The 56,308-nt window shown below is 72.2% G+C and carries 53 protein-coding genes, 1 tRNA gene and 1 pseudogene (1 of these 55 running past the window's edge); 38 read left to right on the top strand and 17 right to left on the bottom strand.

Annotation, left to right across the window (positions count from 1 at the left end; translation table 11 throughout):
• The 5 genes from nuoL to ACPA54_RS11160 all read left to right on the top strand — a co-directional run.
• Window positions 1-1,300, top strand: partial view of an NADH-quinone oxidoreductase subunit L gene (nuoL, locus tag ACPA54_RS11180; RefSeq protein WP_423528990.1) — the 3' portion only. It extends 611 nt beyond the left edge of the window; the window shows 1,300 of its 1,911 coding nt (coding positions 612-1,911); its start codon lies off the left edge, out of view; the stop codon is at window positions 1,298-1,300.
• Between the two features lie 85 nt (window positions 1,301-1,385).
• Window positions 1,386-3,038: an NADH-quinone oxidoreductase subunit M gene (locus tag ACPA54_RS11175; RefSeq protein WP_423528536.1), complete on the top strand. Its 1,653-nt coding sequence runs from the start codon at window positions 1,386-1,388 to the stop codon at window positions 3,036-3,038.
• Between the two features lie 77 nt (window positions 3,039-3,115).
• Window positions 3,116-4,603 carry an NADH-quinone oxidoreductase subunit NuoN gene (gene nuoN / locus ACPA54_RS11170; RefSeq protein WP_423528988.1) on the top strand — a complete coding sequence of 496 codons (1,488 nt, stop codon included), beginning with the start codon at window positions 3,116-3,118 and terminating at the stop codon, window positions 4,601-4,603.
• Window positions 4,604-4,648: 45 nt separating this feature from the next.
• Window positions 4,649-5,647, top strand: coding sequence for a polyprenyl synthetase family protein (locus ACPA54_RS11165; protein ID WP_423528534.1), 999 nt, complete (start codon window positions 4,649-4,651; stop codon window positions 5,645-5,647).
• 174 nt (window positions 5,648-5,821) lie between these two features.
• Entirely contained in the window at window positions 5,822-6,289 is a 468-nt protein-coding gene (locus tag ACPA54_RS11160; RefSeq protein ID WP_423528532.1) for a hypothetical protein, read from the top strand.
• On the opposite strand, the gene ACPA54_RS11155 is transcribed toward ACPA54_RS11160, so the two are convergent.
• The gene (locus ACPA54_RS11155; protein WP_423528530.1) at window positions 6,234-6,845 is read right to left on the bottom strand and encodes a MarR family winged helix-turn-helix transcriptional regulator; all 612 of its coding nucleotides are present in this window, start codon (window positions 6,843-6,845) and stop codon (window positions 6,234-6,236) included. The genes ACPA54_RS11160 and ACPA54_RS11155 overlap by 56 nt on opposite strands.
• Before the next feature lie 142 nt (window positions 6,846-6,987).
• On the opposite strand from ACPA54_RS11155, the gene ACPA54_RS11150 reads away from it, so the two are divergent.
• The 3 genes from ACPA54_RS11150 to ACPA54_RS11140 all read left to right on the top strand — a co-directional run bounded on the left by ACPA54_RS11150 (window position 6,988) and on the right by ACPA54_RS11140 (window position 8,904).
• Window positions 6,988-7,875 (top strand): alpha/beta fold hydrolase, encoded by an 888-nt coding sequence (locus tag ACPA54_RS11150; protein WP_423528528.1) that lies wholly within the window; start codon window positions 6,988-6,990, stop codon window positions 7,873-7,875.
• Between the two features lie 18 nt (window positions 7,876-7,893).
• On the top strand, window positions 7,894-8,430 hold the full coding sequence (locus tag ACPA54_RS11145; protein WP_423528526.1) for a DUF1877 family protein: 537 nt from the start codon (window positions 7,894-7,896) through the stop codon (window positions 8,428-8,430).
• Between the two features lie 96 nt (window positions 8,431-8,526).
• A complete protein-coding gene (locus ACPA54_RS11140) occupies window positions 8,527-8,904 on the top strand; it encodes a nuclear transport factor 2 family protein (RefSeq protein WP_423528524.1) in 378 nt (125 codons plus the stop codon).
• On the opposite strand, the gene ACPA54_RS11135 is transcribed toward ACPA54_RS11140, so the two are convergent.
• Window positions 8,859-9,482, bottom strand: a complete 624-nt coding sequence (locus ACPA54_RS11135; RefSeq protein ID WP_423528523.1) for a hypothetical protein — start codon at window positions 9,480-9,482, stop codon at window positions 8,859-8,861. The two genes, ACPA54_RS11140 and ACPA54_RS11135, sit on opposite strands and share 46 nt — an antisense overlap.
• A gap of 5 nt (window positions 9,483-9,487) precedes the next feature.
• Window positions 9,488-10,453 (bottom strand): EamA family transporter RarD, encoded by a 966-nt coding sequence (gene rarD, locus ACPA54_RS11130; protein ID WP_423528521.1) that lies wholly within the window; start codon window positions 10,451-10,453, stop codon window positions 9,488-9,490.
• A gap of 235 nt (window positions 10,454-10,688) precedes the next feature.
• Here rarD and ACPA54_RS11125 point away from each other — a divergent pair, with 235 nt between their 5' ends.
• A complete protein-coding gene (locus ACPA54_RS11125) occupies window positions 10,689-12,014 on the top strand; it encodes a sensor histidine kinase (RefSeq protein WP_423528519.1) in 1,326 nt (441 codons plus the stop codon).
• Window positions 12,015-12,036: 22 nt separating this feature from the next.
• Window positions 12,037-12,696, top strand: coding sequence for a response regulator (locus tag ACPA54_RS11120; protein WP_423528986.1), 660 nt, complete (start codon window positions 12,037-12,039; stop codon window positions 12,694-12,696).
• A gap of 69 nt (window positions 12,697-12,765) precedes the next feature.
• Here the strand turns inward: ACPA54_RS11120 and ACPA54_RS11115 are convergent, their stop codons facing one another.
• A complete protein-coding gene (locus tag ACPA54_RS11115; RefSeq protein WP_423528517.1) occupies window positions 12,766-13,230 on the bottom strand; it encodes a peptidylprolyl isomerase in 465 nt (154 codons plus the stop codon).
• Between ACPA54_RS11115 and ACPA54_RS11110 the strand changes: the two genes are divergently transcribed.
• Window positions 13,205-13,603 (top strand): hypothetical protein, encoded by a 399-nt coding sequence (locus tag ACPA54_RS11110; protein ID WP_423528515.1) that lies wholly within the window; start codon window positions 13,205-13,207, stop codon window positions 13,601-13,603. The two genes, ACPA54_RS11115 and ACPA54_RS11110, sit on opposite strands and share 26 nt — an antisense overlap.
• A gap of 543 nt (window positions 13,604-14,146) precedes the next feature.
• Here ACPA54_RS11110 and ACPA54_RS11105 read toward each other — a convergent pair.
• Both ACPA54_RS11105 and ACPA54_RS11100 read right to left on the bottom strand, forming a co-directional pair.
• The gene (locus ACPA54_RS11105) at window positions 14,147-15,655 is read right to left on the bottom strand and encodes an MFS transporter (protein ID WP_423528514.1); all 1,509 of its coding nucleotides are present in this window, start codon (window positions 15,653-15,655) and stop codon (window positions 14,147-14,149) included.
• Between the two features lie 116 nt (window positions 15,656-15,771).
• The gene (locus ACPA54_RS11100; protein ID WP_423528984.1) at window positions 15,772-16,251 is read right to left on the bottom strand and encodes a MarR family winged helix-turn-helix transcriptional regulator; all 480 of its coding nucleotides are present in this window, start codon (window positions 16,249-16,251) and stop codon (window positions 15,772-15,774) included.
• A gap of 337 nt (window positions 16,252-16,588) precedes the next feature.
• Here ACPA54_RS11100 and ACPA54_RS11095 point away from each other — a divergent pair, with 337 nt between their 5' ends.
• The 4 genes from ACPA54_RS11095 (at window position 16,589) to ACPA54_RS11080 (ending at window position 20,395) form a co-directional block, all read left to right on the top strand.
• Entirely contained in the window at window positions 16,589-17,815 is a 1,227-nt protein-coding gene (locus ACPA54_RS11095; RefSeq protein ID WP_423528512.1) for a LolA family protein, read from the top strand.
• On the top strand, window positions 17,812-18,804 hold the full coding sequence (locus ACPA54_RS11090) for an ABC transporter ATP-binding protein (protein WP_423528510.1): 993 nt from the start codon (window positions 17,812-17,814) through the stop codon (window positions 18,802-18,804). Before ACPA54_RS11095 ends, ACPA54_RS11090 begins: the two co-directional genes overlap by 4 nt.
• On the top strand, window positions 18,791-19,681 hold the full coding sequence (locus tag ACPA54_RS11085; RefSeq protein WP_423528508.1) for an ABC transporter permease: 891 nt from the start codon (window positions 18,791-18,793) through the stop codon (window positions 19,679-19,681). Before ACPA54_RS11090 ends, ACPA54_RS11085 begins: the two co-directional genes overlap by 14 nt.
• A gap of 162 nt (window positions 19,682-19,843) precedes the next feature.
• Window positions 19,844-20,395 carry a GAF domain-containing protein gene (locus ACPA54_RS11080; protein WP_423528506.1) on the top strand — a complete coding sequence of 184 codons (552 nt, stop codon included), beginning with the start codon at window positions 19,844-19,846 and terminating at the stop codon, window positions 20,393-20,395.
• 19 nt (window positions 20,396-20,414) lie between these two features.
• Here ACPA54_RS11080 and ACPA54_RS11075 read toward each other — a convergent pair whose 3' ends face one another.
• From ACPA54_RS11075 to ACPA54_RS11055, 5 genes are all read right to left on the bottom strand, one after another.
• A complete protein-coding gene (locus ACPA54_RS11075; RefSeq protein WP_423528504.1) occupies window positions 20,415-21,233 on the bottom strand; it encodes an ANTAR domain-containing protein in 819 nt (272 codons plus the stop codon).
• A gap of 130 nt (window positions 21,234-21,363) precedes the next feature.
• Window positions 21,364-22,359, bottom strand: a complete 996-nt coding sequence (locus ACPA54_RS11070; RefSeq protein ID WP_345679031.1) for a 2-oxoacid:ferredoxin oxidoreductase subunit beta — start codon at window positions 22,357-22,359, stop codon at window positions 21,364-21,366.
• A gap of 85 nt (window positions 22,360-22,444) precedes the next feature.
• On the bottom strand, window positions 22,445-24,307 hold the full coding sequence (locus tag ACPA54_RS11065; protein WP_423528502.1) for a 2-oxoacid:acceptor oxidoreductase subunit alpha: 1,863 nt from the start codon (window positions 24,305-24,307) through the stop codon (window positions 22,445-22,447).
• A gap of 246 nt (window positions 24,308-24,553) precedes the next feature.
• Window positions 24,554-25,216, bottom strand: coding sequence for a response regulator transcription factor (locus tag ACPA54_RS11060; RefSeq protein WP_345678975.1), 663 nt, complete (start codon window positions 25,214-25,216; stop codon window positions 24,554-24,556).
• A gap of 111 nt (window positions 25,217-25,327) precedes the next feature.
• Window positions 25,328-26,659 carry a sensor histidine kinase gene (locus ACPA54_RS11055; RefSeq protein WP_423528500.1) on the bottom strand — a complete coding sequence of 444 codons (1,332 nt, stop codon included), beginning with the start codon at window positions 26,657-26,659 and terminating at the stop codon, window positions 25,328-25,330.
• A 254-nt stretch (window positions 26,660-26,913) separates the two neighbouring features.
• On the opposite strand from ACPA54_RS11055, the gene ACPA54_RS11050 reads away from it, so the two are divergent.
• The 13 genes from ACPA54_RS11050 to ACPA54_RS10990 all read left to right on the top strand — a co-directional run bounded on the left by ACPA54_RS11050 (window position 26,914) and on the right by ACPA54_RS10990 (window position 39,904).
• Window positions 26,914-27,291, top strand: coding sequence for an NADH-quinone oxidoreductase subunit A (locus ACPA54_RS11050; protein ID WP_345678977.1), 378 nt, complete (start codon window positions 26,914-26,916; stop codon window positions 27,289-27,291).
• A complete protein-coding gene (locus tag ACPA54_RS11045; protein ID WP_423528498.1) occupies window positions 27,282-27,998 on the top strand; it encodes an NADH-quinone oxidoreductase subunit B in 717 nt (238 codons plus the stop codon). Before ACPA54_RS11050 ends, ACPA54_RS11045 begins: the two co-directional genes overlap by 10 nt.
• Window positions 27,995-29,128: an NADH-quinone oxidoreductase subunit C gene (locus ACPA54_RS11040; RefSeq protein WP_423528496.1), complete on the top strand. Its 1,134-nt coding sequence runs from the start codon at window positions 27,995-27,997 to the stop codon at window positions 29,126-29,128. Before ACPA54_RS11045 ends, ACPA54_RS11040 begins: the two co-directional genes overlap by 4 nt.
• Window positions 29,129-29,163: 35 nt before the next feature.
• Entirely contained in the window at window positions 29,164-30,084 is a 921-nt protein-coding gene (locus ACPA54_RS11035) for a complex I subunit 1/NuoH family protein (RefSeq protein ID WP_423528982.1), read from the top strand.
• Window positions 30,081-30,641 carry a NuoI/complex I 23 kDa subunit family protein gene (locus ACPA54_RS11030; RefSeq protein ID WP_345678980.1) on the top strand — a complete coding sequence of 187 codons (561 nt, stop codon included), beginning with the start codon at window positions 30,081-30,083 and terminating at the stop codon, window positions 30,639-30,641. Before ACPA54_RS11035 ends, ACPA54_RS11030 begins: the two co-directional genes overlap by 4 nt.
• On the top strand, window positions 30,638-31,261 hold the full coding sequence (locus ACPA54_RS11025; RefSeq protein WP_423528494.1) for an NADH-quinone oxidoreductase subunit J family protein: 624 nt from the start codon (window positions 30,638-30,640) through the stop codon (window positions 31,259-31,261). The genes ACPA54_RS11030 and ACPA54_RS11025 overlap by 4 nt, the downstream gene beginning before the upstream one ends.
• Window positions 31,262-31,266: 5 nt before the next feature.
• Window positions 31,267-31,647 (top strand): NADH-quinone oxidoreductase subunit NuoK, encoded by a 381-nt coding sequence (nuoK, locus tag ACPA54_RS11020; protein ID WP_423528980.1) that lies wholly within the window; start codon window positions 31,267-31,269, stop codon window positions 31,645-31,647.
• Window positions 31,644-33,611: an NADH-quinone oxidoreductase subunit 5 family protein gene (locus ACPA54_RS11015; RefSeq protein WP_423528492.1), complete on the top strand. Its 1,968-nt coding sequence runs from the start codon at window positions 31,644-31,646 to the stop codon at window positions 33,609-33,611. The genes nuoK and ACPA54_RS11015 overlap by 4 nt, the downstream gene beginning before the upstream one ends.
• Window positions 33,608-35,128: a complex I subunit 4 family protein gene (locus ACPA54_RS11010; RefSeq protein WP_423528490.1), complete on the top strand. Its 1,521-nt coding sequence runs from the start codon at window positions 33,608-33,610 to the stop codon at window positions 35,126-35,128. Before ACPA54_RS11015 ends, ACPA54_RS11010 begins: the two co-directional genes overlap by 4 nt.
• Window positions 35,125-36,696 (top strand): NADH-quinone oxidoreductase subunit N, encoded by a 1,572-nt coding sequence (locus ACPA54_RS11005; protein ID WP_423528488.1) that lies wholly within the window; start codon window positions 35,125-35,127, stop codon window positions 36,694-36,696. Before ACPA54_RS11010 ends, ACPA54_RS11005 begins: the two co-directional genes overlap by 4 nt.
• A gap of 178 nt (window positions 36,697-36,874) precedes the next feature.
• Window positions 36,875-37,732 carry a zinc metalloprotease HtpX gene (gene htpX / locus ACPA54_RS11000; RefSeq protein ID WP_345678985.1) on the top strand — a complete coding sequence of 286 codons (858 nt, stop codon included), beginning with the start codon at window positions 36,875-36,877 and terminating at the stop codon, window positions 37,730-37,732.
• A gap of 173 nt (window positions 37,733-37,905) precedes the next feature.
• The gene (locus ACPA54_RS10995; RefSeq protein WP_423528486.1) at window positions 37,906-38,310 is read left to right on the top strand and encodes a YccF domain-containing protein; all 405 of its coding nucleotides are present in this window, start codon (window positions 37,906-37,908) and stop codon (window positions 38,308-38,310) included.
• A 589-nt stretch (window positions 38,311-38,899) separates the two neighbouring features.
• The gene (locus ACPA54_RS10990; RefSeq protein ID WP_423528484.1) at window positions 38,900-39,904 is read left to right on the top strand and encodes a glycosyltransferase family 2 protein; all 1,005 of its coding nucleotides are present in this window, start codon (window positions 38,900-38,902) and stop codon (window positions 39,902-39,904) included.
• Window positions 39,905-40,004: 100 nt separating this feature from the next.
• Here ACPA54_RS10990 and ACPA54_RS10985 read toward each other — a convergent pair whose 3' ends face one another.
• Window positions 40,005-40,493, bottom strand: coding sequence for a YajQ family cyclic di-GMP-binding protein (locus ACPA54_RS10985; RefSeq protein WP_423528482.1), 489 nt, complete (start codon window positions 40,491-40,493; stop codon window positions 40,005-40,007).
• 361 nt (window positions 40,494-40,854) lie between these two features.
• Between ACPA54_RS10985 and ACPA54_RS10980 the strand changes: the two genes are divergently transcribed.
• A tRNA-Tyr gene (locus tag ACPA54_RS10980) sits at window positions 40,855-40,937 on the top strand.
• A 576-nt stretch (window positions 40,938-41,513) separates the two neighbouring features.
• Here ACPA54_RS10980 and ACPA54_RS10975 read toward each other — a convergent pair.
• Window positions 41,514-41,819: pseudogene (locus ACPA54_RS10975) on the bottom strand (hypothetical protein); the annotation flags it as partial.
• A 293-nt stretch (window positions 41,820-42,112) separates the two neighbouring features.
• On the opposite strand from ACPA54_RS10975, the gene ACPA54_RS10970 reads away from it, so the two are divergent.
• The 4 genes from ACPA54_RS10970 (at window position 42,113) to ACPA54_RS10955 (ending at window position 45,558) form a co-directional block, all read left to right on the top strand.
• Window positions 42,113-42,862, top strand: coding sequence for a protein phosphatase 2C domain-containing protein (locus ACPA54_RS10970; RefSeq protein WP_423528480.1), 750 nt, complete (start codon window positions 42,113-42,115; stop codon window positions 42,860-42,862).
• 93 nt (window positions 42,863-42,955) lie between these two features.
• Complete coding sequence (locus tag ACPA54_RS10965) at window positions 42,956-43,504, top strand: GNAT family N-acetyltransferase (protein ID WP_423528478.1); 549 nt, start codon at window positions 42,956-42,958, stop codon at window positions 43,502-43,504.
• Window positions 43,505-43,627: 123 nt separating this feature from the next.
• Window positions 43,628-44,401 (top strand): S1 family peptidase, encoded by a 774-nt coding sequence (locus ACPA54_RS10960; protein WP_423528476.1) that lies wholly within the window; start codon window positions 43,628-43,630, stop codon window positions 44,399-44,401.
• Window positions 44,402-44,712: 311 nt separating this feature from the next.
• Window positions 44,713-45,558, top strand: a complete 846-nt coding sequence (locus ACPA54_RS10955; RefSeq protein ID WP_423528474.1) for a phosphotransferase family protein — start codon at window positions 44,713-44,715, stop codon at window positions 45,556-45,558.
• 150 nt (window positions 45,559-45,708) lie between these two features.
• Here the strand turns inward: ACPA54_RS10955 and ACPA54_RS10950 are convergent, their stop codons facing one another.
• A complete protein-coding gene (locus ACPA54_RS10950) occupies window positions 45,709-46,398 on the bottom strand; it encodes a GPP34 family phosphoprotein (RefSeq protein ID WP_423528472.1) in 690 nt (229 codons plus the stop codon).
• A gap of 395 nt (window positions 46,399-46,793) precedes the next feature.
• On the opposite strand from ACPA54_RS10950, the gene ACPA54_RS10945 reads away from it, so the two are divergent.
• Complete coding sequence (locus ACPA54_RS10945) at window positions 46,794-48,152, top strand: dihydrolipoyl dehydrogenase family protein (RefSeq protein ID WP_423528470.1); 1,359 nt, start codon at window positions 46,794-46,796, stop codon at window positions 48,150-48,152.
• Between the two features lie 30 nt (window positions 48,153-48,182).
• Here ACPA54_RS10945 and ACPA54_RS10940 read toward each other — a convergent pair whose 3' ends face one another.
• Window positions 48,183-49,838: a serine/threonine-protein kinase gene (locus ACPA54_RS10940; RefSeq protein ID WP_423528468.1), complete on the bottom strand. Its 1,656-nt coding sequence runs from the start codon at window positions 49,836-49,838 to the stop codon at window positions 48,183-48,185.
• 86 nt (window positions 49,839-49,924) lie between these two features.
• A complete protein-coding gene (locus ACPA54_RS10935) occupies window positions 49,925-50,893 on the bottom strand; it encodes an enoyl-CoA hydratase/isomerase family protein (RefSeq protein ID WP_423528467.1) in 969 nt (322 codons plus the stop codon).
• Window positions 50,894-51,148: 255 nt separating this feature from the next.
• On the opposite strand from ACPA54_RS10935, the gene ACPA54_RS10930 reads away from it, so the two are divergent.
• Complete coding sequence (locus ACPA54_RS10930; protein ID WP_423528465.1) at window positions 51,149-52,093, top strand: alpha/beta hydrolase; 945 nt, start codon at window positions 51,149-51,151, stop codon at window positions 52,091-52,093.
• A 45-nt stretch (window positions 52,094-52,138) separates the two neighbouring features.
• On the opposite strand, the gene ACPA54_RS10925 is transcribed toward ACPA54_RS10930, so the two are convergent.
• On the bottom strand, window positions 52,139-53,197 hold the full coding sequence (locus ACPA54_RS10925) for a helix-turn-helix domain-containing protein (RefSeq protein WP_423528463.1): 1,059 nt from the start codon (window positions 53,195-53,197) through the stop codon (window positions 52,139-52,141).
• Window positions 53,198-53,309: 112 nt separating this feature from the next.
• Between ACPA54_RS10925 and ACPA54_RS10920 the strand changes: the two genes are divergently transcribed.
• The 3 genes from ACPA54_RS10920 (at window position 53,310) to ACPA54_RS10910 (ending at window position 56,227) form a co-directional block, all read left to right on the top strand.
• Window positions 53,310-54,062 (top strand): YoaK family protein, encoded by a 753-nt coding sequence (locus tag ACPA54_RS10920; RefSeq protein ID WP_423528461.1) that lies wholly within the window; start codon window positions 53,310-53,312, stop codon window positions 54,060-54,062.
• A 264-nt stretch (window positions 54,063-54,326) separates the two neighbouring features.
• On the top strand, window positions 54,327-55,580 hold the full coding sequence (gene thrS, locus ACPA54_RS10915; RefSeq protein WP_423528978.1) for a threonine--tRNA ligase: 1,254 nt from the start codon (window positions 54,327-54,329) through the stop codon (window positions 55,578-55,580).
• Window positions 55,581-55,729: 149 nt separating this feature from the next.
• Window positions 55,730-56,227, top strand: a complete 498-nt coding sequence (locus ACPA54_RS10910; RefSeq protein WP_423528459.1) for a DUF1269 domain-containing protein — start codon at window positions 55,730-55,732, stop codon at window positions 56,225-56,227.
• The last annotated feature ends 81 nt before the right edge of the window (window positions 56,228-56,308 follow it).

Genomic DNA, 56,308 nt, shown 5'->3' with positions numbered 1-56,308 from the left:
CGGGAACGCGCAGGCGTCGGACGGCACGTTCACCGGCATCGGCCTGATGCTGCTGCTCGCGGCGTGCGGCAAGTCCGCGCAGTTCCCGCTGCAGGCCTGGCTCGGGGACGCGATGGAGGGCCCGACGCCGGTCTCCGCGCTGATCCACGCGGCGACGATGGTCACCGCGGGCGTGTACCTGATCACCCGGTCCGCCGAGATCTTCAACGCGTCGCCGGACGCGCAGCTCGCGGTCACCATCGTCGGCGCGATCACCGTGCTGTTCGGGGCGATCGTCGGCTGTGCGAAGGACGACATCAAGAAGGCGCTCGCCGCGTCGACGATGTCGCAGATCGGCTACATGATCCTGGCCGCCGGCCTCGGCCCGATCGGCTACGCATTCGCGATCATGCACCTGGTCACGCACGGCTTCTTCAAGGCCGGGCTGTTCCTCGGCGCCGGATCGGTCATGCACGGCATGAACGACGAGGTCGACATGCGGCGGTACGGGGGCCTGCGCAAGTACATGCCGGTCACGTTCGTCACGTTCGGCCTCGGTTTCCTGGCGATCATCGGCTTCCCGCTGCTGTCCGGCTACTTCACCAAGGACAAGATCATCGAGGCGGCGTTCGCGAAGGGCGGCACGAGCGGGTACATCCTCGGCTCGGTCACCTTGGTCGCGGCGGCACTGACCGCGTTCTACATGACGCGCGTGATGCTCATGACCTTCTTCGGCCGCGAGCGGTGGAAGGAAGCGCCGGTCGGCGCGCCGAGCGACTGGCACGAGCCACACCCGCACGAGTCGCCGGCGACGATGACCGTGCCGATGATCGTCCTGGCGTTCGGATCGGTGTTCGCGGGCGGGCTGTTCGTGCTCAACGACTCGTTCGTGAAGTGGCTGACCCCGGTGACCGGGTTCAGTCACGGCGACCTGCCGTTCAGCGAATGGGCGGTCACCGGCATGGCGGTCGCGATGGTGGCGCTCGGCGTGCTGATCGCCTACCTGCAGTTCGCACGCCGCGAGGTGCCGGCGGTGGCGCCGCACGGCTCGTTCGTCACGGTGGCGGCCCGCAAGGATCTGTACCAGGACCAGATCAACGAAGGCCTGGTCATGCGGCCCGGCCAGTACCTGACGCGCTGGCTGGTATGGCTGGACCTGCGCGGCATCGACGGATTCGTGGGCGGGCTTGCCGCGTTCATCGGCGGCACGTCGGCGCGGGTGCGGAAGGTGCAGACCGGGTTCGCCCGTTCGTACGCGCTGTCGATGTTCGGCGGCACGGCCATCGTGGTCGCGGCGACGCTGATGGCGAGGATGGCGTGATGGCCCGCCGGTACTCCGGGGCCGCGCGCTGCGCCACGCCCCTTCGGCTCCCTGATACGGCACGGCACGCGGCGGAGGGATTGCGATGAACGGCCACTTCCCCTGGCTGACGGTGATGGCGGCGGTGCCCTTCGCGGGCGCCCTGGCCGTCGCCGTGCTTCCGGCCGCCAAGCGCACTCTCGCGAAGAACCTCGCACTGCTGGTCACGCTGGTCGAACTCGTGCTGGCGATCATCGTCACGGTGAAGTTCTCGCCGGACGGCGACCGCTTCCAGATGACCGAAAGCTATGCGTGGATCAAGTCGTTCGGCGTCCACTGGTCGCTGGGCGTGGACGGGATCGGCGTCGTGCTGATCCTGCTGACCGCGGTGCTCATGCCGATCCTGATCCTCGCGTCGTGGCACGACGCGGACGGGCCGCAGGTGCGGATGGACGGCACCGCGGGCGAGTCGGCGGCGCCGCGGTCGACGCATGCGTTCTTCGCGCTGATGCTGGCGGTCGAGGCGATGGTGGTGGTGTCGTTCGCGGCCACCGACGTCTTCGTCTTCTACATCTTCTTCGAAGCCATGCTGATCCCGATGTACTTCCTCATCGGCGGCTTCGGCGGCGCGCAGCGGTCGTACGCGGCGGTCAAGTTCCTGCTCTACAACCTGCTCGGCGGCCTGGTCATGCTGGCCGCCGTGGTCGGGCTGTACGTCACCACCGCCGACCACGACCTGGCCGGCCCCGGCCAGGGCACGTTCGACCTGGCGCGCATCGCGCAGGCGGTGTCGACCGGCGAACTCCACATCAGCCCGGGCGCCGAGAAGGCGATGTTCCTCGGGTTCATGTTCGCGTTCGCGATCAAGGCGCCGCTGTGGCCGTTCCACACCTGGCTGCCGGACACCATGACGGAGGCCACGCCGGGCGTCGCGGTGCTGGTGACCGCGATGGTGGACAAGGTCGGCACGTTCGCGATGCTGCGGTTCTGCCTGGAGCTGTTCCCGAACGCGTCGAAGACGTTCGCGCCGCTGGTGATCACGCTGGCGGTGATCGGGATCATCTACGGGGCGCTGCTCGCGGTCGGGCAGACCGACATCAAGCGGCTCATCGCCTACACGTCGATCTCCCACTTCGGCTTCATCATCATGGGCATCTTCGCCCTGACCAGCCAGGGCCACTCGGGCGCGACGCTCTACATGGTCAACCACGGCTTCTCGACGGCGGCGCTGCTGCTGATCGCGGGCTTCATGATCACCCGCCGGGGCAGCAAGACGATCGCCGACTTCGGCGGCGTGCAGAAGGTCGCACCCGTGCTCGCGGGCACGTTCCTGGTGGCCGGCCTGGCGACCCTGTCGCTGCCCGGGCTGGCGCCGTTCGTCAGCGAGTTCCTGGTGCTGGTCGGCACGTTCTCGCGCTACCAGGCGGCGGGCATCGTGGCGACGGTCGGCATCATCCTCGCCGCGCTGTACGTCCTGGTGCTCTACCAGCGCACCATGACCGGCCCGGTCAAAGCGGGCGTCGAGAAGATGCGGGACCTGAACGTGCGCGAGCTGGTCGTGGTCGCGCCGCTGCTCGCGCTGCTGCTGGTCCTCGGCGTCTACCCGAAGCCGATTCTGGACGTGGTCAACCCGGCGGTGGACGACACGCTGAGCCAGGTCGAGAAGACCGATCCGAAACCGGCGCACCCGATCTCGAACTCGGTCCAGGTGCCCGTCGAGCAGGCAGCCGCCGTCACCCCCCTCGGAGGCAACAAGTGAGCGCGGTAGTGAGTGCGGTACCGCAACTCGCCGCGGCCGTGCAGGCGCCGCACATCGAGTACGGCGAACTCTCGCCGATGCTCATCGTGTTCGGTGCCGCGGTGGCCGGGGTGCTGGTCGAGGCGTTCGTGCCGCGCAAGGCGCGCTACGCGACGCAGCTGGTGGTCGCGCTCGGCGGCATGGCGGCGGCCTTCGCCGCCGTGCTGGCGCTGCACGGCAGCCGGGAGGTCGCCGCGGTGGGCGCGGTGGCTGTGGACGGGCCGGCGCTGTTCCTGCAGGGCACGCTGCTGCTGCTGGGCATCGTGTCGGTCCTGCTGATCGCCGAACGGCGCCTGGAGCCCGGCGGGGACGCCTTCGCGGCGCAGGCCGCCGCGGCGCCCGGCAGCGCGCAGGAGCGCGAGGCGACGGCGGCGGGGCTGCACCAGACCGAGGTGTTCCCGCTGACGATGTTCGCGCTCGGCGGCATGCTGCTGTTCCCCGCCGCGAACGACCTGCTGACCATGTTCGTGGCGCTGGAGGTCCTGTCGCTGCCGCTGTACCTGCTGTGCGGGCTCGCCCGGCGCCGGCGGCTGCTGTCCCAGGAAGCCGCGCTGAAGTACTTCCTGCTCGGCGCGTTCTCCTCGGCGTTCTTCCTGTTCGGCGTGGCGCTGCTGTACGGCTACTCGGGTAGCGTCCGGCTGGACCGGATCGCGGTGGCGACCGGCGGGGCGATGGACAACGATGCCCTGCTGCTGATCGGTCTCGCGATGGTCGCGGTCGGCCTGCTGTTCAAGGTCGGCGCGGTGCCGTTCCACTCGTGGACGCCGGACGTGTACCAGGGCGCGCCGACGCCGATCACCGGTTTCATGGCGGCGGCCACCAAGGTGTCCGCGTTCGGTGCGCTGCTGCGGTTCTTCTACGTGGCGATGCCGGGCATGAAGTGGGACTGGCGGCCGGTGATGATGGGCGTCGCGATCGTCACGATGATCGCGGGCGCGGTCATCGCGATCACCCAGACGGACGTCAAGCGCATGCTGGCGTACTCGTCGATCGCCCACGCGGGTTTCATCCTGACCGGCATGGTCGCGGCCACCGAGGCCGGCGCGTCGTCGACGCTGTTCTACCTGGTCGCCTACGGCTTCGTCACTCTGGGTGCGTTCGCGGTGGTCACGCTGGTGCGCGACGCGGGCGGCGAAGCGACCCACCTGTCCCGTTGGGCGGGCCTCGGAAGGCGCTCTCCGCTGGTCGCCGGGGTCTTCGCGATCTTCCTCCTGGCATTCGCCGGAATCCCGCTGACCAGCGGTTTCTCCGGGAAGTTCGCGGTGTTCCAGGCGGCGGCGGACGGCGGTGCCGGACCGCTTGTGATCGTGGGTGTGCTGTGTTCTGCCATCGCCGCGTTCTTCTATGTCCGAGTCATCGTGCTCATGTTCTTTTCGGAGCCGAAAGCGGACGGTCCGACGGTGGTTGTGCCCAGCGTCATGACCACCGCTGCCATCGCCTTGGGGGTAGCGGTTACCGTGGTGCTTGGCATCCTGCCGCAGCCCGTTTTGGACCTTGCGGACAAGGCCGCCTTGTTCGTCCATTAGTCACCAGGCGCAGACACACTGCGCGACCATGAGGAGTGCACCGGCATGACGATCGTGGGGCCCTTCGGGCTGAGCGTCCATGACGGTGTATTGGACGCGGAGATCCGCGCCGGGATGGCGGCCGTGGAGCAGGAGCTGCTCGCCGCCACGAAGAGCGAGTTCCCGTACCTCACGCAGACCTCGCGGCATTTGGTGGAGGCGGGCGGAAAGCGTTTCCGCCCGCTCCTCACCCTCCTCGCGGCCCAGTTCGGCGACCCGCAGGCGCCCGGCGTGGTGCCGGCCGCGGTGGTGTGCGAGCTGACCCACCTGGCCACGCTGTACCACGACGACGTCATGGACGAGGCGGCGCTGCGGCGCGGCGCGCCGAGCGCGAACGCCCGCTGGGACAACTCGGTGGCGATCCTCACCGGCGACTTCCTGTTCGCCCGCGCGTCGGAGATCGTCGCCGACCTCGGCGACGAGGCGGTGCGGATCCAGGCCCGTGCGTTCGCCCGTCTGGTGACCGGCCAGATCCGCGAGACGGTCGGCCCCAACCCGGGCGACGACCCGGTCGAGCACTACCTGGCGGTCATCGCCGACAAGACCGGCTCGCTGATCGCCACCGCGGGCCAGTTCGGCGCCATGTTCGCGGGCGCCGACGACCACGTCGTGGACATCCTGGCCCGCTACGGCGAACGCATCGGCGTGGCCTTCCAGCTCGCCGACGACATCCTCGACATCGCCAGCGACTCCACCGAGTCCGGCAAGACCCCCGGCACCGACCTCCGCGAGGGCGTCCCGACGCTGCCGGTCCTCCACCTGCGCGCCACCGCAGGGCCCGCAGACGTCCGCCTCGTGGAGCTGCTCTCCGGCCCCCTCGCGGACGACGCCGACCACGCCGAGGCCTTGGCCCTCCTGCGTGCCCACCCGGCCCTGGAGCGCGCCCGCCAGGACACCCGCCGCTACGCCGAGGAGGCGTGCGAGGTCCTGGCTCCGCTCCCGGAGGGCGCGGCGAAGACCGCGCTCACCTCGCTGTGCGAACTGGTGGTCGAACGCAGCTGCTGAGCGGCTGCTCGGCTCCGCCCGCGCTGTGCGGGAACGCCGGCGGTCGGCTCCCCGGGGGCCGCTCCCGTGCCCGTCTCCGCGTGCACCTGTGACAGGGCGGTCGACCCGCGCGGTTCGCTAGCCTGTGCGCCCAGGAGCCGTCCACCGGGGGACAGGCGGCTGATCGGGGGGATCGTGACACGCGCGCAGATCGCGCACCCCAAGGTTCTGAACGGCCTGTGCATCGGGCTCGGTCTGCTGCTCGTGGTGGAGATGTTCGGCTGGCTGCTCTACCTGGTCATGGTCGACAGCTTGCACGAGGGCTTCAACACCAACACCATGCCCGCGCTGACCGGGCCGTTGTGGGGGCCGTCCACGGTGCAGGGCTATGGCGTTCCGTCAAAGGGCAGGGATGTCTCCGGACAGATCGCCCTGCTGGTGGCCGTGCTCGACTTCTGCGCGGTGTTCGGACTGGCCGTCCGCTCGGTGGCCGTGCGCTCGCGGGCCTTCACGGCTACGGCGGTCGCCCACGCGCTGCTGCTGACCTGGATGCTCGTCCTCGGCGTGCTCGGATATCCGGTCGTCACGGCGGTGGTCTGGCTCGGCCTCATCGTGGGTTACTGCGCGGCGATCCGCCGCGTCGCCCCCGTCCTGGAGCGCTGACCGGCCCGGGTGCGTCCTCGGCCAGCGCTCCCAGCGCCGACTCCAGGAACAGCCGGATGGCGCCCAGCTGGTTCTCGTCGAAGTCCCGCAGCGGCGCCGTCGTCCGCGCGATCAGCGGGCCGAACCACTGCCGGCCCAGCGTCTTGGCCCGGTCCTCGACCGTGAGCAGGACGCGTCGGCGGTCCTGCGGGTCGCGGGTGCGGGCGATCAGGCCGAGGCTTTCGAGGCGGTCGAGAACGGCCGTCGTCCCGGCGGAGTTGAGGCCGAGGCCGGTGGCGACGAGCCCGGCTGTCGCGGGAGTTCCGGCGCGTTCCGCATCCAGCAGGCAGACGAGGGCCCGCACGTCGGTCGGGTGCATCCCGTGCGCCGCGGCGAATTCGTTCTGACGCAGGCCGTATTCGACGGTCACCGCGCGAAGCAGGTGGAAGAGCGCCAGATCGTCGGCGCGGCCGGACGGCGGCAAGGCCGCGTCCCGCGGGGTGCCCGCGCCTCCGTCGGGCGACCCTTCCCGTCCCCCCGCAGCGTTCTCGCGACTCTCCCGCGCATCCGTCGCCATCCAGTCCGCCCTCCGCACTTGTCCCCGCGACCCGCACTCCGCATATTATCTCGCTCATCGAGATAATAGCTCGGCGAGACATATGCCGACGCGGTCTCGTCGACGTCACCGTTCCTCGGCCCAGTCGAGAGGGAAGTCCGCCATGCCCCGAAGCAACTCGACCACCGACACCGCCTTCCACCGCGCATATTCCGCCGTCCTCGCCGCCCGCTGGCCCGCCGAGGCCGAGTCCGCCGTCGTGGACACGCCCTACGGGACCACGCACGTGATCAGCCACGGCCCGCCCGACGCCCCGCCGCTCGTCCTGCTCCCCGGCGGCGGCGCCACCGCGGCGGTCTGGTTCGCCACCGCGACCGCGCTCGGTGCCGCGCACCGCGTGCACGCCGTCGACACCGTCGGCGAGCCCGGACGCAGCATCGCCGCCTCCGACCGGCCCATCGCCCGCATCGCCGACCAACTGGCCTGGCTCGACCAGGTACTCGAGGCGCTGACCGGGACCGCGCAGCCCGTCGCACTGGCCGGGCACTCGTACGGCGCCTGGAGCGCCCTGCACTATGCCCTCCACGCCCCCGAACGCCTCCGCGCCCTCGCGCTCGTCGACCCGACGAACTGCTTCACCGGGTTCGCCCCCCGCTTCCTCCTGCGCGCCGTACCGGTGCTCCTCCGCCCGAGCCCGGCCCGCAACCGGGCCTGGCTCCACTGGGAGACCCACGGCGCGGAACTCGATCCCGCGTGGGTGGACCTGTATGCCGAAGGCGCGACCTTCCCGTCGGCAAAGCCGCTCACCGGCCCACGGCCCCGCGCCGAGGCACTGCGGGCGATCCGCGTCCCCACCCTGGTCGCTCTCGCCGCCGAGAGCCGCGCACACGACTCCCGCAAGGTCGCGCGGGCCGCGGAAGGCCTGATTCCGGGCCTGCGGACGACCCTGGTCCCCGACGCCACGCACTACACCATCGGCGTCGACCCGCCCGCGCGACTGCTTGCCGACCTGGCCGACTTCCTGGCCCCCCGCCCGACGACGCGTGGCTGACGCGGCAGACTCCACCCCATGGCCATCACCCAGCAACTCGCCCGGGTCACCCCGGCCTACCTGGACGAGTGCCGCGCCACGGCCGCGCGAACGCCGAACGGATCGCCGGGCTGGTCCCCGCCGGACGCGGACACACTCGACACCGGCTGGGCCGTCTGGGGCCTTGTGAAAGCCTGGCCCGTCCTCGGCGGCGACCCGCAGCACGGGGACGCGCTCCGCCGCAGCATCGACGGCGACCCGGACGGCACCGGCCCCGACGTCGAGTTCCTCGACCACTACGACGTCTACGACGGCTTCGGCCGGCCTCCCGCACTGCTGACTCCCGCCGCCGTCGCCGAGACGGCCGCGGCTCTGGACGCCCTCGACGCGTTCGCGCTCGCCTGCGTCCTCGACCGGCTCGCCGGGCAGGACCCGCGCGAAGCCGCCGTCCTGTGCGGCTTCGGGGAGTACTCCGACGACCTGGTCCGCTACCTCCGAGCCCACTTCGACGCCTTGCGCGACTTCTACCGCGGCGCCGCGCACCGCCGTCTCGCGGTCGTCGTCTGGATCGACTGATCGGCCGGTCGGCATCCGGCCGGGCGGCAAGGGACCCGCAAGGAAAAATCCCCGCGGATCAGGCGGGGCCGCGGCCCCGCCTGGTAGGACTGGGACATGCAGGAGACCTGGGCGCAGTCGGCAATCGACAGCTTCATCGCCGCGTTCAACGCGGCGAGCGACGACCACGTCCCCGAGCTGCTGACCCGGGCGCTGACCCCCGACGTGGTGTTCTGGGGCCCGTTCGGCCGCAGCGACGGCATCGACGCCGTCGAGCGGTTCGTGTGCGACATGCGGCGCCACCCCGACGGCCCCGGCACGATGAGCCGCTGCTCGGACGTCGACATGCCCGGCGAATGGGCGCGCTACCGCTGGCTCTACCGCATGCCCGACGGCAGCCGGCGGCTCACCGGAACCGACGTGGTGCACCTGCGTCGGCAGCGCATCGATCAGATGATCGTGTTCGGCGCCGACCCCGGTTCGTCGGAGAGCTGAACCAGTTCCTCCCCGGTGCGGTACGGCAGGTCCACCTTGACACCCAACGCCTGGAATCCGTAGTCGAGTTGGTCGCACCACTCGGGCGGCACCCGCTCCCACGCCGCTTGCGCCACCCGCCGGTCGTGCCGGTCACCGGAGATGGTGCCCTCGACGACGAGTGCCCCCTCGTCGCCGTACAGGTTCGGGAAGACCCGGAACACCCACGCGTCGCCCGCGACACGTAGCGCGAACACCGGCTGCCGCCGCCGCACTTGCAGCGTTGCCCGCACCGCTGTCCGCCCGTGCGCCAGCACCCGCCACGGCGGCTCCGGCCGGTACAGGTGGTGCAGATCGGAGAACAACTCGCGGCACAACCGGTCGTAGTCGGCGACGGTGCGCGCCAGTCCGGCGAAGTCGTCCGCGATGTCCGAGAGTTTGTCGGCCGAATCGATCGCGTGTTCCCCGCGGGCAAGGTCCTCGCGCACCTGTTCCTCCAGGAACGTGCCCAGCACGCCCACCCGGCGTCCGGCACCGATGTGTGTACAAGCGCTGAGGCAACCCTGGTGGAAAGCGCGGTAATCCTCGTGCAAGTCCATGCCGGCTATTCAACCGGCTGCCGCCGCGCGCGGACATGAGCCGGTGCCGTCGTGCGGGTTCCGCGGCGGCCGCGCAGCGCGTCCGCGGAGAAGACCGCCAACGCGCAGCACACCAGCGCGAAGCCGACCCACGAGGCGGCCGACATCGGCTCCCCGCGGACACCCACGCCGATGGACAGCTGGATCACCGGGTTCACGTAGCCCAGCAGACCGAACATCGAGAGGGGGATCCGCCCCAGCGCGGCCACCCGCAGCAGGCTCGGCACCGCGGTGATCAGCCCCGCGGCCGGCAGCAGCACCAGCAGCGCGATTGGGCTCACGCCACCGAACGCACGGGTGCCCCCGCACAGGATGACCGCCAGGCCCACCGGGCAGAGCACCGCCAACTCGATCGCCGTTCCGGCCACCGCCGGTACCGGACGCCGTTTGCGGACCAGGCCGTAGGCGGCGACGGTTCCGGCGATGGCGAAGGCCAGCCACGGCACGTGGCCGTATCCGACGGTCAGCACCGCCAACGCCGGGACGGCCAGCGCGCATGCGCACCACTGCGGCCCGCTCAGCCGTTCCCGCAAGAGCCCGACGCCGAGGAGTGCACCGGCGATCGGCCCGATCAGCAAGGCCAACGAAGCTTCGACGACACGGCCGGAGACCACCGCGTACACGTAGACGGCCCAGGACGAGCCGAGCAGGACACCTCCGACCGCCAGCGACCGCAGATCCGCGGGGGACCGCAGCAGCCGGGCGGCGTCGGCACGGCTGCCCGGATGCGCGGCGGCGAACAGCCCGGCGACCACGAACGACCACACCACCCGGTGCGCGACGATCGCATCGGTCTCCATGGCATCCAGCAGCGGCCAGAACAACGGCTGGGTGCCCCAGATGAGTTGCCCGACGACGGCATAGGCGGTCCCGGCCTTCCGGCCCTCGTTCAGGCCCTCGTTCAGGCCCTCGTGCCGGTCCTTGTGTGCCACGCCCGCTCGCGCCCCCTCCCGCCCCGAGACGGCCGCTCCGGTCACCGTGGCGAGGCTAGGCCGCCGCCGGACCCGGAACGCGCGTTCCCTCAAAAGCCGCGTGAACTGGCCACCCCCTGCGGCCACCCTTCCCGCACACGCAGGCCAAACAGCCGCTCTATGGGGGCACACCCCACCCCCGCCCCTCCGGCAAACCGGCTGGGCACAGCACACACCCTCCGGGCACGATCCCCTCATGGACGGTACGTGGGACGACACGCGCACGGCAGCCCCTGCCGCACCCGGACGGCAAGGCGGCTTCTGGCGTCAATTGGGCTATCTCTACTCCGGACTCCCGGTCGGCATCGCCGCCTTCGTGGTCGTGGTGAGCGGACTCGCCTTCGGCGCCAGTCTGCTCGTGCTGCTCGTCGGCATCCCGGTGCTCGCCGGCACGCACGGGATGGCGCGGGTCTTCGCGGGCCACGAGCGCCGACGCGTGGAGAACGCCACCGGCCGCCCGCTCCCGCCGCACCACTACGGCGTCCCCGGGCAAGTCGCCCCCACCCGCTGGTGGGCGGTCCTGCGGGACCCGCAGGCGTGGCGCGACACGGCACACGCACTGCTGGCGTTCCCGGTGCGGGTGATCACCTTCTCGCTCACCCTCACCTGGACCGTCGGCGGCCTGGGCGAACTGACCTACGGCCTGTGGTCCGGGCCGATCCCGCGCGACGACGGCCAAACGGGCCTGCTGGACCTCATGTTCGGCGTCTCCTCCCGCGCCGCCGACATCGGCTTCAACACCGCCGTCGGCGTCGTCCTGCTGGCGACCACCGTGCCGATGGTCCGCGGCCTCACCGCCGTCCAGACCGGGCTGGCCCGCTGGCTGCTGACCAACGAAGCCGCCGCCCTGCGCGCCCGCACCCGGCAGCTCGCCGACGGCCGGCGCAGCGCCGTCGCCGCTGAAGCCCAGACACTGCGCCGCCTCGAACGCGACCTGCACGACGGGCCCCAGCAGCGGCTGGTGCGGCTCAACATGGACCTCGAAGCGGTCGCCCGCCGCCTCGATGCCGAGGACCCGACGCGGGCCCGGGTGCTCGTCGACGACATGATCACGCAGAGCCACGAGGCGCTCGCCGAACTCCGCGCGCTGTCCCGGGGGATCGCGCCGCCGGTGCTCGCCGACCGCGGCCTGCGCGCCGCGCTCGCGCAGGCCGCTGGGCGGTCGCCTGTGCCGGTGACGCTGGCCAGCGAGATCGCCGACGGGCAGCGGTTCGCCTCCGCCGTGGAGAACACCGCCTACTTCGTGGCCAGCGAAGCGCTCGCCAACGCCGCCAAGCACTCCGGCGCGAGCCGCTGCGATGTCTCCGTGCGGGCCGACCGCGACACCCTGCACCTGCGGATCGCCGACGACGGCCGCGGCGGCGCGCACATCGGCAAGGGCCACGGACTCGCGGGCCTCGCCGACCGGGTAGCCGCCGTCGAAGGTACGTTGGAGATCACCAGCCCGCCCGGCGGCCCGACTGTCGTCGCCGCGGCCATCCCGCTCACCGGGGTCGGCGAGGACCGCGGACCGGGGGCCTGACGAGGGGGAACCGGAACCCGTGCTGCGCATCGTGCTCGCCGAGGATTCGCTGCTGCTGCGCGAGGGACTGGTCCGCCTGTTCGACGAGGCCGGTGCCCAGGTCGTCGCCGCGGTCGGGGACGCCCCCGAACTGCTGGCGGCGGTCCGGGACTACCGTCCGGACGTCGCGGTGGTCGACGTGCGCATGCCGCCGACGTTCACCGACGACGGGCTGCGCGCGGCCGTGGAGATCCGGCGCACCGTCCCGGGCACGGCCGTCCTGATGCTGTCCCAGTACGTCGAAGAGTCGTACGCCGCCGACCTGCTGACGACCGGCGGCGGGGTCGGCTACCTGCTCAAGGACCGGGTCGCCAAGCTCGACGAACTGACCGACGCACTCGAACGCGTCGCGGCGGGTGGCACCGCCCTCGACCCGGAGGTCGTGGCCGCGCTGTTCAGCACCCGCACCCGCAGCGACCCGCTGGAGAAGCTCAGCCCGCGCGAACGCGAGGTGCTCGCACTGATGGCGGAAGGCCGCCGCAACCAGGCCATCGGCCGCGCGCTGACCTTGAGCGCGGGCACGGTGGAGAAGCACATCGCGGCGATCTTCGACAAGCTCGGCCTGCCGCCGTCGGCGGACGACCACCGGCGCGTGCTCGCCGTCCTGGCGTGGCTGCGCGGCACGCCGCCGACGGCGAGCTGACCGGAGCCGACCAGCCTGACCAAAGCTGACCAGGCCGACCGGAGCTGACCGGAGCTGACCGGAGCAGACTTACCGCTTCGCGACCGTCATCGTGTCCACGACCACCCCGGCCTTCGGCATGCCGTCCGTCGCGCCGCCCTTGACGCCCGCGTCGGCGATCCGCTGGACGACGTCCATGCCGTCCGTGATGGTGCCGAACGGCGTGTAGTTCGGTGGGAGCTCCGTGTCGTTCCAGACGATGAAGAACTGGCTGCCGTTGGTGTCCGGACCGGCGTTCGCCATGGCGAGCGTGCCCTTCGGGTACGTCGCCCCCGCCAGGTTCTCGTCCGAGAACTGGTAGCCGGGCCCGCCGGTCCCGGTGCCCGTCGGGTCGCCGCACTGCAGGACGTAGATGCCCTGTGTGGTGAGCCGGTGGCACGGGCTGTGGTCGAAGTAGCCCTTCGACGACAGGAAAGCGAAGGAGTTGACGGTCGTCGGCGCTTTCGCGGCGTCGAGCTTGAAGGCGACCGTGCCGCAGTTCGTCTTCAGGGTCATCGTGTACGACCCGCTCGGGTCGATCGTCATCGGCGGCGACGGGAACGACATCGCCGACGACGTCGGCGTCTCCTGCGCGCACCCGGCGGCGTTCGCCTGCCCGGTCGGGGCGTCGGGAACCGCGGGCACGGTCGCCGTGTCGGACGCCTTGGGCGTCGCGCTCGGCGTGGCCCGCGACGGGCTCGCCGTCGGCGTCGCGGTCGGCGTCGCCGAGTTCGACGAGGCCGCGTCAGACGAATCTCCGTCGTCGTTCACCGCCCACAGGATTCCGCCCGCGACGAGCGCCCCCACGACCACCGCGGCGCCGACCGCCAGGGCGACCTTGCGGTTCCTGCCGCCGGGCCCCCGCGGAGCAGGCGGACCCGGGGGATAAGCAGGCGGCAGCGGCGGGCCCGGCGGGTATCCGGGGGGTGCCTGCCCGGGAGGCGGCGGCGGGATCTGCTGCCCCGTCGGACTCCCCGCGGGCGGCGGATACGCCCCGGGCGCACCCGCGCCCGGCCATTGCGGCCCCGGCGCACCCGGTCCGCCCGGTCCCGGTCCGGCGCCCGGCCGTCCGGGCTGCCCCGATTGCCCCGGCTGCGGCCCCGGCCACCCGCCCTGCTGGTCGTCCACGCGCCCGCTCCTCGCTCGGTGTCGTCGTGCGCTGGGAGCCTACGGCGTCGATGCGGAAGACACCGCTCCACAGAGCCAAGGCCGGGCCAACGGCGGGCCAATGTCCGACCGGGTCGGACCCTCCGCCCGTCGTCAAACGCGCTCGAAGGCCCCACCGGCGGACTCCTGCCCTGGGCGGCTCTCGCGGCATGGCCGGTCGCCGCGGTCGGCTGCGCGGTGTGGACGGTGCGGCGGCGCGACGTCTGACGGCCGCGCGACGCGGAGCGGCCGGCCGAAGGACTCGGCCGGCCGACCCGCGGGGGTCTCATCCCACGTGCACGACGGGCTGCGGCGCCTTGTCGTCGGACGCCGGCCCCGCCCCGTCCACCGTGTCCGCCGATCCCCGACTCTGCCGCGGCGTCCGCAGCACCACCAGCGCCAGCACCACCGACGCCGCCAGCAATACCGTGCCGACCGTGAAGGCCAGGTGGAATCCGCCGGTCAGGGCCGCCGCCTCGGACTTGCCGTCGCCGCGCAGCGTGTCGGCCCGCGACGTGGACAGTGTGTTCAGGAGCGCCACGCCCAGCGCCGCGCCGATCTGCTGGGTGGTGCTGAACAGCCCGGACACCACGCCCGCGTCCTCCGGACCGGCGTCGGACATCGCCAGCGTCGCGAGCGCGGGCAGCACCAGACCGCCGCCGCCGAGCAGGACGAACACCGGCAGCAGGTCCACCGCGTAGGCGCCGTCCACCGGCACCCGCGTCAGGTACGCCATCGCCACGGTCAGCATCAGCAGCCCGCCCACCAGGACGTTGCGCGCCCCGAAGCGCCCGATCAGTCGCGCGGACAGGCCCAGCGACACCGCGCCGATCGCGAACGCCGTCGGGAACATGCCCCATCCCGACTTCGCCGGGCCGTAGCCGAGGACGTGCTGCATGTAGAGCACGACCAGCACCTGGAAGCCGAACATCGCGGCGATGGTGAAGACCTGCAGCACGTTGGCGCCGGTCACGCTGCGCGAGCGGAACGTGCGCAGCGGCAGCAGCGGTTCGGCGGCCAGGTGCTGGCGCACCGCGAACAGCGCGAGCAGCGCGAGCGAACCGGCCACGAGCAGCCATGTCTTGGCGGAACCCCAGCCGTACGCTTCCGCCTTCACCACCGCGAACACCAGCAGCATCAGTCCGGCGGTGACCAGCGCCGCGCCCGCCACGTCCGCCTTGCCGCGCGGCCCCGTGGGCGTGTCGGGGGACAGGATGCGCGCGGACAGCAGCAGGGTCAGCACGCCGATCGGCAGATTGACCAGGAAGATCCAGTGCCAGCTGGCCGCTTCGGTGAGGACCCCGCCGAGGACCAGGCCGAGGGACGCGCCGGCCGCGCCGACGAAGCTGAACGCGCCGATGGCCTTGCCCTGTTCGGCCGGCTCCGGGTACAGCGTGACGATCATGCCCAGGCTCACCGCGGACACCATCGCCCCGCCCGCGCCCTGCACGAAGCGGGCCGCGAGCAGCATTTCCGGGTTCGTCGCGACGCCGCAGAGGACGGACGCGACGGTGAACACCGCGAGGCCGGCGAGGAAGACCCGCTTGCGGCCGAACAGGTCGCCGAGGCGTCCGGACAGCAGCAGGAGACCGCCGAACGCGATCATGTAGATGTTCATGACCCAGGCCAGGTCGGCCGACGAGAAGCCCAGGTCGTCGGCGATCGACGGGAGCGCGACGGTCACGATCGTGCCGTCCAGGATCACCATCAGGACACCGGCGCACAGCAGCGCCAGCGCCAGCGTGCGCGGATATGCGCGCCGGTCGGACCGGGGGGATTGCGCCAGCTCTGCCATCGTCCGAAGCCTCCGAGTGTGCACGACGAGTGCGAAGGGCAGCCGCCTGCCCACAGGAGTGACGCTAGCAGATAGTTTCGTTAGAGACGATATTTTGTTGTTCGATTTCTTGAGGATCAGCCCTGGCTGCCCGTGTGCCCGCCCCGGCGCACCGGCCGCCCCGACTCGACCGGCGTGGACAACCGCCCGTTGACCAGGCGGTACAGGTTGCGCACGAACGCCTCGCGTTCGTCCTCGGGGATCGCGTTCAGTACGTCGGCATGCACCGCGTCGACCAGCTCGCGGCCCTGCGCGGCCCTGGCCAGGCCGGCGTCGGTCACCGTGATGATCCGGGCGCGCCGGTCGGTCGGCGACGGGCGGCGCTCCGCCAGGCCCTTCTTCTCCAGGGCGTCGACGGTCAGCACCATAGTGGTCTTGTCCAGATCGGTGTGCTCGGCGAGCTGGATCTGGGTGAACTCGCCCTGTTGGGCGTGCACCAGGACGCAGTGCCCGCGCGGCGTCACGTCGATCTCCGCCAGCCGGGCGGTGAGTTCCGTCGCCAGGACGTGCCCGGCATGCGAGAACAGGTAGGAGAGGTCCGGCGCGCGCAGCCGCATCGCGTCGTCGGGGTCGGCGGGGCCGCATCCGGGCGGGGTCTGGGCGGTTTCGGTGGTGTCGGCACTCATGCCCCGAGCGTAGCGCGGTGTGTCCGAAATGGGATTATCCCGTATCGGATCATCCCGTCGGCGACCGACAAGGGCGGACCGCCGACCGAACCGCGGTCCGAGAAGGAGACCGTGCGTAGTCGTCAGGTAGTTCGGAAGGCGCACGGCTGCTCCCGAAGACGTAGAACGCGGTGTGACTACCGGTCGATGCCCGGGCCCTACGCCGAGTGATCCCCTGGAATGGCCGCGGTCGTGGGGCCGCGGCACCCTCCAGGGAAAGGCATGCTCCATGCCCGTCGCACTACGCACCGCAGGAAAAGTCGCGCTGCCACTCGGCGTTGCCGCGCTGGCCGCCGGCGCGATCACCTACGGTCCCGCCGCCTTCGCGGACGACTCCGACCCGAAGCTCCCCGTCCTGACGGCCGATCAGGTCGTCGCCAAGATCGCCGGTGCCAAGACCGAGACGCTGTCCGGCACCGTCGACCTCACCACCGACCTCGGCCTGCCCGCCCTGCCCGGACGCGGCTCCGCCGACCCGTCCGGCCTGGTGTCCGGGACGCACACGCTCCGCGTCGCGGTCGACGGCCCCGACCGGCAGCGCATCGGCATCCGCGCCGACCTCGCCGAGTACAACATCGTGCACAACGGCCGTGACGTGTGGACGTACGACAGCCGCCGCAACGCGGCCACCCACACCCTGCTGCCGGACCACCAGGCCGGGCAGGCCGGGCAGGCCAAGGCGCCCGGCACCGCGCTGCCCGGTGGTGCGCTCACCCCCCAGGACGCCGCGGCCAAGCTGCTCGACCTCGCCAAGCAGAGCGGCACCACGGTCACCGCGGCCGGCACCGACAAGGTCGCCGGACGGTCGGCCTACAAGCTCCGCCTCGCACCCGCACAGCCCGGCAGCCTGCTCGCCGGGGCGACGGTGTGGGCGGACGCGGAGACCGGCGTCCCGCTGCGCGTCGTCGTGGACACCGCGAAGGGCGGCAAGCCCGCCCTCGACGTCGGCTTCACCGACGTGTCGTTCGCGAAGCCCGCGGCCGGCACCTTCGACTTCAAGCCGCCGTCCGGCGCCAAGGTCGACGAGAAGAACACCGCCGCGGACGACGCCGCCAAGAACGCCAAGGAACCGTTCGACCTCACCAAGCTCACCGCCGGATTCCGCGGCACCGAGCCGAAGACGCACGGCGAAGGCTGGAACACCGTGGTCGAACTCCGGCTGCCTGCCGGGGTCTCCGCCAAGCCGTCCGCACCGCAGCCGCAGGCCGGCGGCAAGGACCAAAGCGCGGACCCGAACAAGAACCCGGGCAAGGACACGAAGGAGGACAAGAAGGACCGGCCGGGGATCGCCGATCTGCTGAGCAAGGCCGGCAGCCGGGTCTCCGGGCCCTGGGGCGAAGGCACCCTGTTCAGCACGCGAGTGGCCACCGTCCTGGTGACCGACGACGGCCGGGTGTTCGCCGGCGCCGTCGACGGCGCGACGCTGCAGCAGGCCGCGGGGACGGCAGCCCGATGACCACGTCCACGGCGGCCGTCGCGCCCACTCCCGGCACCACCGCCGCGCAACCGGACGGCGCATCGGTCGTCGTCACGCGCGGGCTGTCCAAGCGGTACGGCCGCGACCGGCTCGCCGTGGACGGACTCGACCTGGTCGTCCCGGCCGGTGCGGTGTTCGGCTTCCTCGGCCCGAACGGCTCCGGCAAGACCACCACCATCCGCATGCTCATGGGCCTGATCAAGCCCACCTCCGGCACCGCCACCGTCCTCGGCGGTGCCATGCCCGGAGCGGCCGGTGCGGTCCTGCCCCGCGTCGGCGCGCTCATCGAAGGACCCGCGCACTACGGCTTCCTCACCGGCCGGGAGAACCTCGCCCGGCTCGACGCCGCCGACCGCACCGCCGACCCGGCCACCCGGAAGCGGCGCATCGACGAAGCCCTCGCCCGGGTCGGCCTGTCCGCCGTCGGCGACCGCAAAGCCCGCGCTTACTCGCTCGGCATGAAGCAGCGCCTCGGCATCGCCTCCGCGCTGCTCCGGCCCCGCGACCTGCTCGTCCTCGACGAACCGACCAACGGCCTGGACCCGCAGGGCATGCGCGAGATCCGCGCGCTCATCCGCAGCCTCGCCGCGGACGGGACCACCGTGTTCCTGTCCTCCCACCTGCTCGACGAGATCGAACAGGTCTGCACCCACGCCGCGATCATGAGCCGCGGCCGACTCGTCACCCAAGGCACCGTCGACGAACTGCGCTCCGCCGTAAGCGGCCGCCTGCGCGTCGGCACCCCGGACGCCGGCCGCGCCGCGGTCGTCCTCGCCGAACTCGGCCTCGCCCACGTCGCCACCACCGGCGACGGCGTCGAAGCCGACCTCGGCGACCTGGCCGCCGAAGACGTGTGCGCGGCACTCGTCCGCCGCGACGTCCGGGTCCGCTCGTTCACCACACACGGCGATTCGCTCGAAGACGCGTTCGTCGCACTCACCGGGGAGGGTTTCGATGTCGAGAGCTGATGTCCTGCCGGCTGCCGCGGTCCGCCGCGCCCACGCCCCGGCCCTGCCGCGCGCCCGCGGGCTGGTGCTCAGCGAGATGCGCATCGTGTTCCGCCGCCCGCGCACCTACGCGATGCTCGGGCTCCTCGCCGCCATCCCCGTGCTGCTCGGTATCGCCCTGCGCTGGTTCACCAGCGGCGGCGGCGGAAACGGCGACGGCAACGGCGGCCTGGAGTTCGTCTCCCAGGTCACCAACAACGGGCTGTTCCTGGTGTTCGCGTCGCTCGCCGCCACGCTGCCGTTCTTCCTGCCGATGACCGTCGGGGTCGTGGCCGGCGACGCGATCGCGGGAGAGGCGAACAGCGGGACCCTGCGCTACCTGCTGGTCGCCCCGGCGGGCCGCGTCCGGCTGCTGTTCGTCAAGTACACCGGCCTGGTGGCGTTCTGCTTCGCCGCGACGTTCACCGTCGCGCTGTCCGCGCTGGCCACCGGCGCCGCACTGTTCCCGATGGGGGACGTGCCGCTGCTCAACGGGGATCAGATCTCGATGGGCGAAGCGCTCGTGCGCGCCATGCTGATCGCGGTCTGTGTCGCGGTGTCGCTGCTCGGGCTGGCCGCCATCGGGCTGTTCGTGTCGACGCTCACCGCCGTGCCGGTCGCGGCGATGGCGACCACCGTGGGCCTGGTGATCGTCTCCGCGATCCTCGCGTCCATCCCGCAGTTCCACGCCCTGCACCCCTGGCTGTTCGGCGACAAGTGGATGTCCTTCGGCGACCTGCTGCGCGAACCCGTGCCCACCGGCGGGGTGATCCGCAACATCGAACTCCAGGCCGCCTACACGCTGGTTTTCGGCGCGGCCGCCTGGGCGCGCATGAGCGACCGCGACGTCACCTGTTGAGCGAACTTGTCCCGGGCCGGGCCTGCGATCGGCCGCGACGACGTAGTCTGGGAGCCGGTTGGACAGTCAGCCGAATCCGGGCTTCGCCGACGCGGCCTTCGCCGTACGCCTGTGCGATGCCCGGCCTCCCGCGCTGCCCGCGGACCCGAGGTGGGGGCCACGATGTCCGACCCGTTCAATCCCGAGGCAAGTTCCTTCGCACTGCCGTTCCACACGCGCCCGTTCGACCTGCTGCGCGACGCGGTCATCCCGTACCCGGTGCGCCCGCTCCGCCCGCAGACCCTCGCCGCCGCCGACCTGCTCGCGGCGGTCGGCGAGTTGGCGCTGCGCGGCGTCCGCGGGGTCCGCGACGTGACCCTGGCCTTCTGGCGCGAGCACGAACTCCTCGCCGAGGTCTCCACGGACGACGACCTCAGCGAAGTGGTGGGCGCCCACGACGTCACCCGGCCCGGCCCGGTCGCCGACGTGCTGCGCAGCGGCGGCATGGTGCACCTGCCCGACCTCGACCGGGAGCCCCGCTGGCCGGACGCGGCACGCGAGTTGCGGGTCCGCGGCGTGCGCTCGTGCGCCGCCGCCGCGCTGCGCCGCCCGCGGTTCAGCCTGGCCGTGGTGGTCTACTCGCCCGGCCCGCTGTCCGGCGTGCAGGACCTGGACGTGCTGCTCGGGGAATGGGTCGCGGCCGTCGTCCGGGCCCGGGTCCGCGGCGTGGTGTGACCGGCGGGTCCGCGGACGGTCAGCGGCGGACCTGGCGCTCCACGTCGGTGACCAGCGTGCGGGCCACGTCCGCGAGCTTCACGTTCTTCTTCTGCGAGACCGAACGCAGCGCGCTGAACGCTGCCTCCGAGTCGAGGCGGCGCTGCGCCATGAGAATGCCCATCGCCTGCCCGATCGTGCCGTGCGTGCCCAGCGCCGCGGACAGGTCGGCGAATCGCACCTCGGCGGCCAGGCGTTCCTCCTGCTCCTGGGCCACCGCGACCCGGGCGGCCAGCCGGATCTCGAACTCCCGCACCACCAGCGAGGCCAGCGACTCCAGGATGTCGGTGCGGTCGTACGGCACCGGCCGCGGCGCCGTGTCGAACACCGCCATCGTGCCGATGCTGTGCCCGTCCGCGGTCCGCAGCGGCACCCCGAAGTAGTGCCGCACCCCGAACGGTCCTGCCACCAGCGGGTTCGGGCAGGCCAGCGGATCGATCTCGGCGTTCGCCAGGCCGAGCGGCTCGCCGGTGACCACGACGGTGTGGCACAGGCCGGGGCCGATCGGCACGCCCGGAAGATCGAGGCCGTGCCGGCCGTGGAACCAGATGTCGTCCTCGTCGACGACCGTCACGACGGCGTAGGGCGTGCCGAACAGGCGGGCGGCCAGCGCCGCGATCTCGTGGTAGCAGTCCGGCGGGATGTCCAGGACCTGCCAGCGGCGGATCGCGTCGGCCCGCGCTTTGGCGTGCGGATCCGCGTACGGCAGCCCCGGGTTCGCCAGATCGCCGCCGTGCGTGCCGGTCCCGGTGGATCCCGTGGTGGATTCCGCGGTGGAGTTCGCCCCGTTGTCGCTCACGTGTCCCACGTAAGCACGGCGGGCCGGGCGGCAGGGCGGAAATGCGGAAATGTGAAAAAGGCGGAAAAGGCGAAAAGGCCGAGGCCCCGGCGAAGGATGCCGGGGCCTCGACCTGCATAGTGGCGGACCGTCAGGAAATGGTCCAGGTGTCGTTGCCGGAAATCAGCGCGGCAAGGTCGCCCGCGCCGCGCGCCGCGGTGTCCGCGGCGAGCTGGTCGGCCATGAGCGTGTCGTACACCGGGCGCTCGACGTTGCGGAACACACCGATCGGGGTGTGGTAGTTGCTCGTGAGGTCGCCCAGCCGGGACAGCGCGAACGCCAGCTCCGGGTTCTCCGCGTGCGCGTCGTGCACGAGGAGCGCGTCTTCGCCGACCTCCGCGACCTCGGCCACGTCCAGCTGCCCGGACGCGTTGCGGACCACGCCGTAACGCAGGTCCGTGCCGAACTTGACCGGCTGCCCGTGCTCCAGGCGGATGGTCACGTCGTCGCGCGTGTCCGGGTCCTTGAGCTGGTCGAACGCGCCGTCGTTGAAGATGTTGCAGTTCTGGTAGATCTCCACCAGCGCGGTGCCCGGGTGCGCCGCCGCCTCGCGCAGCACCGAGGTGAGGTGCTTGCGGTCGGAGTCGATGGTCCGCGCGACGAACGTCGCCTCGGCGCCGATCGCGATGCTGACCGGGTTGAACGGGTGGTCCAGCGAGCCGAGCGGCGTCGACTTGGTGATCTTGCCGGTCTCGGAGGTCGGCGAGTACTGGCCCTTGGTCAGCCCGTAGATCCGGTTGTTGAACAGCAGGATCTTGAGGTTGACGTTGCGGCGCAGCGCGTGGATCAGGTGGTTGCCGCCGATGGAGAGCGCGTCGCCGTCACCGGTGACCACCCACACGCTCAGGTCCTGCCGCGACGAGGCCAGGCCGGTCGCGATGGCCGGGGCGCGCCCGTGGATCGAGTGCATGCCGTACGTGTTCATGTAGTACGGGAAGCGGCTGGAGCAGCCGATGCCCGACACGAACACGATGTTCTCCTTGCGGAGCCCGAGTTCCGGCAGGAAGCCCTGCACCGCCGCCAGGATGGCGTAGTCGCCGCAGCCCGGGCACCAGCGCACTTCCTGGTCCGACTTGAAGTCCTTCATGGACTGCTTCTCGTCGGTCTTGGGCACGAGCGCGAGCGCCGGGAGGCCACGGCCGCGGCCGTCGGCCCCGGACGAGAGGGATGCCTCAGACACTTTCGATGACCTCCTGGATCACGTGGGCCAGTTCCTCGGCCTTGAACGGCAGACCGCGGACCTGGTTGTACGCGATGGCGTCGACGAGGTACTTGGCGCGCAGCAGCAGAGCGAGCTGCCCCAGGTTCATCTCGGGGACGATCACCTTGTCGTACTTCTTGAGCACCTCGGCGGTGTTCGCCGGGAAGGGGTTGAGGTGGCGCAGGTGGGCCTGCGCGACCTTGCCGCCCTGGGCCCGCACGCGGCGGACGCCCGCGGCGATCGGGCCGTAGGTCGAGCCCCAGCCGACCACCAGGACCTTCGCGTCGCCGGTCGGGTCGTCGACCTCCAGCTCGGCGATGTCCTTGGCGATGCCGTCGACCTTGGCCTGGCGGACCCGGACCATGAAGTCGTGGTTCGCCGGCTCGTAGTTGATCGTGCCGATGCCGTCGGCCTTCTCGATGCCGCCGATGCGGTGCTCGAGACCGGGCGTGCCGGGCACCGCCCACGGGCGGGCCAGCGTCTCCGGGTCGCGCTTGTACGGCCAGAAGACCTTGGTGCCGTCTTCGTTCTCGTGGTTCGGCTCGGTCGCGAACTCGACGCGCAGGTCGGGCAGGTCGTCGACGTTCGGGATCCGCCACGGCTCGGAGCCGTTGGCGAGGTAGCCGTCGGACAGCAGGAAGACCGGCGTGCGGTACTTCAGCGCGATCCGGGCGGCTTCGATGGCGGCGTCGAAGCAGTCGCCGGCGGTGCGCGGCGCGACGATCGGCACGGGGGCCTCGCCGTTACGGCCGAACATCGCCTGGAGCAGGTCGGACTGCTCGGTCTTGGTGGGCAGGCCGGTGGACGGCCCGCCGCGCTGCACGTCGACGATCAGCAGCGGCAGTTCGAGGGAAACCGCCAGGCCGATCGCCTCGGACTTGAGCGCGACGCCCGGACCCGAGGTGGTGGTGATGCCGAGCGCTCCGCCGAAAGCGGCGCCGAGGGCCGCGCCGATGCCGGCGATTTCGTCTTCCGCCTGGAACGTGCGGACGTCGAAATTCTTGTGCTTGGCAAGCTCGTGCAGGATGTCCGAGGCCGGGGTGATCGGGTACGACCCGAGGTACACCGGCAGCTCGGCGCGCTGCCCGGCGGCCACCAGGCCGTAGGCGAGCGCGAGGTTGCCGGTGATGTTCCGGTACGTGCCGGCCGGCAGCTTGGCGGGCGCGACCTCGTAGGAGACCGCGAACCCTTCGGTGGTCTCGCCGAAGTTCCAGCCCGCCTTGAAGGCCGCGACGTTGGCCTCGGCGATGACCGGCAGCTTCGCGAACTTCTTCTGCAGGAACGCGATCGTCGACTCGGTCGGGCGGTGGTACAGCCACGACAGCAGGCCGAGCGCGAACATGTTCTTCGCGCGCTCCGCGTCCTTCTTGGAGATGTCGAACGAGGCGAGCGACTCGACGGTGAGCGTCGTGAGCGGCACCGCGTGGATGTTGTAGGCGTCCAGCGAGCCGTCTTCGAGCGGGTTGGTCGCGTAGCCGACCTTGGCCATGGCCCGCTTGCTGAACTCGTCGGTGTTGACGATGATCTCGGCGCCGCGCGGCAGGTCGCGGATGTTGGCCTTGAGGGCCGCCGGGTTCATCGCGACCAGGACCGTCGGGGCGTCGCCCGGGGTCAGGATGTCGTGGTCGGCGAAGTGCAACTGGAAGCTGGACACACCCGGCAGAGTTCCGGCTGGCGCGCGGATCTCGGCGGGGAAGTTGGGCAGAGTCGACAGGTCGTTGCCGAAGCTGGCCGTTTCGGACGTGAAACGGTCTCCGGTCAACTGCATTCCGTCACCGGAATCGCCCGCGAACCGGATGACAACCCGGTCGATCTGCTTGACCTGTTTGGTCACTGGTGAGGACCTCCTCGGCGCTGCGGCAGGTCGTCCGCGCACCGCGCGGATGTCGCAGTTTCATCGTACGGCTGTACAAGAAGGGCCCTGGCCGGGCCCCGGTGGTGCACGGGAGCGATTCGATGCCGGATTTCAGCCCGAAAAGGTGGATTGTGTCCGTCTTTCCGGATGTGGCCGAGCCCGTGACGGGTCAGCCTCCGATCGCGGGGATGATCGCACGGGTCGGTGAATCCGCTCATCAGAGTGTCAGGATCCGAGATAAGCGAGTACTGCCAGAACCCTTCTGTGATCGGTCTCACTGGGGGCGAGGCCGAGCTTGCCGAAGATGTTGCTGACGTGCTTTTCGACCGCGCCGTCGGACACCACCATCGCCTGCGCGATGGCGCCGTTGCTGCGTCCCTCGGCCATGTAGCCGAGCACCTCGCGCTCCCGGGGAGTGAGGGTGACCAGCACGTTCTGCTTGCGGCTGCGGCCGAGCAGCTGGGAGACGACCTCCGGGTCGAGCGCGGTGCCGCCCTTGGCGACCCGCACCACGGCGTCGACGAAATCGCCGACGTCCGCGACCCGGTCCTTGAGGAGGTAGCCCACGCCGCTGGTGCTGCCCGCGAGCAGCTCGGTGGCGTACTGCTCCTCGACCGCCTGCGACAGGATCAGTACCCCGACGCTCGGCAGTTCCGCGCGCATCCGCACGGCCGCCTTGATCCCCTCGTCGGTGAACGTCGGCGGCATGCGCACGTCCACGACGCACACGTCCGGACGCATCTCCGCGGCGGCGACGAGCAGCTGCTCGGCGTCGTCCACGGCCGCCACCACCTCGTGCCCGCGGTCGACCAGCAGGCGGGTCAGACCGTCCCGGAGCAGTACCGAATCCTCAGCGATCACGACGCGCACGGCGCTCGCAGCCTCCATCCCGCAACCCGGGACCCCGTGCCCCGACGAGCACCAGTGTCCCGGATCGCGGAGGCTGCGGGGCGCGCGGGCAGCCGCCGGGCGCGGTCCTCCGCGCCCGGCGGCCTGCGGCTACATCGGCAGCGTCACCGTGACGCGGGTCGGTCCGCCCTTCGGGCTGACCACCTTCAGCGTGCCGCCCACGCCCCGGACGCGTTCGGTGAGGCCGGCCAGGCCCGTGCCGTGCGCCGGGTCCGCGCCGCCGCGGCCGTCGTCCTCGACGACCGCGACCAGCCGGTCGCGTTCCGCGTGCACCGCCACCGACGCCCGCGTCGCGCCGCTGTGCTTGGACACGTTCGTCAGCAGCTCGCTCACGCAGTAGTACGCCGCCTGCTCCACCGGTGCGCTCGGGCGGGTCGGCAGGTCCACGCCGACCGCCACCGGCACCGTGCACTTCGCGGCCACCGCGGACAGCGCCGCGTCCAGGCCGCGGTCGGTCAGCACCGCCGGATGGATGCCCCGCGCGAGGTCGCGCAGCTCGCGCAGCGCCAGCTTCACCTCGTTGTGCGCCTCGACCACCATGCGCTGCGCGCTCTCCGGGTCGTCGGACATCTTCTCCTTGGCCAGACCCAGGTCCATCGCCAGCGACACCAGCCGGGCCTGCGCCCCGTCGTGCAGGTCGCGCTCGATCCGCCGCATGTCGGACGCCGCGGTGTCGACCGCCGCACCGCGGCTCTCGGTCAGGTCCTGCACCTGCTGGGACAGGAACGCCGGGCCGAGCAGGCCGCGCACCATCACCCGGTCCACCCACGCGATCCCGCGGATCACCTGCGGGGTGAGGAACAGCAGCAGCACGCCGACCGCGAACGTCGCGGTCACCCACAACGGGCCGGTCAGGTAGAAGTCGTCGCCCGGCCGCTTGGGCCCGTCGCCCCACAGCATCGCGCCCGGCTGGTCGGCCGACCGGAACAGCGGCTGGGTCGCCGGATAGCTGATGGTCGCCAACGTCGCCGACCACAGGGTGACCACCGCGGTGAACGTGAGGATGCTCCACGGCAGCATCAGGAACAGATAGAGCGCGGCGCGCCAGCCCGTCCCGTCGGCCAGACCGCTCTTGATCCAGCCCCACGCGCCCGGCGTCTTCTGCTTGAACCGCTCCGGCCGCGCGACGTCCTCGTCGAGCAGCGCGCGGGCCCGGCCGCGTTCCATCGCGCCCCAGCCGCGGCACGCCAGCACCACCGACGCGATCAGCGGCAGTCCGAGCAGGAACAGCGGCGTCAGGCCGATGCCCAGCACGACGAACACGACCACGAAGACGAAACCGAGGATGCCGACGAACAGATTCAGCATCAGATAAATGGACTCGCCCCAGGTCCGCGCGCTGAACGGGGCACGCCAGAAACCGGGGCGCGGCACCGGGGCGCGGAGTGCGCGGCCGGGCACGGTGGTACCAGCTGTCGACATCGGGCGGTCCTCGCTCGGGGAATCTGCGGACGATCCTTGCAGTACCACTCTCGCGGCCGACGGCCGCCGGTCCCATGGCGCACGTCGGTGTTTCCGTGGTGGGGTTGTCCCTACCTCACCCTCGTGCACCCGGGTGGCGGCGCGCCACGACGCGGCCACGGACGGTGCGGACAGGTCGGGGCCAATCCCCCTAGACTCCCGTGCCACGAAGACAACGCAGACAACGCACACGACACGCCAGGGGACGTACCAAGGTGACCGCACACGGCTACTTCAGTACGTACGCACTCGTGGGACTCGTGTTCCTCGTCGGCTGCGCGTTCGTCGCCGCGGCGTTCGCGGCGAACCGGCTGCTGCGGCCGCACGCGCCGTCGACCGAGAAGCTGATGGCGTACGAATGCGGCGTGGACCCGGTGGGCACGGGCTGGGCCCAGACCCACATCCGGTACTACATCTACGCTTACTTGTACGTGATCTTCGCCGTCGACGCGATCTACCTGTTCCCGTGGGCCACGGTGTTCGCGGACCCCGGGTACGGCGCGACGACCCTCGTCGAGATGTTCGTGTTCGTCGGGTTCCTCGCGATCGGACTGCTGTACGCGTGGCGGAAGGGCGTGCTGACGTGGACGTGACACGGCGCTCACCCGGGCCGGTGGCGCTCCCGGCCCCGAAACTCGGCCCGCTGTCCCGGCTGGCCCCGGACCCGATCCGGCTGGTCCTCAACTGGGGCCGCCGGTACTCGCTGTGGGTCTTCAACTTCGGACTGGCGTGCTGCGCGATCGAGTTCATCGCGACGTCGATGGCCAAGCACGACTTCATCCGGCTCGGCGTGATCCCGTTCGCGCCCGGCCCCCGACAGGCCGATCTGATGATCGTGTCGGGGACGGTCACCGACAAGATGGCGCCGGCGATCAAGCGGCTGTACGAGCAGATGCCGGAGCCGAAGTACGTCATCTCGTTCGGCTCGTGCGCCAACTGCGGCGGGCCCTACTGGGATTCGTACTGCGTGACCAAGGGTGTCGACCAGATCATCCCGGTCGACGTGTACGTGCCCGGCTGCCCGCCGCGGCCCGAGGCGCTGCTCCAGGGCATCCTCAAGCTCCAGGAGAAGATCGCCGGCGAGTCGCTCGCGGACCGGTACCCGGAGCCGGAGGAGGACGCGGACCCGAAGGCGGGGCGCGGCAAGCCGGCGCGGGCGAAGTCCGCCGCCCGCGCGCGGCGGGACAGCGGCGCGGTGCTGTCCGAGGCGGACGGGCCCAGAGGGGCGCCGGGGCTGCCCGCCGGGGCGTTCCGGCGCGGCCTGGTCGCCCCGCCCGCGGCGCCGGGCGGTGCGGAGTGACGCCCGAGGAGATCCGCGGCGCGCTCGGCGCGGACACGGCGGTGTCCGACGCGTACGGCCTCGCCACCGCGGATGTGCCCGCCGACGGATGGATCGCGGCGCTGACGGCGGCGCGCGACACGCTCGGGCTCACCTACTTCGACTGGCTGACCGCGGTCGACGAATCGGACGCCTTCACCATCGCCGTGCACGTGTGCGCGGCGCCGGGACCGCGGCTGCTGCTGCGCACCCGGGTTCCGCACGACACGCCGGTGCTGCCGACCGCGACCGGCGTGTATGCGGGCGCGGGCTGGCACGAACGCGAGACCGCCGAGATGTTCGGCATCACCTTCGAAGGCCACCCGAACCCGGCTCCGCTGCTGCTCCCGGACGGTTTCGAAGGCCACCCGCTCCGCAAGGACTTCGTGCTGGCCTCCCGCGTGGCCAAGCCCTGGCCCGGCGCCAAGGAGCCCGGCGAGTCCGACCACGCCCCGGCCGGCGCCCGCTCCCCGGGCCGCCGCCGGATACTGCCTCCCGGCGTCCCGGACGCCTCCGAGTGGGGCCCGCAGGCCGCCCCTCGCCCGGCCGCCCCCGAACCGTCCGCGCAGCCCGACACGCCTTCCCGCCCGGAGCGCCCCCGCCGTACGCGCAGTGCGGGCGAGGGCTCGGCGACCCAGCGGGGGAGCGGCGAGGAACCGCCGACCGCGACGGCCCCCCCGGCCGCCCCGCGGCGCGCCCGCCGCGCGTCGGAAGGTTCGGCAAGCCAGAGCGGCGCCACGGAACAAGCCGCCCAACCGCCGACGCCCGACGCCCCGCCTTCGGCCGGCCCGCGCCGCGGCCGCCGCGCCTCCGACGGCTCCGCGAGCCAACAGGACACCCCGGCCACCCCGGCCCCCGGCACGCCCGCCGAGCCCGGCGCACCCGACGCCCCTGCCACCACCGACCCGGCGCGCCCTCCCACGCCGCCCACGCCGACCGGCGTCCCCGCCGCAGAACCCACACCGCCGACGCCCCCCACCCCGCCGGGCGGCCCCCGCCGTTCCCGCCGCGCCTCCGACGGCTCCGCGACCCAGCGCGGTCCCCAGCCGCCCGCCGAGCCCGAGCCCCTCGCCGAGCCCGAGTCGCCGGGCGGCCCCGAGGAGGACACGTGACCTTCCTCGACGTCCTCGTCCGGCTGCTCCTCGTCATGGCGGCCTTCATGGTGCTGCCGCTGCTCATCGGCCAGACCGAGCACAAGGTCATGGGCCACATGCAGGCCCGGGTCGGCCCGATCTACGCCGGGGCCTTCCACGGCTGGGCGCAACTGGTCGCCGACGGGGTGAAGTTCGCCCAGAAGGAGGACGTCGTCCCGGCCGGCGCCGACCGGCGGATCTTCAAGCTGGCCCCGGCGATCGCGCTGATCCCGTACCTCGTCGTGCTCATCGCCATCCCGGTCGGGCCCGGCGACCAGGTCGGGCGGGCGATCGACGCCGGGGTGCTGTTCGTGCTCGCGGTCATGGGCATCGGGGTGCTCGGTTCGCTCATGGGCGGCTGGGCGTCCGCCAACAAGTACTCGCTGCTCGGCTCGCTCCGCACCGCCGCGCAGCTGATGTCCTACGAACTCCCCATGCTGCTCGCCGCCGCCAGCGTCGCGATGGCCGCCGGCACCCTGTCGCTCCCCGGCATCCTCGGCCAATGGGAGGCCTGGTGGCTCCCCTGGCAGGCGATCGGCGGCGTGGTCTTCTTCACCGCGGGCCTCGCCGAGCTGCAGCGCCCGCCGTTCGACATGCCGGTCGCCGACTCGGAGATCATCTTCGGCGCGTACACCGAGTACACCGGCCTCCGCTTCGCACTCTTCCTCCTCGCCGAGTACGCCGGGATCCTCGTCCTGTGCGCCCTCACGACGGTGCTGTTCCTCGGCGGCTGGCACGGCCCCGGCTCGGAGCATTTCGGCTGGCTGTGGACGCTCGTCAAGACCGGCATCCTCGCCTTCGTGGTGATCTGGCTGCGGGTCAGCTACCCGCGGCTGCGCGAGGACCAGCTCCAGAAGCTCGCGTGGACCGGCCTCATCCCGCTCGCGCTCGCGCAATTGGTGCTCACCGGCGTCGTGAGGGTGGCGATCGCATGACCAGGAAGATCCCCGGTTCCGGGCTCGCCAAAGGCCTCGCCGTCACGCTCCGGACCATGACGAAGCGTTCCGTCACCCAGGGCTATCCCGAAGTCGCGCCCGAGCTGCCGCCCCGGTCCCGCGGCGTCATCGCGCTGTTCGAGGAGAACTGCACCGTCTGCATGCTGTGCGCCCGCGAGTGCCCCGACTGGTGCATCTACATCGACTCGCACAAGGAAGTCGTGCCCGCGAAGGAGCCCGGCGCCCGCGACCGCACACGCAACGTCCTCGACCGCTTCGCCATCGACTTCGCGCTGTGCATGTACTGCGGGATCTGCGTCGAGGTCTGCCCGTTCGACGCCCTCTTCTGGTCGCCCGAGTTCGAATACGCGACCGACGACATCCGCGCGCTGACCCACGAGCGGGACACGCTGCGCGCCTGGATGTGGACCGTGCCCGCGCCGCCCGCGCTCGACGAGCGGGCCGAGGAACCCAAGGAGTTCGCGATGGCCCGCCGTGCGGCGGAGAAACTCGCGAAGGAACGTCAAGCCGGCCCCGGGACGGGGGAGGAGGCGTGACCGCCGTCGCCCGCGCCGCCGCCGACGTCTCCGGCCGCGGCGGCCCCGGCTTCCTGTCCCCGACCGGCGCGGAGATCGCGTTCGTGCTCATCGGCCTGGTCGTGCTCGGCGCCGCGCTGCTGGTGGTGACCACGCAGCAGGTCGTGCACGCCGCGCTGTGGCTGGTCGTCACCCTCGGCGGGCTCGCCGCCGAGTACCTGCTGCTGACCGCCGAGTTCATCGCGTGGGTGCAGGTGCTCATCTACATCGGCGCGGTCGTCGTCCTGCTGCTGTTCGGGCTGATGCTCACCCGCGCGCCGATCGGCCGCTCGGCCGGCGTGGACGCCCCGCAGCGCTGGCCCGCGCTGCTGGTCGCGACCGCCGCCGGGGCGACGCTGCTGACCGTGGTGGTCGACGCCTTCCACGCCACCTACCTCGACCTCGGCGACACCGCCGATGGCAGCGCCCGCGCCAACGGTGAGAGCCTGTTCCGCACCTGGGTCCTGCCGTTCGAAGTGCTGTCCGTGCTGCTGCTCGCCGCGCTCGTCGGCGCCATCGTGCTCTCCCGCGGCCGGGCCGCGGACCGGACGGAGACCGGGCCGGCCGCGGCCGGCCGGGCTCCCGGAAGACCGGGACGGTGACCGGGATGCACCTCGTCTACCCCCTCGTCCTCGCGGTGCTCCTGTTCGCCATCGGCCTCTACGGCGTCCTCGCCCGCCGCAACGCCGTCCTCGTGCTGATGTCCGTCGAACTCATGCTCAACGCGGTCAACATCAACCTCGTCGCGTTCGACATGTGGCTCCGCGACACCCTGCACGCGGGACAGGCGCTCACCCTGTTCGTCATCACCATCGCCGCCGCCGAGATCGGCCTGGGCCTGGCGATCGTGCTCATGGTGTTCCGCAACCGCGCCACGTCGGACGTCTCCGAGCTGCGCGACCTCGCCGAGCCCGGCATCGGCAAGGGCGCGAACGCCCGGAAGGCCCGGAAAACCGGGACTCGTCGGATCAAGAGCGAGGCCGCATGATCACCGCCGCGGCACTCGCCACCGGCCTCCCGTTCCTCGCCGCCCTTCTGGGACTCGCCGTCGGCCGCCGGAGCCCCGCCGCCGCCCGCGTCCTCGCCGTCCTCCCGCTCGCCGCGGCCGCCGCGCTGGCCATCGGCGTGGCCGCGGCGCACGGCGACGGCGGCGTGACCGAGGAAGGCCCCCGGCTCACCCCGACCGGCGCGCTCGGCATCACGTTGTCGCTGCGCATCGACGGCCTCGCGGCGCTCGTCGGCGCGCTGGTCGCGGTGGTGGCGCTGCTCGTGCAGATCTACTCGACGGCGTACATGCGCAAGGACGAGCGGTACTCGTCCTACGCCGCGCTGATCTCGCTGTTCAGCTCGGCGATGCTGCTCGTCGTCTACACCGGCGACCTGCTGGTGCTGCTGGTCGGCTGGGAAGTGATGGGCATCTGCTCGTACTTCCTGATCGGACACTACTGGGAGACGGAAGTCGCCCGAGCCGCCGCCGTGAAGGCGTTCCTCGTCACCAAGCTGGGCGACGTGCCGTTCCTCATCGGCATCCTCGTGCTCGGCGCGGGCAGCGGCTCGTTCCGCATCGGCGCAATCGTCGACAACGTGCCGCCCGGCGGCCCGGCCTACATCACGGCGGGCGCGATCCTCATGCTCGGCGGCGTCGCCGGAAAGTCCGCCCAAGTACCGCTGCAGACCTGGCTTCCGGACGCCATGGCCGGTCCGACCCCGGTCAGCGCCCTCATCCACGCCGCGACCATGGTCGCCGCGGGCGTGTACGTCGTCGCCCGGCTCTACCCGGTCTACCTCGCCTCCACCGCCGCACTCGTGGTCCTCGCCGTGATGGCCGCGGTCACCATGGTGTTCTCGGCGCTGGCGGCGTTCGCGCAAGACGATCTCAAACGCGTGCTCGCCTGGTCCACGGTCAGCCAGCTCGCCTACATGACGGGCGGCCTGGCCGCCGGCGGCCGCGACGCCGCGGTGTTCCACCTGCTGACCCACGGCGCCTTCAAAGCCCTGCTGTTCCTCGCCGCGGGCGTGGTCATCCACCTCGCGGGCAGCGGCCGCATCAGCGACATGGGCGGCCTGCGGCACCGGTCCCCGACGGTTTTCTGGACGACGACGGCCGGGCTCGCCGCCCTGGTCGGCGTTCCGCCGCTGTCCGGCTTCTTCAGCAAGGAAGCCGTCATCGGCGCGGCGGAACACACCGCGCTGGACGCCCCCGTGGGAGGACCCCCGGCCGCGGCCGGCTGGCTCGTCCTGATCGCCGCACTGCTCACCGCGGCCGTCACCGCCGCGTACGCGACCCGGGTGTGGCTGCGCGTGTTCTTCGGCGAAAGCCGCGCCCCGCGCGGCGAACCCGCCAACCACGACGTGCCGGAACGTGCCGCCGAAGCACCGGCACCGCACGGCGAAGTCCCCGCCGCGATGCGGTGGCCGCTCATGGTGCTCGCCGTCCCGACGGTGTTCCTCGGCGTCATCGGACTGTCCACCGCGTGGCTGCCGGAATGGCTCGGCGACGCCGACGGACGTCCGTACCGCAGCGGCACCGCCGACGCGGGGCTGCTGCTGGAGAACCAGGCCTACTACGACCTCGTGCCGCGCCTCGGCACCTCGCTCGTCGCCGTCGCGCTGCTGGCCCTCGGCGCGGGCGTCGTCTACGCGGCCTGGCGGCGCGACCCCGCCGCCGACCCCGCGCGGCTGCTCGGCCCGGTGCGCGTCCCCGCCGAACGCGGCTTCTACGCCGACCGCTTCCAGGACGCCGCCGTCGTCCGGCCGGTGTGGGCGTTGTCCCGGGTGATCCGCTTCGTCGACACCGCCGTCGTCGACGCCTCCGTGCGCGGCGCCGCGGACGGCGCTTGGCGCACGGGCGGCCGCCTGCGGCGCACGCAGAACGGAAACGTCCAGGTGTACTTGGCCGGCCTGCTCACCGGAATCGTGATCCTCGCGGTGGCCGTGGCGGTGAACGCATGAGGTACGTCCTCCTCGCCGCCCTCGCCCTCCCGTTTCTCGGCGCCGCCGTACTGGTGCTGCGCCCGGTCGGCGACCGCGCCGCCCGCCGCTTCGGCGTCGGGGTCACCGGCGCGACGCTTGCGCTGACCGTCGCGCTGGCCGCCGGATTCGACCGGCACGACGCCCGCAGCATGCAGTTCGCCACGGACTGGGTGTGGGCGTCGTCGCTGGACCTGCATTTCCACGTCGGCATCGACGGGATCTCGCTGCCGCTGGTGCTGCTGACCGCGCTGCTGACGTTCCTGGTCGCCGTCCACAGCCTGGGGACAATTCCGGACGGCGGCAGCGCCCGCGCCTACGTGGCCCTCGTGCTCGTGCTGGAGACCGGTGTGCTCGGCACCTTCGCCGCGCTCGACCTGATCCTGTTCTTCCTGTTCTTCGAGGTCGTACTGATCCCCATGTACTTCCTCATCGCCCGCTGGGGCACCCCGGGCGAACGCGGTCCCGCCGCCGTCAAGTTCCTGCTGTACACCGTGCTCGGGTCCGCGGTCATGCTGCTCGGCTTCCTGCTCGTGCAGGCGCACACCGGCACCTTCGACATCACCGCGCTCGCCGCGGCGCACGGCAGCGGCATGTCGCGCGGCGTGCAGATCCTCGCGTTCCTCGCGATCGGCCTCGGCCTCGCGGTCAAGGTCCCGATGTGGCCGCTGCACACCTGGCTCCCCGACGCGCACACCGCGGCGCCGACCGGGGGATCGGTGCTGCTCGCCGGGGTGCTGCTCAAGATGGGCACGTACGGCCTGATCCGCATCGCCGTCCCCGCCCTGCCCCAAGGCGCCGAGGAATTCGCGCCCTACCTGGCCGCGTTCGGCACCGTCGGGATCGTGTACGGCTCGCTGGTCTGCCTCGCGCTGCTGCGCAGCCCGGACGGCGACCTCAAACGGATCATCGCGTACTCGTCGGTCGGCCACATGGGCTTCGCGCTCCTCGGCATCGCGACCCTCACTCCGCAGGGCATCAACGGCGCCCTGTTCGTCAACATCGGCCACGGGCTCGTCACCGGGCTCCTGTTCTTCCTCGCCGGCGCGGTCAAAGACCGCAGCGGCACCGCCCTGCTCGCCCGCATCGGCGGCAGCCTGTACGCCCGCGCCCCGCGTCTCGGCGGCCTCCTCGCGTTCGCCGCGGTGGCCGGACTCGGCCTGCCCGGCCTCGCCGGGTTCTGGGGCGAACTCCTCGCGATGTACGGCGCCTACCAGCCGGCCGCCGGCCTGAGCCACGGCCTCTACTGGGTGCTGCTCGCCGCGGCCGGCACCGGCACGGTGCTGACCGCCGCCTACATGCTCGGCCTGGTCCGCACCGTGTGCGCCGGGCCGGGCAGGCACGCCGACGGCTTCACCCCGCTGCCCGACGTCGGCGGCGTCGATGTCGCGGCCTGGGGCCCGCTGGTCGCGCTGACCGTCGTCGCGGGCCTGTGGCCCGCTTCCGTCCTCGCCGTCACCGATCCGGCCGTCCGCGCACTCCTGGGAGGCGGGGCATGACCCTCGGCTCGGCATCGCTCGTCCAGGGCATCGACTGGGCGGCCATCGCGCCGCCGCTCGCCGTCGCGGCGGCCGCGCTCGCCGTGCTGCTGGCCGACCTGTTCCTGTCCGGGCCGAGCAAGGTGTGGCTCGCGTGGCTGTCGCTCGGGGGCCTCGTCGCCGCGTTGGCGCTGCTGCTGCCGTTGCGCGGCGAGCACCGGGCGACGTTCTGCGCGCCAGGGCCTGAGCCGGGCGGGTGCTCGTACGTCGTCGGCGACTTCACCCTCGTGCTGCAGCTCGTCCTGCTCGGCTCGGCGGCCGTCGTCGTGCTGCTGTCCATGCCGATGACCGCACCGCGGCCGTGGGCCGACGAACACGACGCGGAAGCGGGCGTGCCCGGCGGCGAGTACCACTTCCTGCTGCTCGCGTCGGTGGCCGGCGCGGTCACCCTCGCCGCGGCCCGCGACCTGGTCACGCTGGTCGTGGCGCTGGAGACGCTGTCGCTGCCCGCGTTCGCGCTCATCGGACTGCGGCGCAGCGTCCTCGGCGGCGAAGCGGCACTCAAGTACTTCCTCATGTCCGTGGCCTCCACCGCCGTGCTGCTGTTCGGCGCGAGCCTGCTCTACGGCGCGACCGGGACGATGTACCTCGACCGCATGGCGGCCGCCCTGTCCGTGGTCGACCCGCAGCTGAAGACCGTCGCCGCGACGGGTGCCGCGCTGACCCTGGCGGGTTTCGCGTTCAAGGTCGCCGCGGTGCCGTTCCACTTCTGGGTGCCGGACACCTACCGCGGCGCCCCCGTGCCGGTGGCCGCCTACCTGTCGGTGGTGTCCAAGACGGCGGGCTTCGCGGGCCTGCTGCTGGTCGCCGGGATCGGGCTGCGTCCGTACGCACACGTGTGGGGGCCCGCGATGGCGGTGCTGGCCGCGCTCACCATGACCGTGGGCAACGTCGTCGCGGTCCGCGTGGCCACCGGCTCCGGCGACGTGGTCCGGCTGCTCGCCTGGTCGTCGATCGCCCAATCGGGCTACGTCCTCGTCCCGTTCGGCACCGCGGCCGGCCACGGCGCGGACCTGGCCGACCGGTTGCCCGCATCGGTCGCCTACCTCGCGGTCTACGCGGTCATGAACCTCGGCGCCTTCGCCGTCGTCACCGCGGTGCTGCGGGACCGCCCGACCGGCGTCCTCGCCGACTACCGCGGCCTGCTGCGCGCCCGGCCGCCACTGGCCCTGGCGATGGGGTTCTTCCTGCTCTGCCTGGCCGGGCTCCCGCCGGGGCTCATGGGCCTGTTCGCCAAGGTGACCGTCTTCCAGTCGGTCGTCGCGGGCGGCACCGGCTGGCTCGCGGTGGTGATGGCCGTCAACGTCGCCATCGGCCTCTACTACTACCTCGTGTGGACGGCGCAACTCTTCGCGCCGCCCGTGCCGTCGGCTCCCGCGGTCGAGGGAACCTTGGGCACGTCCGGTGCGTTGCGCGTACCGACGCCCTTCGCGGTCGCCATCGGACTGGCGTTCGGACTGGGCGTGGTGCTGTCGGTCGCCCCGCAGATCGTGCTGCGGGTCCTGACCGTGCCGGGGCTGCTGGGCTGACTTACCGGCACGCACCGCCCGCACCGCCCGCACTGCCGCGGCCCGGCCCGCGGCGGGCGCGGCCCGGGTGGCGGAGCCCGCAGACGAGTCAGGCGTGACGCCGTGTCTGTGGGGGAACCATACGATTTGTTCCTTCGTTGATCGGACAACCGATCCGTACGATCCGAGAGGACTCGCCGTGCACCGCCAGCACAACGGGCTGAAGACCGCCGTCCTGCTCGGCGCCCTGTCCGCGGTCATCCTCCTCATCGGCAGCGCCTTCGGGCGGACCGGCCTGATCATCGCGTTCATCGTCGCCCTGGGCACCAACGCCTACGCGTACTTCAACAGCGACAAGATCGCCCTGCGGTCGATGCGCGCCCGCCCGGTCAGCGAGGCGGAGAACCCGGAGCTGTACCGGATCGTCCGCGAGCTGTCGACGCAGTCCCGCCAGCCGATGCCGCGCCTCTACATCTCGCCGACCGAGGCACCCAACGCCTTCGCCACCGGCCGCAACCCGCGCAACGCCGCGGTCTGCTGCACCACGGGCATCCTGCGCATCCTCGACGAACGCGAACTCCGCGGCGTGCTCGGCCACGAACTCTCCCACGTCTACAACCGCGACATCCTCATCGCGTCCGTCGCCGGCGCGCTGGCCAGCGTGATCATGTTCCTGGTCAACTTCGCGTGGCTCATCCCGATCGGCCGCAGCAACGACGACGACGGCCCCGGCCTCCTCGGCATGCTGCTGATGATGATCCTCGGCCCGATCGCGGCCTCGCTGATCCAGCTCGCCATCAGCCGCAGCCGCGAGTACCAGGCCGACGCGTCCGGCGCCCAGCTCACCGGCGACCCGCTCGCCCTCGCCAGCGCGCTGCGCAAGCTCGAGGCCGGCACCCAGGCGCGCCCGCTGCCCGCCGAGCCGAGCATCCAGTCGACCAGCGCGTTCATGATCGCCAACCCGTTCCGGGCCGGCCAGGGCCTGACCAAGATGTTCTCGACCCACCCGCCGATGGCGGAGCGCATCGCCCGTCTGGAGTCGATGGCGGGGCGGTGATCGGGGCGGTGATCGGGGCGGCGGCCGGGCTCCGGCCCGGCGGGTGGTCGGGGGTTGACCAGGTCGGCGGTCGGCGGGGCGGGTTTTCTTCCGGGACCTGCTTGGTCGCGCACTATTCGGGGCATTCCTCACCAGTGTCTGGACGATCACCGACGCGAAAGCCGTGAGGCGCCATGAAGACCGTGCTCAACATCATCTGGCTCGTGCTGTGCGGCTTCTGGATGGCCATCAGCTACGCGGTCGCAGGACTCATCTGCTTCGTGCTGTTCTTCCTGGTGATCACCATCCCGTTCGGCATCGCGGCCTTCCGGATGGCGTCCTACGCCCTGTGGCCGTTCGGCCGCACGGTGGTCCGGAAGCAGTCGGCCGGCGTCGGCTCGATGCTCGGCAACATCCTGTGGATCATCCTCTTCGGCTGGTGGCTCGCCATCGGCCACCTGGTGACCGGCTTTGCCCTGTGCATCACCATCATCGGAATCCCCCTCGGCATTGCCAGCTTCAAGATGATTCCGATCTCCTTGACCCCCCTGGGCCACGACATCGTGTCGGCGAACGGAACCGGCTATGCGACGTACTAGGCAAGCAAAACCCCTGGTCAACGCGGTTGGCCGGAAGCTGCGGGGGAACGGCCGACCGCGCACCGGCACGAAGGGGATCCCGGCGGATGCCCGGTGGGGACCACCGTGACAGCCGGGAGTGGAGAGGGCTCGGGATCGTTTCGTTCGCGATGATCCCGATCTCGATCCCGATGCCGATCTCGATCTCGACCTCGCCGACGCCGCTCGGCCGCGACATCGATTCGACCGGCGACGACGGGTCGCTGTACGCCTGAGACGGTCGGGTGCTGGCTTCGGCGGGGGACCTGCTTCCGACCCGGGGACACTTCCCGCCGGCCGGCTTTCCCGGCTCGGATCCCTCGCCTCCGCCGTCTCCATCATCTCCATCATCTCCATCAGATCTGGCTGTCGGGTCTGTCGGGTCTATCGGGTCTGTCAGGTCTCCGGGCTCTGTCGGGTCTGCCGGGTCCCTCGGGAGGGTTCCGTCCGTGTGCCTTCCGGGTGAACGCGTTCCCCACCCGCTGAACCGCGGCGGGCGAGCTGCCGATAGTCCGCCCATACACCAGTCGCGCCCCCGCCCCCGGCGGGGCAGCCGACCCGGAGGTATGCCGTGACCGCAACCGTGAGCGTCATCGTCCCGACGCGCGACCGCCCGGCGGCGCTCGCCGACGCGCTGCGCAGCATCGTCCTGCAGGACGTGCCCGGAACGGAGATCGTGGTCGTCAACGACGGCGGGGGAGACATCGCCGCGGCGCTGCCGCTGGGCGCGCCGGGCGTGACCGTCCGCGTCGTCTCCCACCCGCGGCCGCGCGGCCAGGGCGCGGCACGGAACGCCGGGCTCGAACTGGCGTCCGGCCGGTTCGTGGCGTTCCTGGACGACGACGACCTGTACCTGCCCGGCCACCTGGACCGCGCGCTGACCGCGCTCGACGCGTCCGGCGCGGACGTGATGTACGCGGACTGCCTGCTGGCGGGCGGCCGGTGCGAGCCCGGGAAGCTGCCGGACTCGTCGCCGTACCGGTACGACTTCGCGTTCGACCCGGGCGTCCTCGCGGTGGCGAACTTCGTGCCGACGTCCGCGGTGGTGTGCCGCAACCCGGCGGTGCACGGGCCCGCGTCGTGGTTCCGCTTCGACCCGGAACTCCCGGTCCTCGTCGACTGGTCGCTGTGGCTCCGGCTGATCCACGACCGCGGCTGGTGCTTCGAGCGCGTCCCGGAGCCGGGCGTGGTGTTCCACCGCCGGACCGACGACGTCGCGGTCAGCGGGCGGACGGATGCGCACCTCGAGTACCTCGGCCGCTACGAGGACGCGTACCGCACGGTCATCGCCCGCTGGCCAGTCACCCCGGGCAGCCGGGTGGCGCGTTTCCGGTCGCTGTTCCTCGAGACATTCCAGATCGGCCAGACCCTGCTGGCCACCGGGCAGCGCATGGTGCCGTTCGCGTACGAGGGCGCTCTGCGCGTCCTGTACGACGCCTTCACCGGGCACCTCGACGAAGCCCTGGTCACCACCCGCACCGAAGCGGTGCTCTCCGGAACCGAGACGGCCCTGTCCTCGTTCACCCCCGGCTCCACAACAACCCGCCCCCCTCAGGCCGCCGGCACCGCGGGGTAGGGCAGCGGGCGGCCTGAGGGGGGCGGGGTGAAGCGTCTTTGCCGGCGGTTGGACGGCGCCGCCCGTACCTCGAAGCGCGTACGGGCCGTCCGGCCCCGACTTACCGGTAGTTGACGAACTGCAGGGCGAAGTCCAAGTCCTTGCCCTTGAGCAGCGCGATGACCTCCTGGAGGTCGTCGCGGCTCTTCGAGCTGACACGCAGCTCGTCTCCCTGGATCTGGGCCTTGATGCTCTTCGGGCCCTCGTCCCGGATGATCTTGGACACCTTCTTGGCGTTCTCCTGGGAGATGCCTTCCTGCATCGACCCGGAGATCTTGTACTCCTTGCCGGACAGGCGGGGGTCGCCGGCCTCGAAGGCCTTGAGCGAGATGCCGCGCTTGACCAGCTTCGTCTGGAACACGTCGAGGATCGCGTTGACCCGCTCCTCGGTGTTGGCGCGCATCTCGATCTGCTCGCCCGACCAGCCGATGTGCGCCCCGACGTTCTTGAAGTCGAACCGCTGCGAAATCTCCTTCGCCGCCTGGTTCAGGGCGTTGTCGACCTCCTGGCGGTCGACCTTGGACACGATGTCGAAAGAGGAGTCAGCCAAGGGTCAGCATCGCTTTCTGTGAGACCGGCCGCGAACCCGCCCGGACGACGGGCACCCGCACCCGCACCCGGCCCGGAACCCCAAGGCCCCGCACCCACCGGACACGTGGTCCCCCAGCGTATCCAGCCCACCCCACCACCCGCGGCTCCGGCACAGCCACACGACAGACTCCGCCGTTCTCACCGCCGCAGCCCACGGCCCCACGCCCCGCCGTCCGCCCCCAACGGCCACAGCGCAACCCTCCCGACCTGCGATCCCCACCGCTCCCCGCGCGCCTCCCCCCACCCCCGCAAACCGAGTGGCGAAGCACCCCTCCCCGTCCGCTATTGTTATCCCCGTCGCCGCAACGCGGGGACATCCCGGCGGGTTGCCCGAGTGGCCAAAGGGAGCAGACTGTAAATCTGTCGGCTGATGCCTACGCAGGTTCGAACCCTGCACCCGCCACCCCTTACGAAACAGCCTCTGACCAGCATGTTCGCGGTCAGGGGCTCTTTCGTTTCCGGCGCATCGGGAGCCTGCCCGCAGGGCGGCTTGTCTCGCTGTTTCCACAGGTGGATCAAGCTTTGTCGGACATGCGCGGGACGGCGGCGCAGTGTCACGGGCCCGGTCGCTGGTTCGGCCGATGCAGAGCGTGCGGACGCTTTGCGGGCGGCGCGCCCTGCCGGTCCGCGGCGAGAGCCTGTCAAACCGCGGCCAGGTGCTCCCTGCCTTCTCGACCCAGTCATCTGCGAAGTCGAACTGCAGTGTCACCTGCCGTCGTGAGCGGCGACTGTGTGCGGGTCGCCGACTTCGATGCGGATATAGCCGTAGTGGCCTACAGAGGGCCAGTCGCGCTTGACTTCGTGCGGGTCTGCTGCTTCCCAGACCGCGCGCGCTGGTCGAGGATCTCCCTCCAGTTGTCGAACGCCCTGTGCGGGTACAGCGCTCGGACGCGGGAGTCCGCAGCGTCGGTGCGGAGGCGAGGGCCTTGCGGGCGGCGTCCAGGCGCTGTCTGCTTTCCTCGATCCATTCCTCAGCGGGAGTGAGTCGCACGGTAACGGTGGTGACCATGCCGTCGTGGACGCTGATCGAATACGGACTGTCGGCCCTGATGCGCAGGTATCCGGCCGCTCCGGCGAACGGCCGGTCGCGCTTGGCGTCGTCCACGGTTCCGGCTTCCCAAGCCGCGAACAGGTCAAGCAGTGCCTCCCGCTGATCAAGGGCGTTGTCGTGGGCGTCGATCGCCACGTCGACGTGGGTCTCGGCGCTGATCCAGCCGCTGTGCGGTTTGATCCGGGCGTCGTGGAAGCTCGTGGTGTCGTCGCGGTACGTCGGTGTTGGATCCACCCGAACCTTGATCGTCTCGTCGCCTTCGCCGAACCGAACCACTTCGACTGCACGCAGGCGCGAGGGCGTCGCCCGCTACCTCCCCCTTGCGCGCCGGTGCAGGAGGTCCGACGAGGCGGCTGATCGGTCGCGGACGCTACCGCCCTCCGCCAACTCCGGCCCTGGCCTGCCCGCCGCCCACCGCTTCACGGCTTCCGACCCGATCGCGGGTGCGTCGGTGGAGGCGGAGCGGCGTACATGCGGCCTCGGCGTGGCTGGTTGCTGTCGGGGCATTGGGCGGGTTTGGGTGAGGTATGGAGGTCACGTACGCCACGGCGCCGGCGCCCGGGCGGGGGAATGAGGATTTTGTCGTTGCGGGGGAGCGGTTCGTTGTTGTGCTCGATGGGGCTACGCCGGTGGGGGAGTCCGGGTGTGCGCATGGGGTGCCGTGGTTGGTGGCGCGGCTGGGGATGCAGGTGGCGGTTGGGATCGTCGGCGGGGTGAGGGAGCCGCTCTCGGCGATCCTGGCCGAGGCGATCGAGCGGGTGTGTGGCATGCATGTCGGGAGCTGTGATCTCGGGCATCCGGACAGCCCGTCCAGCACCGTGACGATGCTTCGCTGTGCGGGCGGGACGCTGGATTACCTGGTCTTGTGCGACTCGCCGCTCGTGATCGAGGGTGGCGATGGCAGCCTGCGGACCTACGTCGACGATGCGACCGCGCGCCTTGTCGGTCGTACGCGGGACGACGTGCGGAAGCTGCGCAATCGGCCCGGCGGGTTTTGGGTTGCCAGTACGGATCCCGCGGCGGCGGAGCACGCACTCACCGGGTCGGTCGATGCCGCAGAGGTTCGTCGGGTGGCGCTCATGACGGACGGGCTGTCGCGGCTTGTCGACCGGTATGGGTGGACGTGGTCCCAGGTTCTCGACGTTGCCGAAGGACAGGGCCCGGGGGCCGCCGTCCGGGCGGTTCGCGAGGCCGAAGTAGCCACCGCGCCGGGGGCGTTCCCCGGGAAGCGGCATGATGACGCCACCATCGCCCTGTGTCGCGCGTTCACGCCGTGATCCGCCTCTGGTCTGAAGGGAAGTCGCCGCCGGGCTGCCTCTGACGCTCCCGCAAACCGGCCGACACGTAAGCCACCGCATATGGTCGGCACCATGCTCACCACCTCACAGCCGCTCCCCAATCTCCGCCCCGCCACCCGGGCCGATCTGCCCCGGATCCTGGCGCTGCTCGCGGACGAGGACCGGGTGACCGACCCGGCGGACGCCGTGGTGACCGAGGCATACGAGCGCGCATTCGCGGCCATCGATGCCGACCCACGCAACGAGCTGTTGGTGCTGACCCGCGCAACCGGCGACCTGGCAGACGAAGGCGAAAACCAGGTCGAAAAACAGAGCGAAAGCCGAAGCGAAAACCAAGACCGAGACGCCATCCTCGGCTGCCTTCAAGCGACCTACATCCCCGGTCTCGGAAAGGGCGGTGCGGAGCGGGTGTTGCTCGAAGCGGTGCGGATTCGGGCGGATGTCCGCGGTGGTGGTCTCGGCCGGACGCTGATGGAGTTGGCGATCGAACGGGCCCGGGTGCGCGGTTGCGCGCTTGTCCAACTGACCAGCAACAAGCGCCGCACGGACGCGCACCGCTTCTATGCCGGTCTCGGCTTCGTCCGCAGCCACGACGGCTTCAAGCTCACCCTCGACAGCTGACGGCGAACAGCCCAACCTCCCAGCCCCCAACCCCGCTCAATTCCCCGCCAACCCCATGCAACCCCCGCGCGACCCCAGCACGTCTCCACGGAAAAGTCCCCGGGTGAAGGGATGGTGGGCGTGATGACGGCAAGGAAGTCCGTACGGGCGTTCGTGTCGGCGGCGTTCGTGGCCATGGTGGTGACCGCGCTCGGCGTAGCCGCCCCCAGCGCGATGGCGGTGCGCGACGGGCGCGATGTCGCCGCCGGGGAAGCGCCGTTCACGGTGGCGCTGATGACCGCGGACGGTGTGCAGTTGTGCGGCGGCACGCTGGTGGCACCGGCCAAGGTGCTGACCGCGGCCCACTGCGTGACCGCGATGGACAAGGCGACCGACATCCGGGTCGTCGCCGGCCGCGTCGATTACACCGCCACCGGCGGCCAGACCCGGCGTGTGACCGCGGCGCGGATCCATCCGAAGTTCGACCAGGGCACGCTGACCTACGACGCCGCCGTCCTCACCCTCAACCGCCCCCTGCCGTACCGGACTTTGCCGATCGCCCGCGCGCAGGACGGCGCCCTGTACGACGTCGGCCGCAAGGCCACCGTCTACGGCTGGGGCACCCTCGCCGACGGTGTGCCGACCACGCTGATGCAGCGCACCACGCTCGTCCTCTCCCCGGTCGCCGCATGCGACCCGTATACGTTCCCGGGCGACACCGCTGCCACGAAGGTCTGCGGGCTGCCGCCGAAGGCGAATCCGAACACGAGCATCTGCCGCGGCGACTCCGGCGGGCCGCTCGTCGAGAACGGCAAGCTCATCGGCATCGTTTCCTCGGGCAACAAGTACTGCGGGACGGAACAGCCCCGCTCGGCGTTCACCCGCGCGAGTGCGGTGGCGAAGGGGCTGGACCTGTAACCCCCCCACGAGCCCAGCCAACGGCCGTAGCCGACGAGGCCGACGAGCCCAGCCGACGAGCCCAGCCGACGGCCGAAGCCGACTCCCCTGGACGCCCAACACACACCCCCACCCCCCATCCCCCCATTTCCCACCAACCCCACCCCCACCCGATCACTCCCGATCCCCGCCCGATCACGATCCCGCCCCGGCGGATCACCATCGCGCTCCATTCCATCCCCCGTGCGCAGTCGCCCGGGGCGCCGCCGATCGTGTTGGATACTCGAATCCCTGCATCGCACACGACACTTGGCGGATCTTGCGTGGACACCGTGGACGAGTTAGCCGATTCCTGCCGTGCCCATGTGGGGCCGGTCGACGTCGACGCCGTACGGCCGCGCCTCGACGGGGGCCGGGTCGCCTTCGTCCGGGCGCGCGACGGCCGCCGGTTCGTCGTCAAGCAGCATGGCACGGACGAGGGCTTCGCCCGCGAGTTGCGGGCGTACCGGGAGTGGCTGCCGCAGCTCGGCGAAGCCGTCCCGCAGTTGGTCGCCGCCGAGCCCGACCGGCGCCGACTGCTGCTCACACACGTCGACGGCGAGAACGCCACCGACGTACCCGCGGACAGCCTGCGCGAAGAGCTGGCGCACGAACGGGCGGGCGCGTTTCTGGCCCGGCTGCACCGCGTCGTGCCGTCGGAGGTGTCGCGGACGTTCGGCGCCGAGCTGGCCGCCCGGCTCGCCGCGCGGCTGCCGCGGCTGCAGACCGCGGCCGCGATCACCGCGCGGGAACGTGCCGCGCTGGAACGGTACGCCGAGCGGATCGGCCGTCTCGACGCGGTCGAAGTCGGTGTCTGCCACCTCGACTTCAGTCCGCGGAACTGGCTGATCCGGCCCTACGGCGCGGTCGTCGTCGTGGACTTCGAGCACACGAAGCGCGACGCGCTGACCCGCGACCTGTGTCGCCTTGCCCACCGGTCGTGGCGCGGCCGCCCGCATCTCCGGATGGCTTTCTTCCGCGGCTACCGACGGCGCCTGACTCCCAACCAGGAACACCAACTCGCGCTGTACGCCGGGCTCGAGGCGGTCACCGCGCTGTCCCTCGGGATGGACGTGGGGGACCCGGGGATGCTGCAGATCGGCCGCAGACTGATCGCCGAGGTGACCGGAAACGCGTGACGGTGCGCCCGCAGACAAGCCCCCGCTCGTCGCACCTGCGGTAGTCGCAACTTCGCTGCTCGCAACTCCGCCCGTCGCAATCCCGCCCGTCGCAACCCCGACCCTCGCAACCCACCCTCGCAACCCCCACCCCTCATCCCCCGACGCCCCTCACACCCCCCGCCAAATGTTGTCGTAAGCCGCCTGTTCGATATCCCGCCGCTGCCGTACCGCCTTGAGTTCCGTTGCCGCGTCGCCGACCGCAGCCAGCACGATCTCCACCGGATCGCGCGGCACGACCCCGTCCGCAACAGGCTCCGCGACAGCACCGGCACCGGCATCGACATCGACATCGGCATCGACATCGACGTCGGCACCACCGGTGGAATCACCAACGCCAGCACCGGCCTCGCGTACGCCCGCCGCCGCGGCGAGCCCGGCCAGTACGGGCTCGCCCGCGGCGTGGCGTGCCTCTGCCGTCCGACGGTCCGGTGTGTCGGCGAGGGTGACGTTGCCGCTGCGGAAGGGCATGCGGTGCCGCTGCCGGGTGAGCTGACCGTCCTCCTCGAAGGCGGCCAGGTAGGCGGCGGCGAGGTCCCGGCCGCGGCGCCACAGCCAGTCCTCGACCGATTCGTACGGGGGACTGTCGACCAGCGCCGCCCCGGCCTGCTCCAGCAGCGGGTCGGCGTTCGGCACCCGCAGCCGCGGCACGATCCGGTCGCCGTCCAGGACGACGGTCTCGTCGGCGAGCAAGTCGAGCAGCTCGGCCCCCGCCAGCGCGAGCGAAAGCTCGCCGTGCGGCACGGGATGCTCGGGCTCGGCGGCAATCGCGGTGATCATCAGGTCGCGTGCTGTGGTCATCGAGGACTCCACGTGGGGGACGGCCCGCGGCGGCAAGCGGGGTACCGGACTCGCCCTTACGAGCCTAGGCCGCGTCCCAGATCCCGTCCGCCCGACACCACCGGACACGCCACCGCTGTCCTCAACCGCTGTGCTGAACCACCGTCCTCAACCACCGTCCTCAACCACCGACCCGCCACCGAGCCGCCACAGCCCCGTCGCCGCCCCGCCGATCCCACCCACACACCACCCAAGAACCGACCACGCCCCCCGCACCACCCCACCCCGGGTTTTCGCCCCCGCCCCCTCGGGCACCAACCCCAAACCGCCCCGCCCCCCGCACCACCCCCCACACCACCCCCCACACCACCCCCCACCCCCACCCCCACCCCCCCCCAGGACCGAGGAGCCCCCAAGTGACCACCTCGCCCACCCCCCGCCACTACGACGTCATCGTCCTCGGCGGCGGCTCGCCCGGCGAGCACTGTGCGGGTGCGCTCGCCGAAGGCGGGCTGCGGGTGGCGGTGGTGGAGCGCGAGCTGGTCGGCGGGGAGTGCTCGTACTACGCGTGCATCCCGTCCAAGACCCTGCTGCGGCCCGGCGAGGCCGTGCACGCGGCCCGCGAGGCGGCCGCGAGTGCCGAGGTGGACGTCGACGCGGCACTTGCCTGGCGCGACTTCATGGTGTCGGACTACTCCGATGCCGGACAGGAACGCTGGCTCTCCGACAACGGCATCACGCTGCTGCGCGGCACCGGCCGGCTCGCCGGTACGGGCACCGTCGAGGTCGACGGCGAGCGCTACACCGCCGACCACGTCGTCCTCGCCAACGGCGCCGACGCCGCGATCCCGCCGATTCCCGGCCTGTCCGGGCTCGGTACCGGGCCCGACGGCGTGTGGACGAGCCGGGAAGCCACCGCCATGAAGAGCGTCCCGCGCCGGCTGCTGATCCTGGGCGGCGGGCCGGTCGGCGTGGAGATGGCGCAGGCTGTGCGCCGCTTCGGCGCCGAGGTCGCGCTCGCCGACCGTTCCGCGCACGTCCTCGCCCGCGAGCCCGCACCGCTCGGTGAAGCCCTCGGTGAGGTGCTGCGCCGGGACGGCGTGGAACTCGTGCTGTCCGCGAGCGCGAGCGGGGTGAAGCGGGAGGACGGCGAGTACGTCGTCGCGTTCGAGGACGGGCGCGAACTGCGCGGCGACCGCCTCCTCGTGGCGACCGGCCGCCGCCCGCGGGTGCGGGACGTCGGCCTGGAGAGCGTCGGCATCACCCCGGATCCGCACGGCGTCCCCGTCGACCCCTACCTGCGGGCGGGGGAGCGGCTGTGGGCGATCGGCGACGTCACCGGCTTGTGGCCGCTGACCCACGTCGGCAAGTACCAGGGCCGCGTGGTCGCCGCGAACATCCTCGGCGGCTCCCGCACTGCCGACTACAGTGCGGTGCCGCGCGTCGTCTACACCGACCCGCAGGCCGCATCGGTGGGCTCGGACACCGGCCGGTTCAGTGCCACGGTGCCGCTGTCCGGGGTCGCCAAGACGGCGACGTACACGCGGGAGTACGCGGACGCGAACGGCTTCCTCACCCTGCTGAGCGACGGCGAGCACCTCACCGGCGCCTACGCCCTCGGCGCGGAGGCCGGGGAGTGGCTCCAGCAGGCGACGCTCGCCATCCGCGCCCGGGTCCCGCTCGACGTCCTCACCGACACCATCCAGCCGTTCCCGACGTTCTCCGAGATCTACCTGTCGGGGCTGAAGGCCCTGCGCGCCGAGATCGCGTCCTGACGCGGCTTCGGCACGAAGGACACCCGCGCCTCAGCGCGGGTAGTACCCAGGGGCTCCCGCGGCGCGGCGTGCCGCAAGGCTGCCCACCACACACGCGACGATCGCCGCGATCAACGTGACATAGGCGCCCGCTTCCGCGGTCGGCGAAACCGCGTTGACCATCTCCATGGTGGCACCGGCATCGCGGGCGTCGCGGACCGTCCAGATCAGGTACGCCGGATGCACGACGGAGATCCCCGCTCCGATGCCGGCGAGCGCGGAGAAGAACACGCCGCCCCGGTTCGCGCCGCGGACCTGGATCCCGATGACGAAGAGCAGCGACGCCAGCACGGCGACGCTCACGACCCCGATGCTCAGGTAAGCCTCGTAGCCCTTGTACTTCTCACTCGCGGAGTCGCTCTCCATGTCCACGGAGACCGAGCCCCACGGCATCAGCGCGGAGAACGACGACAGCACCATCAAGACCAGCGCGAGGGCCGCCCAGCCGCGGCCCGGGCGCGGCGGGCGTCCGTACGCGTTGGGCGGCGGCGTCGCCTGGTGGTGCGGGTACGGTCCCGGTGCCCCGTTCCCCGGCCAGCCGCCGTGCGGCATCGGGTTCGGGTAGGTCACCGGGTCGGGCTGCCGCCACGCGGGCGGCGGCCCGGCGGGCTGTGCCGGGAGGGACGAGCCGGGCGGCGGCGACGTCGGCGGCACCGGGCGCGGCGGCGCGGTGGGTGGCGGAGTGGGCGGCATCGCCGATGCCGTCGGCACGTGGGGGGTGCTCGCGGCCCGCGTCGACTTGACCGTCGGCGGCGCCGCGGGCCGGGCGGGCGCACCGCCCGCGTTCGGTGCGGCCGCGGGCGGGGCCGAATAGGCGGCCTGGCGGTCGGCGAACGCGTCGAGGGCCGACCGGACGTCGGATATCGCGGCGAACCGCTGCTCGGGGTCCTTGGCCAGCATGCGCAGCACCAAGGCGTCCACCGCGGCGGGCACCTCGGCGCGGTGCTGTGACGGCGGCTCGGCCGGTCGCCCGAGGTGCTGGTTCATCACCGCGAACACCGAGTCGCCGGTGAACGGCGTGTGACCGGTCAGGAGTTCGAAGAGCACGCAGCCGAGCGAGTACTGGTCGGCGCGGGCGTCGACGGCATGGCCTTGGGCCTGCTCCGGCGACATGTAGGCGGGGGTGCCGACGATGCGGCCGGTGGTGGTCAGCCGGGTCGCGGTGTCGGCGAGCATGCGCGCGATGCCGAAGTCGAGGATTTTGACGGTGCCGTTCGTGGTCAGCATGACGTTCGACGGCTTGATGTCCCGGTGCACGATGCCCAGTCCGTGGCTGTGCGCCAGCGCGTCGGCGATGTCCCGGGCGATCGCGGCGGCGCGCCCGACGGGGACCGGGCCGGAGCGGATGTACGCGGACAGCGGCTGCCCGTCGACGTACTCCATGACCAGGTACGGCACCGGGTCCGCGGAGTCGTCGTCGCGCCCGTAGTCGTGCAGCACCGTGATGCCGGGATGCGCCAGCGCGGCGACGGCGCGCGCTTCGCGCTGGAAGCGTTCGCGGAACTCGGGCTGGCGGGACAGCTCGCCGGGCAGGGTCTTGATGCCGACGATGCGCGCCAGTTCGCGGTCGCGGCCGCGCCAGACCTGGCCCATCCCGCCTTGGCCGATCGCTTCGATCAGCTCGTAGCGGTTGTTGAGAACACGCATGATCCCCCCGGACCCGAGAGTGGCGGCACGAGTGTATTGCGGGCGCGAACCGCCGGACGTGGTTTTGCCGCCGCGCGCAAGCGACGCTATCCGGCCGACGCGGCCAGCGCGTCCACAAGTCCCCAGGCCAGCGCCCGTTCCGCGGTCAGCGTGTCCCCGGTCAAGGCGAGCCACGCCGTGCGGTGCCGGCCGATGCGCGGCGGAATGCTGGCCGTTCCGCCCGCGCCGGGGATGAGGCCCATGGCGATCTCCGGAAGCCGGATGGCGGTGTCCGACGCGGCCACGACGCGGCCCGCGAACGCGGGCAGTTCGATGCCCGCACCGACGCACGCCCCGTGCAGGTACGCGGTGACCCTGGGGCCGCAGCGCTGAAGCTGCGCCCCGGGACTGCGGTGCACGCGGATCAGATGCGCGCGAGCCGGATCCGCGCTGGTGCCGAACTCCGCCAGGTCGCCCCCGCTGCAGAACGCCGGCCCGTTGCCGCGCAGGTGCACCTCGGCGACGGACGGGTCGGCCACCGCGATCCGGAACGCCTCGCACAACGCGTCGCGGGTACCGGCGTCCATGGCGTTGCGCGCCTGCGGTCGGTCCAGCGTGACGTGCAGCGCATCGCCCTCGCGCCGCACCAGCACGGGTTCGGCGACGGGCCGGGGCGTGCGGGCCGGCGCGGACTCCCGCCACGCGCGGAACCCGGCGCCGCTCAGCAGCATCGAATAGGCGAGGGACTCGGCGGCGATCCGGTCCGCGCCGGTCAGCACCGAGCCCATCCGCAGCACCTGGACGAGCGCGAGCGAGGCGGCGGGCTGCGAATCGACCACCGCGGCGAGGCGGGCCGCGGCGGCGTGCGGATCGCCGCGGCCCACCCACGGGCGCGGCGCGTCGGACGGTCCGGTCAGCAGGACGTCGCAGGCCTCCGCGCCGCCCGGCAGGGCCGCGGGATCGCGCGGTTCGGCGGCGATGCCGACGACGACCCGGTCTTCCCGGCCCCACAGGACGTCGGCGCCCGCGAGGGCGTCCGGGCGGTCGAGGTCGACGGCGAGGAACGGCGACTCCACGTTTTCCCTTCGTCTGCTGCGGCCCGGGCCCCGTGCGCGGCCCCGGGTCCCTGTTCGTAGCAGAGCCCGGGCGCCGGTGCCAGGCCTGCGGAAAACCGGGCGATCCGGCACGCCGCGGGCGGATGTCGGGCATCCCGCCCGGACTGCCCGACGCCTGGCGGGTACCCATCCGCACGGCCGCGCGCCAGGATCGGAACGCCCGACGGCGCCTCCGCGCCCCGGGCCGCCCCCCGAACCGATCCGCAGAGGTGACACATGGCCTACGCCCTGGACCCCGAAGTCGCCGCCGTCGTGGCGCTGATGCCCGGGACGCCGCTCACCGACATCCCGGCCCTGCGCGGCATCGAGAGCACCCTGACGTCGGCGTTGGGCGAACCGGACGCGTCCGGCGTCGACGTCGCCGACCTCACGGTGCCCGGCCCGGCCGGTGCCCCCGACGTCGCGGTCCGCGTCTACCGCCCGGCCGGAACCGCGGGCACCGTGCTGCCGCTGGTCTTCGACATCCACGGCGGTGGATTCGTCCTCGGCTCGGTCGACATGTTCCACGGCGGCAACCTCGACCTGTGCCGGTCGCTCGGCGCCGTCGTCGCCTCCGTCGAATACCGGCTCGCCCCCGAAGACCCCTACCCGGCCGGTCTGGAGGACTGCTACGCCGCGCTCACCGCCCTGGTCGGCGCCGCCGCCGACCTCGGCATCGACCCCGAGCGCGTGGCGGTCCGCGGCGGCAGCGCGGGCGGCGGCCTGGCCGCGGCGCTCGCCCTGCTCACCCGCGACCGCGGCGGACCGCGGCTGTGCTTCCAGTTCCTCGGCTTCCCGGAGATCGACGACCGGCTCGCCACGCCCAGCATGGTCGCGTTCACCGACACCCCGGGCTGGAACCGGCCGAACGCCGAGATCAGCTGGGACGCCTACCTCGGCCCGGGGCGGCGCGGCGGACCCGACGTGCCGGCCTACGCGGCGCCGTCGCGGGCGGAGGACCTGGCCGGGCTGCCGCCCGCGTACATCTCCGTCATGCAGTTCGACCCGCTGCGCGACGAGGGCATCGCCTACGCGCAGGCCCTGCTGGCCGCCGGGATCAACGTCGAACTCCACCTCTTCCCCGGTACGTTCCACGGCTCCGGGCTGGCCCGGCACGCCGAGGTGTCGCGGCGGGAGCGTGCGGAGGAGATCGCCGTCCTGCGGCGCGCCCTGTTCGGCTGACCCCCGGCCCCGAACCCCCGGGACTGGTGGTGGCGGCGGCAGCCGTCAGTCCCGGGACAGCCTGCGCAGGGTGAGGGCGAGCATGGCGCGGAACCGGTCCGCCGGTTCCGAAAGCTCCCAGCCGAGCGCCCGCCCCGCGCGGGCCACCCGGTCCGCGACCGAACTGTGGTGGAGATGCAGGTGCGCCGCGGCGCCGCGCAGCGATCCGCTGCGGCAGAACGCCTCCACGGCGGCGAGGTCGCCCTCGCCGCCCGGCCGGGCCGCATAGGCCTCGACCGCGGCCAGCTCCGGACGTCGCCGCAGTTCCCCCGGCGGCAGCGCGGCCAGCACCGCCAGCGCCCCGAGCCCGTCGTGCCGGACGACAGCCGCCTCGGCGTCGCCCGCGACCGCGAACCGCAGCGCGACCCGGGCCTGCGCCCAGGACGTGCGGGCTCGCTCGGCGTCCACCGCGTCCCCGATGCCGACCACGACTCCGGGCGGCACCGCCGGGCCCGCGAACGCGTCCGGTGTCGGCGGCGGCTGCACGAGGACCGCGACCACGCCTTCCACCACCGCGTGCGGAGCCCGGCATTCCGCCGGGCGGGCCTGCGGGGGACGCTCGGGCGCCGCACCGCGCACCGCCACGACGGCAAGCGGGCGGCCCGGGACAAGGCCGAGGAGCCGCAGCGCACGGACCCGGCCCTCCGCGGGGGTGTCGTCGGCGAGCACGAGTTCGACGAGTGCGGGGTCGGCCGGCTGCGGGCCGGGCCGGTTGGTGTGGGCGGCGGTCACCGCGGCCAGCGCCATGCGCTCCAGGACCAGCGAGTCCAAGGGGCCGGGGCCGTCCGGACGTTCCAGCCACACGCCGCCCGGCCCGGCGGCCAGCGCGGTGGCCGGGAAATCGCCGCGGACCGAGGGCAGCGGCTCGCCGTCGGGCCGGTAGCGCACGACTGTGCCGTCCGGCCGCCACAGGCCCGCCGGGCATTCGGCGAGCGCGGCGGCGGCACGCACCAGCGCGGGCGCGGACGCGCCGCGCGTCACCAGGGCGTCGAAGTACGCGATCACCCGGAGCGCGGCCTCGGCATCCGGATCGAGGGCGGACAACCGCAGCAGAAGACCCTCCACGCGGCGACTCTAGCCGGACGCCGCCACGCCCACACGGCCCGCAGGATCCTGCCCCGGCTCCCCGCAGGCGCCGCCCCGACTGCCGGTCGGTCCGCGCGGGTACAGCGCCGGGATGGTCGACAACTCGGGACGGGGCGAAGCACGCGGGCGGGACGGCGGGTCCCACGCGGCGGGGGACATCCTCCGGCACGCGGTCTGGCCCGGGGCGGCCACCCGCGACGGCCGGTTCGTCCCCGCCCTGCTGGTGCTCACCGTCGTCACCGGCCTGGTCGACGCGGTGAGCTACCTCGGCCTCGGCCGGGTCTTCGTCGCCAACATGACCGGCAACGTGGTCTTCCTCGGCTTCGCATGCGCGGGTGCACCCGGGCTCTCCGCGACCGCGTCCCTGGTGTCGCTCGGCGGCTTCGTCGTCGGGGCGTTCGGCGGCGGGCGCCTGCACCTGGTCACCGAGGTCCCGCGCGGGCGGCTGTTCGCCACCGCGGTCGCCGGGCAGGCGGTGCTGCTGGCCGCGGCCACCGGCATCGCGGCGGCCGGGAAGCCGTTCGCGGACGGCGTCCGCTACGGCCTGATCGCCCTCCTCGGCGTCGCCATGGGCCTGCAGAACGCCGTCGTCCGCCGCCTCGCCGTCCCCGACCTGACCACCACCGTGCTCACCCAGACCCTCACCGGCTTCGCCGCCGACACCGGCGACCGGCGGCGCACCGCCCGGCGGCTGACGTCCGCCGCGGCGATGTTCCTCGGCGCGCTCGCGGGCGCGCTGCTCGTCCTGCGCGCCGACCTCGCCCCCGCACTGGGCACGGCCACCGCCCTGGTCGCGCTGCTGGCCGCGGTGTCCTGGGGATATCTGCGCCGCCGAGCACGGTGAACGCGCCGACCCCGCGGCGACTTTCGACTCCGGCGGCGGCGAAGGACCGCGGCCGCGCGGAACTGGTCTGTTAGCCTGGCCACATGCAGCGTGCCTTCCAGACGACGACGCCGGAGTCCGTCCCGGCGCGCTGAGCGATGACTTGGAGCAGCCCCGGGGCGAGTGCCCCGGGGCTTCGCCGTTTCCGGGGACTCGCCTCGCCGCCTTTACCGCGAGGAGAGCACGATGTCCGACTCCGTGGCCCCGGAGAATCCGATGAACCCGATGCCCGGCGGCGACGCCGCCGACCGGCCCGATCCGCGGCACGACCACCGCAGACTCGGCCGGGAACTCGGCCTGTTCGACACCGACCCGCTGATCGGCGCGGGCCTCCCGTACTGGCTGCCGGACGGCGCCGCGGTGCGGCACGCCCTGGAGGAGTACATCCGCACCGCGGAGCGGCGGGCCGGCTACCGGCACGTGTACTCGCCGGTGCTCGGCAAGCGCGAGCTGTACGAGATCTCCGGGCATTGGTCGCACTACAGCGACGACATGTTCCCGCCCATGGACGTCGGCGGCGAGCAGGTGCTGCTGCGGCCGAGCCTGTGCCCGCACCACGCGCTGATCTACCGCTCGCGGTCCCGCAGCTACCGTGAACTGCCGCTGCGGATGGCGGAACTCGGCGGGATGTACCGGGCGGAGCTGTCCGGCGTGCTCGGCGGCCTGACCCGGGTCCGGTCGATCCAGCTCAACGACGCGCACATCTTCTGCACCCTCGACCAGGTCGCCGACGAGGCGCGCGGGGCGCTGGAGCTGATCGGGCGGGCGTACGAGGCGCTCGGCATCCGGCCGGCCCGCTACCGCCTGTCCCTGCCCGGCCCCGGCGGGAAGTACGTGGCGGCGCCGGAACTGTGGCGCCGGTCCGCGGCGCTGCTGACCGAGGTGCTGGACGGATCGGGGCTGCCGTACGAGGCGGCGGAGGGAGAAGCGGCGTTCTACGGCCCGAAGATCGACGTGCAGATCGTCGACGCGGCCGGGCGCGAGTCGACCCTGTCCACCGTGCAGGTCGATTTCCACCAGCCGGAGCAGTTCGGCCTGGAGTACGTCGGCGCGGACGGCGCGAAGCACCGCCCGGTGATGGTGCACCGCAGCATCGTCGGCAGTGTGGAGCGTGCCGTCGCCCACCTCATCGAGGTGCACGGCGGGGCGTTCCCGGCCTGGCTCGCCCCCGTACAACTCGTCGCGCTGCCCGTCACCGACGCGGAACTCCCGCACGCCGAGGCGTTCGTGGCCGACTGCCTCGACCGGGGCCTGCGCGCCGAAGTCGCGCTCCCGGAGGCCGGCAGTCTCGGTGCCCGCATTCGCGCGGCACGGCTGGTCCCGTACCAGGCGGTCATCGGCGCCAAGGAAGCGGCCGACGACCGGATCTCCCTCCGCCTCCGCGACGGCCGCCGCCTCGACCCGCGCCCGGCGAATCGGGCCCTGTCCGAGATCAGCGCCGTGCTGGCCGGCCACGGCACCGCCCTGTGGGGTTCCTGAAACGACCGGAACAACCGGAACAAAAGGAACAGCCGGAGCGACCGGAACGACGGAAGCGGCCGACCGGCGAGCCGAATGGCGGAAGACCGTACCCTCGGCGATGATCGACGAGGCGTTATGCCCGTTTTGTCAGAGGAAGGGGTCATGCCTTGGCCGCCGCAAGCACGTTGACCGTCTGGAAGTTCGACAATCCGCAGGGTGCCGAGGAGGCCGAGCGGAAGCTGCTGACCCTCCAGAAGCAGGAACTGATCACCGTCGTCGACGCCGCGGTGGTCTCGTGGCCGCCGGACAAGAAGAAGCCGAAGACCAGGGAGCTTCACGACCTCACCGGCGCGGGCGCGCTGGGCGGCACGTTCTGGGGCCTGCTCTTCGGCCTGATCTTCTTCATCCCGCTGATCGGCGCGGCGATCGGTGCCGCGACGGGTGCGCTGTTCGGCAGCCTCAGCGACGTCGGCATCGACCAGGACTTCATCGACCAGGTCCGCGCCGAGATCAAGCCGGGCGACTCGGCGCTGTTCCTCATGAGCAGCGGTGCGGTCCTGGACCGCGTGCTGCCGGAGTTCGAGGGCAGCCACGCGAAGCTGATCCGCACCAACCTGTCGCACGAGCAGGAGACCAAGCTCCGCGAGGTCTTCGCGAACGACTGACCGCGCAAGCGGCAAACGCATGTGTGGCGCGGGTGGGGGGGTGTACCCGCCCCCCCCCCCGCCGCCGCGGGCGGGGGGCGG

It is taken from the genome of Uniformispora flossi (genome assembly GCF_049534875.1).
In the GTDB taxonomy this organism is placed as follows: Bacteria; Actinomycetota; Actinomycetes; order Streptomycetales; family Streptomycetaceae; genus Yinghuangia; species Yinghuangia aomiensis.
Note: the sequence above shows the minus strand (reverse complement) of the source record. Positions and strands in the feature narration are given on the sequence as shown.

Bases quoted from the DNA above. Each gene is read 5' to 3' on its own strand.
- ACPA54_RS11010 (WP_423528490.1), top strand. From the start codon at position 33,608: ATGAGGTACGTCCTCCTCGCCGCCCTCGCCCTCCCGTTTCTCGGCGCC.
- ACPA54_RS10950 (WP_423528472.1), bottom strand. From the start codon at position 46,398: ATGACCACAGCACGCGACCTGATGATCACCGCGATTGCCGCCGAGCCC.
- ACPA54_RS10970 (WP_423528480.1), top strand. From the start codon at position 42,113: ATGGAGGTCACGTACGCCACGGCGCCGGCGCCCGGGCGGGGGAATGAG.
- thrS (WP_423528978.1), top strand. From the start codon at position 54,327: ATGCCCGGCGGCGACGCCGCCGACCGGCCCGATCCGCGGCACGACCAC.
- ACPA54_RS11070 (WP_345679031.1), bottom strand. From the start codon at position 22,359: ATGAAGGACTTCAAGTCGGACCAGGAAGTGCGCTGGTGCCCGGGCTGC.
- ACPA54_RS11060 (WP_345678975.1), bottom strand. From the start codon at position 25,216: ATGGAGGCTGCGAGCGCCGTGCGCGTCGTGATCGCTGAGGATTCGGTA.
- ACPA54_RS10965 (WP_423528478.1), top strand. From the start codon at position 42,956: ATGCTCACCACCTCACAGCCGCTCCCCAATCTCCGCCCCGCCACCCGG.
- ACPA54_RS11080 (WP_423528506.1), top strand. From the start codon at position 19,844: ATGTCCGACCCGTTCAATCCCGAGGCAAGTTCCTTCGCACTGCCGTTC.
- ACPA54_RS11100 (WP_423528984.1), bottom strand. From the start codon at position 16,251: ATGCGGCTGCGCGCGCCGGACCTCTCCTACCTGTTCTCGCATGCCGGG.
- ACPA54_RS11095 (WP_423528512.1), top strand. From the start codon at position 16,589: ATGCCCGTCGCACTACGCACCGCAGGAAAAGTCGCGCTGCCACTCGGC.
- ACPA54_RS11155 (WP_423528530.1), bottom strand. From the start codon at position 6,845: ATGGCGACGGATGCGCGGGAGAGTCGCGAGAACGCTGCGGGGGGACGG.
- ACPA54_RS11135 (WP_423528523.1), bottom strand. From the start codon at position 9,482: ATGGACTTGCACGAGGATTACCGCGCTTTCCACCAGGGTTGCCTCAGC.
- ACPA54_RS10940 (WP_423528468.1), bottom strand. From the start codon at position 49,838: ATGCGTGTTCTCAACAACCGCTACGAGCTGATCGAAGCGATCGGCCAA.
- ACPA54_RS11165 (WP_423528534.1), top strand. From the start codon at position 4,649: ATGACGATCGTGGGGCCCTTCGGGCTGAGCGTCCATGACGGTGTATTG.
- ACPA54_RS11105 (WP_423528514.1), bottom strand. From the start codon at position 15,655: ATGGCAGAGCTGGCGCAATCCCCCCGGTCCGACCGGCGCGCATATCCG.
- ACPA54_RS11015 (WP_423528492.1), top strand. From the start codon at position 31,644: ATGATCACCGCCGCGGCACTCGCCACCGGCCTCCCGTTCCTCGCCGCC.
- nuoN (WP_423528988.1), top strand. From the start codon at position 3,116: ATGCTCATCGTGTTCGGTGCCGCGGTGGCCGGGGTGCTGGTCGAGGCG.
- ACPA54_RS11145 (WP_423528526.1), top strand. From the start codon at position 7,894: ATGGCCATCACCCAGCAACTCGCCCGGGTCACCCCGGCCTACCTGGAC.
- ACPA54_RS11085 (WP_423528508.1), top strand. From the start codon at position 18,791: ATGTCGAGAGCTGATGTCCTGCCGGCTGCCGCGGTCCGCCGCGCCCAC.
- ACPA54_RS11030 (WP_345678980.1), top strand. From the start codon at position 30,081: ATGACCAGGAAGATCCCCGGTTCCGGGCTCGCCAAAGGCCTCGCCGTC.
- ACPA54_RS11115 (WP_423528517.1), bottom strand. From the start codon at position 13,230: ATGACCCTGAAGACGAACTGCGGCACGGTCGCCTTCAAGCTCGACGCC.
- ACPA54_RS11090 (WP_423528510.1), top strand. From the start codon at position 17,812: ATGACCACGTCCACGGCGGCCGTCGCGCCCACTCCCGGCACCACCGCC.
- ACPA54_RS10960 (WP_423528476.1), top strand. From the start codon at position 43,628: ATGACGGCAAGGAAGTCCGTACGGGCGTTCGTGTCGGCGGCGTTCGTG.
- ACPA54_RS11125 (WP_423528519.1), top strand. From the start codon at position 10,689: ATGGACGGTACGTGGGACGACACGCGCACGGCAGCCCCTGCCGCACCC.
- ACPA54_RS10930 (WP_423528465.1), top strand. From the start codon at position 51,149: ATGGCCTACGCCCTGGACCCCGAAGTCGCCGCCGTCGTGGCGCTGATG.
- ACPA54_RS11150 (WP_423528528.1), top strand. From the start codon at position 6,988: ATGCCCCGAAGCAACTCGACCACCGACACCGCCTTCCACCGCGCATAT.
- ACPA54_RS11055 (WP_423528500.1), bottom strand. From the start codon at position 26,659: ATGTCGACAGCTGGTACCACCGTGCCCGGCCGCGCACTCCGCGCCCCG.
- ACPA54_RS11140 (WP_423528524.1), top strand. From the start codon at position 8,527: ATGCAGGAGACCTGGGCGCAGTCGGCAATCGACAGCTTCATCGCCGCG.
- ACPA54_RS11035 (WP_423528982.1), top strand. From the start codon at position 29,164: ATGGCGGCCTTCATGGTGCTGCCGCTGCTCATCGGCCAGACCGAGCAC.
- ACPA54_RS10920 (WP_423528461.1), top strand. From the start codon at position 53,310: ATGGTCGACAACTCGGGACGGGGCGAAGCACGCGGGCGGGACGGCGGG.
- ACPA54_RS10995 (WP_423528486.1), top strand. From the start codon at position 37,906: ATGAAGACCGTGCTCAACATCATCTGGCTCGTGCTGTGCGGCTTCTGG.
- ACPA54_RS11175 (WP_423528536.1), top strand. From the start codon at position 1,386: ATGAACGGCCACTTCCCCTGGCTGACGGTGATGGCGGCGGTGCCCTTC.
- nuoK (WP_423528980.1), top strand. From the start codon at position 31,267: ATGCACCTCGTCTACCCCCTCGTCCTCGCGGTGCTCCTGTTCGCCATC.
- ACPA54_RS11005 (WP_423528488.1), top strand. From the start codon at position 35,125: ATGACCCTCGGCTCGGCATCGCTCGTCCAGGGCATCGACTGGGCGGCC.